Source organism: Acinetobacter sp. YH12126, assembly GCF_013418745.1.
GTDB classification, from domain to species: Bacteria; Pseudomonadota; Gammaproteobacteria; order Pseudomonadales; family Moraxellaceae; genus Acinetobacter; species Acinetobacter amyesii.
In genome coordinates this window covers 1-57,671 of record NZ_VPBM01000005.1, presented here as the reverse complement: position 1 = coordinate 57,671, position 57,671 = coordinate 1, and the positions used below count along the sequence as shown (strand labels likewise).

The following is a 57,671-nucleotide window of genomic DNA, read 5'->3' as shown; positions in this document are numbered from 1 at the left end:
ATCGCCTACATATGCTACAGCCTTGCCATCAAAAATAACGTGGTTATTACTTTTAATTAACGTAGACCAAGTTTTACATTTCGGACATGCGAAACCATCTCCAGCACGAAGAAAAAGATTCCCCATCTGTGAACTTCTGAACTGAGAGGATATGACTGTTCCTCCGTGGCTCGTTGTAGACCCATGAATGCCGAATCCTTTAGACATTTTTTGAGTCTCCAATTGTTGTAGTCATAAAGCCTATAGGGGATATCGCATCATGATATAAGCGTAATACATGAGAAGTAATTGGACTATTAATAATTTCATCGCCATTTTCTAAAAATGAACCGATTAGAGCGGCTGATCGACCATCTACATTGAAAAGCGATCCTGCGCCAGAGATAATTTGCTGTTAAACCATCTAAGTATATGGCTTCATCACCTATCAATGCTAATGATATCCCTTGGACTTTAAAAGTATGATTTGATGCCCGAACAAGTCCACCATTTTTAGTTTTTGCACCGTTAAATGCTACATAATATTTTGTGTGAGGCTTATGATTCCAATATAGTTGTTCTGCCTCATGAATTTTTTTTATATCTTCTTTTGAAAGCTTTTGTAGCTGCTCTTTTGGCAGTTGATGCAAAAAAAGTAGGGCTAGTCATACTATGTCCAAATATTGTAATTATATTCGAGCTTAACAAAATAAGATGACTAATAAAATTTGAAAATGTAACTAAGGAAATACTATCTAATTTTATATTTATTCTAATATATGCATTTTAGGTGCAAAACAATAAATAAATTTTTAGCATTGAAATAATGCTTTAATATAAAATTAACCTAAATAAAATCTATTTTATTTATAATTCCCAGACACCTTCACATAATTTTGCGCTGAATAAGGCAAGAACGCTTTTTCTTTATCTGTTAAAGGTCGAACTTTCTTAACGGGACTACCAACATATAAATAACCACTTTCTAGAACCTTATTAGGTGGAACCAGTGAACCAGCACCAATCATCACATCATCTTCAACAATTACATCATCTAAAATAATCGTACCTATACCCACCAAAACACGATTACCAATAGTACAGCCATGCAATTTTACATGATGACCAATTGTGACATCTTCACCAATAATCAGTGGAGAACCCTCAGGCTTATCGGCTTTTTTATGACTCACATGCAACATTGAGTGATCTTGCACATTAGAGTTTTTACCAATACGAATATGGTTTACATCACCACGAATCACAGCAAATGGCCAAACAGAGACATTTTCAGCCAATACAACATCGCCAATCACCACTGACATTTCATCGATATAGCAAGAGTCAGCAATACGTGGAACAGTGTCTAAATAAGGGCGAATGTTTTGGCTCATAGGAAAGTCATCTACAGGTTTTTAGGCAGTATAAAATAAAAAAGCACCTAGACCGAAATCTAGATGCTTTCACTTTAGTCTTAATATCGAGTTTTCATCAAACTTAGAATAAGTTGCTAAAGAATTGTTTGATGTGATCAATCATTTTTGCAAAGAAACCAGCTTCTTCAACATTTTGTAGAGCTACAAGTGGTTTTTCAGCAATGACTTTGCCATTAAGCGTTGCAACGTATTTACCGACCACTTGACCTTGTTTTAAAGGAGCAGTTAATTTTGGTTGAACAACCAATTGAGTTTTAATGGCGTTCGCTTCGCCTTTAGGCATCGTCACGTTAAAGTTTTCAGCTAGACCTACTTGAACTTGATTGTCTTTACCGTACCAAACTTTTGCTTTTGCAAGCACTTGTTTAGCAGGTTGAACTTTTACAGTTTCAAAGTTTGCATAACCCCAAGCTAAAATTTCACGTGTTTGTGATGCACGCTCGTTCATGCTTGGCGCACCAAAAATCACTGAAATTAAACGTAATGGACCACGTTTAGCTGAAGTCGTTAAGCAGTAGCCCGCTTCTTCAGTATGACCAGTTTTTAAACCATCTACACTTGGGTCAGTATAAAGCAGGGCATTACGGTTGCCTTGTTTAATGCCATTGAACGTAAATTCTTTTTCAGAGTAGATTGGATAGTATTTTGAACTGTCATGAATGATATGTTGCGCAAGAGTCGCCATATCTTTGGCAGTCGAGAAATGACCTTCAGCTGGCATACCTGTCGCATTGATGAATTGAGTATTCACCATGCCAATACGTTTCGCTTCTTGGTTCATCATGTGGGCAAAGGTGCCTTCATTGCCAGCAATATGTTCTGCCATAGCTTTAGAAGCGTCATTACCCGACTGAATGATAATGCCACGTAACATTTCTAATGCAGTTGCAGTACCGTTGAGCGGAACGTACATACATGACTCAGTGCTGCTGCCGCGACACCAAGCCGACTCATTCATACGTACTTTTTCATTTTCAGTTAGTTCACCGCTTAATAACTTTTGTTCAATGATGTAACTGGTCATCATTTTTGTCATTGAAGCAGGAGCTAATTTTTCGTTTTCATTTTTAGAAGCAAGGATTTGCCCTGTCTCATAGTCCATCAGCACATAAGATTTATTATTTAATTCAGGTGGTGCAGAAAGGACAGTTGCCGCGAATGAAAAACTAGGTGCAAGTAGTAATGCGGCAAGGGCGGTTTTTCGGGTCATTCTGGGTGGTTCCAATAACTTAGGTATAAGCACAAAGAGCCTAGCATTTTAGGACAAAGCTAGGCGGACTGCTATGGGGTGCAAGCGCTTATTTTAAAAGTATTGTAACCAATTGGTATTATTTGCTGTAAGCAGTCAATTCTTTGCAAATCGCACCATTTTTCTTATCGCCAGCTTTCTTCGCATCAGACTGCGCTTCTTTTAAAGCGTCTTTAAAACTTTTTTGTTTGCTGAGTTGCTGTAAAGCATTTACTGGGTTCTTTTCATTCGGCATATATTCTTTAGCTAATTTTGCATAACCCGCTTCAAACTTTGGTTGATCTTTGTCATTCACCAATTTTGGGCAGACTTCAGATAGTACATAGATAGCTGCAAGTTCTTGACTGGTCACTTGAGGTGTAGGGGTGACTTCAATTTTTTCATCTGCGGCATGTGCAGACATGGTAGTGAAAGCAAAAGCAGAAAGGCTAAGGGCACAAAGAGATTTTACAAAGGAGTTTTTCATTTAAATAACCTGTTAATTACCTAAAAGATATCAAATAGCTAAAATTTATTTGCCTAGCTTAATCGTATTTCTGGTAGAGATCAGTAGAAAATTGTATTGAAGCTGTTTAAAAATCAATACATTGTGAAAGAAAAAAGGATGAGGCTATAAAGCGTCATCCTTTTTTTTGCAGGTTTGATGCAATAAGGACTAACCTATGGAGAGGACGTCCAAAGCTGAATGATCAATTAACCTTCATAACTTAAAACGTCATCACAAACTGATTTTTGCTCAGCTTTATCAGTTTCTTTAGCAGCTTGACGCGCTTCTTCAAGAACTGATTTATATTCGCTGTCAGACTGTAATTTTTCTAATGTCATTGATTTATCAGAATAATCAGCAAGATAAGTTTTAGTGAGTGCTTGAATGTTGGCATCAAATTTTGCATTTTGACCAATAATCGCAGGGCATACTTCTAACATGACTTGTGCAGATGCAATATCTTCTTTTACGATGGTATTGGCTTCTTCTTGAGTGAAGTCATTGTTTGCGACCACAGTTTGAGTCATGCAAGCTGCTAGAGCAAAGCTCAATAAACCACGAAGTGCTACGGTTTTATTCATTTTGTACACACACATTTATGCTGGATGTTGAAATGTAAATATATATAATTATTCATATATTTCAATAAAATGTTCTTGCGAGTCATTTTTAATTTTTTAGTAATGGAAATTTAGTTGTGAATATTTTAATTGCCAATGATGATGGCGTTTTTGCTCCCGGTATCCAAGCTTTAGCACATGCATTGCGTCCTCTCGGTCGTGTGGTGATTGTGGCGCCTGAAAGTGAACGCAGCGGTTTTTCAAGTGCTTTAACTTTAGATCGACCATTACGACCTGTCGAAATTGCACCGAATATGTGGGCGGTAAATGGTACACCTGCGGACTGTGTGTATTTATCAATGAATGGTCTGTTTGATTTTGAATTTGATCTAGTGGTGAGTGGAATCAATAGTGGCGCAAATCTGGGTGATGATGTGCTGTATTCAGGGACAGTGGGTGCGGCATTTGAAGGCCGTTTAATGAAACAACCTGCGCTAGCCGTCTCTTTGGCTGGGCCAAATGTGCGTAGTTATAATAACCCAGAAGATTATGCAGTCGCCGCGCAATGGGTGCATGATTTTATTGCCAATGGACTACCCGCGCTACCTGCACGACATATTTTTAATATTAATATTCCAGATGTTGCTGAACTTCAAGGCACCAAAGTGACCTATCAAGGAAGACGTTTACAGTCCAAACCGATTACCAGTCATGTAGACCCGCGTGGTCGTCAAGTCTATTGGATTGGATTGGCAGGCGAGGCAGTGGCAGAGCCTAAGAAAGGCTTAACCGATATCGAGTCAGATTTTTTTGCCGTGGCAAATGGTTATGTCAGTGTAACGCCTATACAAATGGATGCTACAAACTATGAGATTTTGAATAACTTACACGCAGAGTTATCTAAAATTTAAGTATTAGTGTTATAACTTTGTGAAAATGGTTATGCCGCAACTTTTTTAGAGTGGATTTTTGCTAATCTTAGCCCATTCATAATGACTATATTTGAATTATTAGTGAGGAAGATGATGTCCCTGGTGTCACAATATCGCGTTATTACCGCTCCTGCAGCATTATTTAAGACCCTTGTTTTATCTGCTGCTGTGGTTACAACTTTGGTCATGACTGGCTGTGCGTCAAAACCACAAATTAATAATGCGACCCGTTATGCGACTGCTCCGGATTATTATACAGTTCGTTCGGGAGATACTTTAAGTGGCATCGCAGCTCGCTATGGCTTGAGCTATGTCAGCATCGCAGAAATGAACGATATTGCCCAGCCTTATCGCATCTATGTTGGACAATCCATTCGCCTTAAAAATAGTGGCTCTCGTCGTACGACGTCTACACAAGCCATGACTCAAGCGGCACCAATTCAACGCCAAACGATTGCAATGCCAACGCAAACAGCGCCCGTGACTCAAGCTTCAACCACTCCATCGACAGTGACGCGAACTACAGTTCCAACGCCAGTGGTCAGTTCTTCAAGTTTACGTTGGGTGAGTCCAGTATCGCGTCCTACGGTATTACAAGGCTATAACTTAGCATCGAATGTGAAAGGAACACGTTACGCAGGTAATACAGGTGATCCTATTTTTGCAGCAGCTGATGGTCAAGTGGTCTATGCCGCCGATGGTCTTAAAGAGTACGGCAATTTAATTTTGGTGAAGCATATTAATGGCTATATCACTGCATATGCACATAACAGTAAAATGAATGTCAAAAGTGGCGATACTGTGAAAGCAGGGCAGCAAATTGGTGAGATGGGTTCATCGGGTACCAACCGCACGATGCTTGAGTTCCAAGTGCGTTTAGATGGTAAACCAATCAATCCAACTTCAGTTTTACCAAATAATTAAATATATAATGCAAAAGCAAAATATCCCCGTATAATACAATGAGTTGCTTTTATCGAAAGATGAAGCTTCTCATAAGTTTATGAGGGAAATTTATGTTAGATCAACTTCGAGCAATGGGTGTCTTTGCTTGCGTTGTGGAAAAAAATTCGTTTAGCGGTGCTGCTCGTGAGTTAGGTATTACCACGAGTGCCGTGAGTCAGCAAATCCGCTCACTAGAGCAGGATATGGAAGTCATTCTTTTACATCGTTCAACACGTAAGTTAAGTTTGACAGAAGCTGGACAAGCTTTTTTTCATAGTTGCCAAGAGATGCTATCTGCCGCAGAGCGCGGCAAAATTCGTATCAATGAACTTCGTGACGACTTAGTCGGTGAATTACGTATTGCATCAACACCAGAACTTTGTGCGAATCATGTGATTCCTGCATTGTCACATTGGATGTCGGCACATCGCGGTTTATCCGTTCATCTAGAAGCAGATAATCAATATATCGACTTAATTGATGGCCGCATTGATATTGCGCTACGAATGAGTTCAAAAATTGATGATCAACAGTTTCATGTGGTGCCATTGGCACATGTTGAACAAGTTCTCGTTGCAGCACCAAGCTATATCAACCAAACCAGTTTAATTACACGACCAGAAGATTTACAAAATCATGATATGGTTCAAATAAATTTGGTTAGAAACTTTCAGCATTTTGCATTTGAAAATGCAGTGACTAAAGAGCAGGTTGCATTGGATGTGCACTCCCGATTTACAACAAATAATGTATTTGCTGCAAAAGCAATGTGTCAACAAGGACATGGCATTGCAAGAATATTATATCTAGATACGCAAAAAGACTTATTAAACGGTTCTCTTGTTGAAGTTTTACCAGAATGGCGTTTACCATCATTTACTCTATATGCGGTGATGTCTAAACGTGATCAACAGCCTACTAAAATTCATCGTTGCCTAGATGCATTAAAATTGTATTTCAGTCAATTACCAGGTGGACGTGTATACCAAGAAGCCTCATAAAAACAAAAAAAATTTGAAGAAGATATAAAAAAAGCCGCAATCAGCGGCTTTTTTTTACTTTCGGCACAAATTACGCTAGAAAGTTTTTCACCATTTTAACAATGCGTTCAATTAAGATATCCGCTTGTTTTTTATTGATGTTCAGCGTAGGTAATAAACGAATCACAGAGCCTGCTGTTACGTTAATAATCAAGTGATGCTCATCACGTGCAATATTCACAAGTTCGCCACATGCTTTTGGTAATTCAATGCCGACCATTAAACCAAAACCACGAACAGTCACGTTTTGCTCTGCAAGTTGCTCTGTGAATTGCTCAACAAGATACGCACCCATATTTGCAGCATTTTCAACAAGGTTTTCCTTTTGAATGGTATCAATCACGGTATAAACCACACGTGAACCTAATGCTGTACCGCTATAAGTTGAACCGTGGTTACCCGCTGTTAAAACGCCTACACCACGACCTTGAGTCATGACTGCGCCAATAGGGAAACCATTACCTAGACCTTTAGCTGTAGTTAGCACATCAGGAACAATATTGGTGTGTTGATACGCAAAGTATTTACCAGTACGGCCGTTACCTGTTTGCACTTCATCAAGCATCATTAACCAGTTGTGTTGGTTACAGATACGACGAATATCTTCTAAATAGCTAAAACCTTGAGGAGCCGTGTTGACGCCACCTTCGCCTTGGATCGGCTCAACCAAAATCGCTACGATGTCTGGGTGGTGAATTGCAGCTTCTTCAATTGCTTCAATATCACCGAAAGGCACACGAATGAAACCTTCAACCAGTGGGCCAAAACCTTCCTGAACTTTTTTGTTACCTGTCGCAGATAACGTTGCCATGGTACGACCATGGAATGAATGATCAGCAACAATAATTTTAGGGCTTGCAACACCTTGCATATGACCAAATTTACGTGCAATTTTGATTGCACCTTCATTTGATTCTGCACCACTATTTGAGAAGAAAACTTCTTCCATACCCGCAACTTCAGCTAATTTTTGCGCAGCAGCCGTTTGCCAAGGCACTTCAAATAAGTTACTGGTATGAATGAGAGTCGCTGCCTGTTCAGCAATTGCAGCTGTAATTGCAGGATGTGAGTGACCTAAACCACAAACAGCGATCCCTGTCAGTGCGTCTAAGTATTCTGTGCCATCTGCGGTATACAGGTGAGCACCTTGACCTCGGACAAAGCTGATCGGTTGGCGGCCAAATACTGGCATCAAGTGCGATGGTTGATCAGTTTGTACTGGGGCAAGGGTAATGTTATTCATGACTAACTCTAATTTGTCAGGTGATTGAAATAATATAGAGGAGACGCCATATATATATATGAGCATCAAGAGGTCTATATAAGCAAAATATGACTCACTTGAAAAGCTGAAATGTAAATAAAACGTGAAATATTGCTTTAGTCATATTGTTTTACTCAGTTTTGGGTATAATGCGAAGCAGATTTATTGAGGATTTATCAATGACTGAACAAGCACGCGATACAGAAGCGTTAATTCGTGACCAAATTGCTAAACACGCAGTTCTACTTTACATGAAAGGCACTCCACAGTTTCCACAGTGTGGTTTCTCTGCGCGTGCAGTAGAAGCGCTCAGTCAAATTGGTCGTCCATTTGCTTATGTAAATATTCTTGAAAATCAAGATATTCGCGCAACTCTTCCACAAATTGCAAACTGGCCGACTTTCCCACAATTATGGATCAATGGTGAATTGATCGGTGGTAGTGACATTATGCTTGATATGTTCCAAAAAGGTGAATTACAACCTTTAGTTGAACAATATAGCCCAGCTCCGGAAGCTTAATTGGATATGTATTTGATGATTTTAATCATTGGATACAGATAAAAAATAGCGCCTTTAAGGCGCTTTTTTTATGACTTAATTATCTAAAAAGTCTGGGGTTATGCGTTTTTCCACCATTCTCATAGGCATTTAAAGCATAATGAATGGTGGAAAAATCAACAAATGAATAAACTCATCGAAGATTTATGACGGATTGTCTTCAGTCAGACTTTCTTCAACAACTTGCTCATTTTCAGCAGAGTTGTCTTGAGCTTCAGACTTCTTTGCCTTTTTATCTTTATTCTTTTTTGACTTCTTCTTTTTTTTCTTTTTCTTTGGCTCTTCTTCCTCAAACTCAGCACCGTCTTCAATTGCTTGCCAGTACTCAAGTTGCTCCATGACAGCAGCGTAGATTGAGCCTTTGCTATAACGACCTTTTTTATCAAGAGTGCCTACTGGACGCGCCATCAAAATTTCTAATGCTTGGTCAATGGTATCTATGGCGTGAATATGGAATTGACCTTTTTGCACAGCTTCAATCACATCTTTGCGTAACATCAAGTGCTGCATATTTTGGCGTGGAATAATCACACCTTGCTTGCCTGTTAGCCCTTGTAATTTACATGCATCATAGAAGCCTTCAATCTTGGCATTTACACCACCAATCGGTTGAACTTGACCCAATTGGTTCATTGAGCCAGTGATTGCCCATGATTGATCGATCGGTAATTGGCTAATAGCGGAAATAAGAGCTGAAAGCTCTGCAACAGTTGCGCTGTCGCCATCTACTTGGCCATAGCTTTGCTCAAAGGCAAGGGCAGCAGAAAAATGTAAAATTTGTTCACGACCAAAGTGTGCCTTTAAGAAACTCGACATCAGCAGGACGCCTTTGGCATGTAAAGAACCACCAAGTTCTACACTACGCTCGATATCTAAAATATCGCCGCCACCTTGATAAACCGAAGCCGTTAAACGTGATGGTAAACCAAATTCAACATCAGCATATTGAATCACAGAGAGGGCGTTAATCTGCCCGAATCGATGACCTTTGGTTTCGATTAACTGTGTACCGCGAGTGAGATCTTGCCAATATAATTCACGTAAGTAGCCTAGACGGTATTTACGATGATCAAGAGCGGTGTTGATATGTGTTTCTGTCACCATTTTATCGCCAGCAAGTGCTGCATGATGATGTGCTTCACGAATCAAATCACCTAAGGTGAGGGCATGTAATGACAAAGAGCTTTGATCTTCAGCTTGACGACTTGAATCAGTTAACAGTGCAGCAAGTGCTGTACGGTCAAACGGCAGAAGTTTGTCTGTTTGCACATAATCAGCAATTAGCTGCATATATGCCTGCTCATTAATATCATTACGTTGTAATGTATCGGTAAAATCGGCACGAATTTTAAAGACACTGCCCAGTTCTGGTTCGAGTTCTAAAATATCGTAATAAATATCAGGTTCAGCAAGTAGGATCACTTTGATATTTAAATCAATAGCTTCAGGCTCAATCGAAATACTGCCTGTCAATGTAAGCATATGTTCAAGTGAAGACAGCTTTAAATGTCCTGACTTTAATGCACGTTTTAGACCTTGCCATGCATAAGGCTGCTCTAAAAGTTGTTCTGCTTCCAAGATAAGGAATCCACCATTGGCCTTATGCAACGCACCGGGACGGATTAAGGTAAAGTCTGTGGTGATGGTGCCATTTTGGGTCAGTTGTTCGACATGACCTAGCAAATTGTAATGGGTTGGGAAATCTTCAAAAATAACTGGCGCACCAGCATTTGGTTTGTGTGTGGCGATGATGTTAGCTTGGTAGCGAGATGGCACACGGTTAAATAGGCCAGGTGTAAAGTCATCTTCTTCTTGCTCAAGCACAAACTCAACATTTTGAATGATGTCATCTGCATATTGCTTCAGATAATCTTCCAAGCCTTCAACCATGCTGAATTTATTTTGAATTACATCAATACGCGGCATGACGACTTGTTTAGCAATTTCACGGTTTAAAACCTGAACTTTATCGCGTGCGTCATCTTCAAGATCACCAAGATGTAGACCAAGACGTTCAAGTTTTTTATCCATATAACGGACGTTTGACGCAATTTCAGCTCGTTGTTTACTGCTTAGTGCATTGATGTCTTCTTTCGACATTTCTTGGTATTTGTTATCGACCAAATGCATCGGAACGAAACAATGATCATCATCCTGAGAAATCAGTTTAAGATCGAGCTCTTCACCTTCTCGGGTTAATTCAACTAAAGCAAGATGTTGTTCATCACCAGCATGTTGGCGAATCATTTCAATGCGATTGTGATAGGTTTCTGCGGTGAAGCGACGTTCAAGCTGTTTTAATATAGTTTGCCAACTTTGATGTAATAACGCTTGGAATTTTGTCGCTTGACCAGAAGGAAGTTTTAGCGCAATCGGTTCACGCGGAAACTTAAAATTATTGACATAGACCCAGTCTGAAGGCGTTGGCATATTTTTAGCGTGTTGTTGTAATAAGCGCTTAATCATGGTGCGCTTACCTAAGCCTGCGGTACCTACAGCAAAAATGTTATAGCCTGAATAGGGTAATGCAATGCCAGCCTCGACCGAAGCTCGGGCACGATCTTGTCCTAAAAAGTCATTAAGTGGTTTGATCCGCTTGGTAGACGTTGGTATTTTTTTTAGCTCAGGTGTATGCGTCAGCTGAAGTGGCTGCAACTGGGTTTTAGTTAAAGTATTCTGTATTTCGGGTTGATCAAAAGCGCTCTTTAGTGTCGTTACTGTTTCTGCTAAGTTTTTTTTGTTGGTTTCATTAATGGTGGTTGATAAAGAAGAGTGAATTTGTTCAAGTCGCTGGGTCACTGTTGAATCCAAAAAACTAAAGAATAGAGATATGTAATTAAGGTATACAGGTTTAATGCCAAAGATCAAGCAACAGCATGCGAAATATCGATAAAATAAAACAATGATTTCATAAATGTTGTTGAAACCGTTGTCATTAAGCGCTTGAATAGCAACATTCGATTTTGACAAAAATAACTGAGTCATGACAACACAAGCTTCAGGATGGAAATCTGCTTTTACTGCATTTTTAGACCGACGTGCGCTGATTATGCTTTTTCTTGGCTTTTCGGCCGGCATCCCAATTTTACTGATCTTTTCCAGTTTATCGCTTTGGTTAGGTGAAGCAGGAATTGATAAAAGTGCAGTGACTTTTTTTAGTTGGGCAGCGCTTGGCTATTCGTTTAAGTTTGTTTGGGCACCCTTAATAGATGAGTTGCCTGTGCCATTTTTAACTAAACAACTCGGACGGCGCCGTGCATGGTTGTTGATCGCTCAAGTTCTCATTATCTGTGCAATTTGTATCATGGCATTTTCAGACCCAGCTTTAGGGCAAAGCTATATTTACCAAATGGCTGCTGGAGCCGTATTACTTGGTTTTTCTGCCGCAACGCAAGACATTGTGATTGATGCTTATCGTATTGAGTTGGCAGAAACTGAAATGCAGACCGTTTTAGCTTCGACTTATAATGCAGGTTATCGTATCGGCATGATCGTGGCAGGTGCAGGGGCGTTATTTTTGGCGGCATATTTAGGCACAGCCAAAGGTAACTATATTTATGAAGCTTGGAAATATACTTATCTTGCAATGGCTGCTGTGATGGTTATTGGTATTATTACAACTTTATCGATACGTGAGCCGCAGGTTGACCGTGTACAAAAGCATTATAAACGGACCGACTATTATCGCTTAGTCGCTGTATTCTTTGCTGCGGTGGTTGCCTTTGTCTTGAGTTATATCTATTCAGGTGTAGCGGTTGAAAGTTTGAAAGAGCAGTGGCAAATTTCAGATTCATTTACCTTGTTCTGTTTAGAGGCTGTGCGCTTTATTGGTTCAGCTGTGGTTGCTTTTAGTATCGGTTCAGTTTTAGTGAAATCAGGTGCTGTAAATAAGCAGATGGCATTTGAAACTTGGGTTAATCCAGTTGCAGATTTCTTTAAGCGCTATGGTCTAAAACTGGCTTTAGTACTGTTGTTACTTATTGGTTTTTACCGTATTTCCGATATTATCGCCGGCGTCATTTCTAATGTGTTTTATCAAGATTTAAACTTCACCAAAGAGCAGATTGCTGAAGCTGTAAAAGTCTATGGTGTGATTTTCAGCTTGGTTGGTGGCTTCCTTGGTGGTTTGCTAGCGCAGCGCATGAACATTATGAAATTAATGTTTGTCGGTGCGATATTAGCAAGTTCAACAAACTTGATTTTTATCGGCCTGGTCAAATCAGGTCAGCCATTGAGCGATGTCACTGTAAATGTAGCAGGGCAGCAATATACAGCGACGCCGGATGACACGGGAGCTTGGGCAGTTCAAATTCCAAAAGCAGTCTTGGCTGCAGATCAAAATATTAAAGTCAGTGCGGATTATCAGTCTAAGAATCAACATCCAGTACAGGTGAGTTTGCCGTATCTGAATAATGCTTTTTCAAACGCAGCAATGATGTTGCTGCCAGTGACTTCAGATAACACGATTTCAGCTCAAGAGACTGCAAATAGTATCGTGGTCCGTGGACAATACTTGGCTGGCGCGTTAAAAGAAAATCAAAAAATTCAAATTATTCTGGATGCTAAACCATTCGACGCAAAGCTTGATAAAACTGGTGTTTTTAGTGCTGCAATTCCAGGGCAAGCGCTCGAAACAGCAAAGCAAAAAACATTAACGGCTCAACTGCTAGAAAATGATGTAGTGAAAAAGAGTGTCGATTTAACCTATCAAGTGAATACATCAGCCAATATGGTGGGTGTACTTGGTGTTGATATTCAACCGATTAATTTGGCAAGTGCTGAACAGAATGTGGACATCAAAGGAAAGGTCATTAAGCCTTATAGTTCGCTGTGGTTATATTTCGCGATTATTGTTGATAATTTGGCGTCAGGACTTGCAGGCGCGGCGTTTATCGCATTTTTATCGAGTTTAACCAGTGTTTCTTTCACAGCTGTTCAATATGCTATCTTCAGTTCATTAATGACCTTAACCCCTAAAATTTTAGGCGGTTATTCTGGTACGATTGTGACCAATATCGGTTATCCGAACTTTTTCTTGATGACGACTTTAATTGGTATTCCGATTTTAATTTTAGTAGTTTGGGTGGCTAAATTATTAAAAGAGCATGAACAGAAATCTAGTTTATAATTCAATTTGAATTAAAAAAGCCCATTCAATCTGAACGGGCTTTTTTATTCTAAGCTTGTAAATAGCCTAAGCATATCTGCGGTTTTGGACTAGCATATTTGAAATAAGCGGGTATATGCGTTCTAGACTTAAATTGAACTTTGCATGTTAAATCCCTATAGTACTCAAACATAATGATAGATTTAGGAAACTCGATTATGCGCATGCTGCATACCATGTTACGTGTAGGCAATTTAGAGCGTTCATTGGCGTTCTATACTGAAGTACTCGGTATGACTTTGCTTCGTAAGCGTGATTATGAAGAAGGTCGTTTTACTTTGGCATTTGTGGGCTATGGTGATGAAGAAAATCATACTGTACTTGAGTTAACGCATAACTGGGATACAGATGGTTATGAATTGGGTAATGCGTATGGCCATATCGCTATTGCTGTAGATGACGCCTACAAGGCTTGTGAAGAAATTAAAGTACGTGGCGGAAACGTTGTACGTGAAGCAGGACCAATGAAAGGTGGTGTGACCGTCATTGCCTTTGTTGAAGATCCCGATGGCTATAAAATTGAGTTGATCCAACAAGACTCAAATGCACGAAATAATTAATGTGCAATCATTAATATAAAGTCATCTGTAATTCTGAATATTCTTATTTATAAATTTTTTTGCGTTGAGCTCACTATCAACGTTTAAAATAATGAATATATCGGAGAAAAGCTGGCTTTATTTATATGGCCCAGTAAGATGAAATTTACTCAATGGTAAATTTAGCTTATTGGGCATTTTTGTGCCGATCAGCTTTAAAGGGAAATTTGTACAGGATGTTGTTATGCTGAAAATGTTGGCTTTGGATCGTTTTACCATTCTACTTTTTGTAATGGTCATACTTGCGACTTTTTTGCCTGTTAGTGGTCAAGCTGCAGAAATCTTTGGCTATATTACCACGGCTGCAATTGCCATTTTATTTTTTCTCCATGGTGCAAAGTTATCTCGTGAGGCTGTGGTTGAAGGCATAATGCACTGGAAGTTACATGCTTTAGTTTTTGGTTTTACCTTTGCATTATTTCCATTATTGGGTTTAATGGCGAAACCAATTCTCGTGCCGATGTTAGGGCAAGAGTTGTATTGGGGCTTTTTGTTTATGTGCTTTTTACCCTCGACAGTACAGTCTTCTATTGCATTTACTTCGGTAGCACAGGGTAATGTTGCTGGCGCAGTCTGTAGTGCATCATTTTCAAATATTATTGGGATGTTTATTACCCCAGTGATGGTGGCCTATTTTATTCTCGGTCAGTCACAACATAACTACGATCCGACTGCATCTATTATTCAAATTACGCTGTTATTACTGATTCCCTTCATTTTAGGGCAGCTCCTCCGTCCTTGGGTGTTTCCTTATATGAAGAAAATGCCAAAAATTGTGAAGGTATTTGATCAGGGCTCAATTTTGATGGTGGTCTATGGTGCATTCAGTAGTGCAGTGGTGGCAGGGCTATGGCATCAAGTAAGTGGTATAACCTTATTCCTGTTGATTGTGGCGTGCTCTGTCTTGTTAACGATCATTATGTTATTGGCGCTATACGTACCGCGTTGGTTGGGCTTTAGTCGAGCTGATCAAAAGACGATTTTCTTTTGTGGCTCTAAAAAAACCTTGGCGAGTGGTGTGCCCATGGCACAAATTCTCTTTATTGGTCAGCCGATGGGAATGATAGTTTTACCAATTATGATCTTTCACCAAATTCAGTTGATGGTCTGTGGTGTGATTGCCAACCTTTGGGCAAAACAAAGCCGTGGGCAAGAATAAGGACGAGATGAATACGTCCTTTTAAAATACCTTATATAGATGAAAAAAAATCATGAAAATTAAACAAGGTGTCTTTATTTTATTCTTGGGTCTGAACACAGTCGTTCATGCCCAAGAGGATTTATCCGTAAATAGTAACCGTGATGTCATTGAAAAAATGCCGCTCATCAGCCTGCAGCCCATGTTGGATTTTTGTCGTGATCGACAACCACAGATGAATACGGAATTAGATCAGGCTTTTCAAGCTGCAAAGCTAAAATTAATTGCTGCGGTTCAGGCTGTCCGTTTTAATGGTGTAGAGCCATTAAAAGCAAAAGATGTTGATCAGCCAGTCGATGCACAATTTAAACAGCAGCTTCAAGGCATGTTAGAGGGTATGAGCAAATCATTACAGCCAGTAAATGCAGCGACGTTTTGTCCTGCATTTATTGAAAAATTAAAGCATTTTGATCAAGCGCAATTTCAGCGGACAGTCGAATTACAATATCAGAAATATTTAGAGCAAGCTCAACATAAAGAGTAGAGCGATTCAGCCTTGAATATCTATTTATTAACATTAAAAAATCAGCTATAATTTGCCCCAACTTGTTGTGCTTAGCTCTGGCGGTATCCGTCTCGGTGGGCCAAAAGAATGGTCTGTTATGGTGTTGGTCTGCTTTTTTAAGCCTTCCTTGTAGTGATGCAAGAGTGATCAATTGCGATGACAGCTAAACCTTCTTAAATCTTAGGAGTAATCGACGATGCGCGCCGATATTCACCCAAAATATGAAACTTTAGTTGCTACATGTTCATGTGGTAACGTAATTGAAACTCGTTCAGCTCTTGGTAAAGAAACTATTTACCTAGACGTATGTTCTGCTTGTCACCCATTCTACACTGGTAAACAGAAAAGCGTTGACACTGGCGGTCGTATCGACAAATTCAAACAACGTTTTGCTGGTATGTCACGTTCTATCAAACGTTAATATCCAAAACGAAAAAACGGGCTTTATGCCCGTTTTTTTTGTGCCGATAAAAAGATAAACCTTAAATCGGCAATGTTCAGAACCTTATTGGTCCTGAACATCGATGAGATGGTCGAGTTTCTTCTGGAAATAATCACCTTGAATAAAACGAGCTTCTACATTCCAAGCATTGGCAAACAGTGTCATGTCATTTAATTCACGTAGCATGATTTCAACAGTTTTGATTTCATGATAAGTGGTAATTTTTTCTTGCAGCTCTTGGCATGACTTGTCGTTTGCAAGCATTTGGGTCAAGCTTGAATCTAGTGTTAAGCAGTGAACATCCATTTGACGTAATAATGATTCACTAAACATCGAATGACCAAAATTACGTAAAGCCAGTTCGGCACCATTTTTACGAAGTTCAACAAATGCTTTTTGAGCGGCATCAATATTGAGCTGAATGTCTTCTTCTGCAAATTGTAAAATCAGTGGATTCTTCAATTTACTACGAATAATCGTAATGAGTTTTGAAATAAACTCAGGGAAGGTGCGGTCGTTATATAGCACTTCCTTGTTCAGGTTAACGATTAATTTAGCTTCAGGGAACTGAGTAATAAAGTTGTGTAGCTGTTTACACGATTCAACCAAGATCCAACGATCCAATTTAATGGATAGCTCTGAGTCTTCAGCCAATTCACGTAGTTGGGCGATATCTTTCCATTTATTTTCAAAAATAAAGCCGCTGGTTACTTCATAAGTATAAAGATGTGAATCTTCTTTATCATACAGTTGCTGATATTTAAGATGAATTTCACCGCGTTCTAAGCAGTTGCGAAGGGCCTTGATAACAGGAGCTTCATCACTAACGACAATCGGCGCAATTTGTGCTTCTGGTGTACCGAAATCCAAACTTGGTATGTCAATTTCTAATGGAATCGTTAAATCGATTTCAGGTGCTTGTTGGTTGGTTGGTAGCGCAGTATTAAAGGCTTTCGCAATAAAGGTATCAAAATGTGCTTCATCACGAATATCGCTGTCTAAAACACTGTATCCTATGCGTAAATTTAATGGATAAGTTTCATTGTTTACACTGAGTAATTGAGGTTTGCTCAGGGTGTTAAGACCAATCAACTTAGACTCAAGTTTGAGCTGATTATCCGCTTGGAATAAGGCAACGATTGCACCATTATCTAAACTAAATAATGGAGCATGAGTCTGATCTTTCAAGAAGTCTTTAATATTGGTGAAATAGCTCTTATAAGTATTCCAATCTTTTTGAAAAATCGCATCAGAACAAGAAGCCAATGTAAATAGAACTAATGCATTTACATTAGCAGGTTGCTGAGCAATGGTACGGTTGAGTTGTTGAAATGCTTTTGGTTTTTGTGGGCTAGCTTCAACTTGAGCATTGCTGCTTTGACTGCCAATTTCAATTGCGAGCTGTAAAGCATCTTCTTCAGCCGCGGCAATAAATTCGAGTTTTAGTGGGTTTTGCCCAGCCACTGCGATATTTTGTGAAACAAGATCAAAACGTCCTAAATCGAGCTGTCCTTGGCTAATTTTTTTAAAGCGTTGCTTAAAGTCGTTGAGGTCAGTAGGTTGTAATAGATCGAGTAAAGGCAGACCAATTACATCATCTTCATTTTTTAGACCAAACAAAGTGAGATATTCAGCATTGGCTTGAATGTGAATGCCTTCTTGAATCACGGCAACCGCTTTACGACTATCTTCAACTAAAGACTGGGTTTGGATTTGAGCTGTTTCGAGCTCTTCCATTAAATGTTGCTGCGATTGTTGTAGGCGACTAAAGGATAAAGCACGGATTAAACCAAAATAGAAACTCTCAGGTTCAGCAATATCGACAATGTCATAAATCCCTTTTTTGACTAAACTTGCATATTGTTCTGCTTGATAGTCTTCGGGTTTAAGTAAAATAATCGGTAAATTCGGTTGGCTCGATAGTTGAACTAAACTTAAAGCTTGTTCATATTTTAAATCATAAGCACGTCCAAAAATGATCAAGTCCCAATTGAGATTCAGCTGTTTTTCGAAATTTTGTAAATCATCAAGTAATATGGCATGAACTTGATGTTCGCTGTCTGTCAATAAATCACGTATCTGGTTAAAACGTATTTGATTATCATCAATAATGAGTAATCGAGTTTCCGTACGTTTTAGTTTTTTGGATAGTAATGGATTTCTCACTTTAATGCTTCCCATAAGTCGTTATTTTTGATCTCATTGCTCTGTTTCGCAATATAGTCTTTAACGACATTTTCTTGCTCTTCATTCAATAATTCATATTCAAAGCGAATAAAGCTTTGCGTCACCAACTGCGCTTTGGTGAGATAGACTTTGATGTCTTCTTTGCCTAAGCGAAGGTGGATCGTTTGTTTCTCTCGGAAGAGATTTGCCCCAGGTAAAATTAAGGTCGTAGACACTTGATCAAGTTGTGTGGTCTGTACCAATAAAGCAGGTTGATGATTTGTTGTATTGCGGTCGGTACGAATATGGGCTGAACATGGATACAAATCTTGAGCCAGTACTTCGAGACCCAATTCCAAACTTTTTTCAGTCGATTGTTTGATCCAACGAACAACACCGCCACGCCATTGGCTTTGGGCATTTTCTTGGATCAAAATAAATTCGCCGGTTTTTAAATTAGCAGGGGTAGGGCCAGTCCATTTAATGCGATAACCATTCACACTAATATCTAATACGTCAGCGGTATGAATCTGTTTTGCTTCACGATCTAGCGCTTTCGCATTAGTCATGCCTGTTGGCATATTTGAATCATGCGAATTGACAAAAGAGGCTTCATTGTGGAATTGATAATTGCCTTCCAAATCTAAAGTTTCGTGGAAGTTTTTACCTTTAGAGAGATAGAAATGCGCCACCATTAAGCTAAAGCAAATATTAATTTGCGCAGAATATTCATAACGTTCATGACGACGTTCAGTGTTGTTGGTCAAAATATTATGAATATGGAAATATAGCGCTGGAGTTAAAAATAACTTTTCATTTTTAGATAAATAATTGGCATTTCTAGTTTGCGTTTCGGTCAAATGATCGAGCAAGTTTTGCGTTGAAATGTATACATTGGCTTGATAAGACCGATCTTGTTTTGAGTTATAAATCGGTGGGTGATCTTTTTTCGTGTCTACAACATAGCGTGAAAGCGTGGTTTCTTTCGGTAGGATTTGAACCAATTTTGCCCAGTCAAAGCTACATAAATACAAGCCTTGGATTTCAGCAGGGCGAATCTGATGATTATTGAAAATATCTAATAAGATTAATTGTGCATAAGCTTGAGCAATATTTGCAATTTGATGTTGAGTACCCAGTAACTGATTGACATTACTTTGGTAGAAATTGTGTTCGATGGCGCATTCAATCAGTTGATGTGCTGCAATCCATTGCCCCGTAGTCGGGGTGGCATACAACATATGTTGTTGATACAACAACAGTGTCAGTTGTTGCAACGCATAGTAGATTGATGCAATTCGAGCGGTTTGTAAGCTTTTTTTATGGCCAAATGAAAAAATCGAAAACTTTTGTTGATTAAGCTGCTGATTACATCGTTTGGCAATATCAATATAGATTTTGGCAAAGTGGCTACGTAATAACATGGCCAATTCAATGATTTGGTCATTACGATCCGTGGTAATGAGGCTCTGATTGGTAAAGTGTTTTTCTAAGCTTGTGAGCACACTTTCCATAGTTGGATGTAAAATTTGAACCAAATCAAAACGTAACATCTCTTGGCATTTCAGCTCGGAGATTTCAAGTAAGGCATTGAATAAAGCTTTAGATGAGGTACCCAATTGTAAAATTGAAATACCGTTTAACCACTCTTGCAGACCTTTAGCATTGGTCGGACAAAAGCTTAATTTATCCAGCTTTAATTCAGTCGGATTGTAAAACGTATCTGAAGTATGCGTGGTCATCTTTATTATTTAACTCAAAAAGTTGAAGCCCCAAAAAGCGGTGTCTTGTTTTTTTCGCCCGCTATTTCCCGTACAAGTTTAGGAACCAAATAACCAGGTAGGTTCTCTAAAACTTTTTTATAAATTAAATCAATATCCTGAGCTGGTGTATCAAAATGATGAGCACCTTTTACTTTATCCAGAACATGCAAATAATATGGCATTACACCTGCGTCGAATAAGCGGTAACTCAAATCGACCAATGCTTCTGCAGAATCATTAACCCCTTTTAATAAGACTGCTTGGTTCAGCACGGTGATTCCTTGTTTGACAAGCTGTTGAAGCTGGCTGCACGTGAAGTCATCTAGCTCTGATGGATGATTTGAGTGTACCACTAGAATAATGCGTAGCCTACTGTTTTTTAAAATAGAAACCAGCTCTTCATCGACACGGTTGGGGATTACGATAGGAACTCGTGAATGAATTCTCAAAAATTTAATTTGTGGTAAAGTCGATAAACGTTCAATCCACACTTGAAGTTTACGATTTGATAGTGTGAGCGGGTCTCCACCACTTAAAATCACTTCATTAATATCGGGTTGTTGTTCAATATATTGTTTAATGTTTGGCCAATCGTCATTTTTAGGCAGGTTTTCTTGGTATGGAAAATGACGGCGGAAACAATAACGGCAATGGACCGCGCAGGCACCGGTTAAAGTCAGTAAAAAACGAGACTTGTACTTATGTAATACCCCTGGCTGTTGGTTAGCCTGCTCTTCACCTAATGGGTCGGTAACAAAACCGGCGTGCTCTTCAAGTTCCAAATGATGCGGTAGGACTTGGAGTAAAAGCGGATCGAGCGGATTACCTTTTTGCATTTTTTCGACAAAAGCGCGCGGCACGCGTAGGCGAAACTCATCTGCTGCGAACTGAGCACCCGATAATAACTGATCATGCGAAAGTTCTAATACATCGAGTAATTCTTGAGGATTTGTAATCAAATCACTCAATTGAGTTTGCCAGTTTTGCTCTTGAAATAAATAGTTTATCATGCCGATTGTTTAAAAAATGCAGAAAGGTGAGTGGGGGAATATTGCTGAAATTAATGCGTCGAACTTTGAAGTGTAAGCTGAAATAATTCCGATAAAGCTCACAACGGATGAAGCCTACGAAACATTTATTAAGTTTCAGTAAACAGCAATTTTACCTGTTTGTGGGCATTGTATAAACAAAGTTCTTTAATGTCTGAGTGTAAGTTAAGCAGCTTGACCCCTTTAATGGGGATTTTTTCGTTGCGACATGGTGCATTGGTCATTTAGAATACGCAATATCACATTAATGTGCATGTGGCAGCCAATGTTACAGTCAGTACTTGCTAAATGACATGTTACAGCCCATAGCATCTATAGATTAAAGTTAGTAAGTTTGGAGTGAGCCAGTCATGGCCTATTATTCTACGAATGATTTCAAGTCAGGCCTTAAGGTCATGCTTGACGGTAACCCATGTTCAATCATGGAAAACGAATACGTAAAACCAGGTAAAGGCCAAGCTTTTAACCGCGTAAAATTACGTAACCTTAAAACTGGTAAAGTTTTAGAAAAAACTTTCAAATCTGGTGATTCACTAGAAGCTGCTGACATCCAAGAAGTTGAAATGAACTACTTGTATAACGACGGTGAAATGTGGAACTTCATGGATCCAGAATCTTTCGAACAAATCGCTGCTGATAAAGTTGCTATGGGCGACGCGGCTAAATGGTTGAAAGATGACTCAAATGAACTTTGCACAATCATGTTATGGAATGGTGTTCCTTTAACTGTGAGCGCGCCAAACTTCGTTGTATTAAAAATCGTTGAAACTGATCCAGGTGTACGTGGTGATACTTCAGGCGGTGGCGGTAAACCGGCTAAGCTTGAAACTGGTGCAGTTGTACGTGTTCCATTATTCGTACAGCAAGAAGAAAGCGTTCGTGTAGACACTCGTACTGGTGACTATTTAGAACGTGCATAATGGTTTAAAAATAGACTATTATCGAAAGGGATGAAGTGATTCATCCCTTTTTTTATACCTATTGGTTTAAATTTTTATGCCAAAGTATTAGATGAAAAAGCCCATAACAGGAGTAGAGTTTCAAGGGAAGAAACAGCAGTACCTCGAACAAGAAAAATCAAGCTGATTTATTTCAACATTTATGAGGGATTGAGATGGAAACCATTCAACCGAAGTCAGGAATGGCTTCAAAGATTATCTGGCTGTTTGTAGCCATTCTAGGTGCCGTTTCATTCGGCATACTAGCACTCAGTCGAGGCGAGCATGTCAATGCAGTTTGGCTGATCCTTGCAGCAATCTGTGTGTATAGCATTGCATATCGTTTTTATAGTTTATTTATTGCCAATAAAGTCTTTGAACTGAATGAGCGACGTTTAACGCCTGCTCATCGCTTAGCTGACGGTTTGGATTATGTGCCGACCAATAAAAGTGTTCTATTTGGTCACCACTTTGCCGCGATTGCAGGCGCAGGTCCTTTAGTCGGTCCGATTCTTGCTGCGCAAATGGGTTATTTGCCTGGAACAATTTGGCTCTTAGTGGGTGTCGTTCTTGCGGGTGCGGTTCAAGACTTTTTAGTCTTATTCATCTCGACACGTCGTGATGGTCGTTCACTCGGTGAAATGGCAAAACAAGAACTGGGTTCTTTTGCCGGAATCATCGTGATGCTTGGCGCACTTGGTGTGATGATCATCATTCTTGCGGTACTTGCTTTGGTGGTTGTAAAAGCGTTGACCAATAGTCCGTGGGGTGTCTTCAGTATCGCTGCCACTGTACCGATTGCGATTTTCATGGGTATATATATGCGATTTATCCGTCCGGGTAAAATTGCAGAAGTGTCGATCATTGGTTTTGTACTGATGATGGCTGGGATTATCTATGGTGGCGACATTGCACAGCATCCGTACTGGGGGCCATTCTTTACACTTTCAGGTACTGAACTAACTTGGTGGTTGATTGGTTATGGTTTCGTGGCATCAGTATTACCTGTTTGGTTACTGCTTGCACCACGTGATTACCTATCAACCTTCTTGAAAATTGGTGTTATTGCAGGTTTAGCAATCGGGATTATGTTTGCCTTACCTGAAATGAAAATGCCAGCGGTGACGCATTTTATTGATGGTACAGGTCCTGTATTTGCAGGCTCAATGTTCCCATTCTTGTTTATTACCATTGCCTGTGGTGCAATTTCAGGTTTCCATGCGCTCGTTTCTTCAGGAACGACACCGAAGCTTGTGAATAATGAAAAAGATATTCGCATGATCGGTTATGGCGGCATGTTGATGGAGTCTTTTGTTGCGATTATGGCTTTGGTCTGTGCAACGATTCTTGAGCCTGGTGTGTATTTTGCGATTAATGCACCAGCAGCGGTAATTGGTACAACGGTTGAGTCCGCTGCAGAAGCAGTTCGTACATTAGGCTTCGTGGTAACACCTGAAGCATTGACCTTACTTGCACAAGAAGTGGGTGAAAACTCGATTCTGTCTCGTACAGGGGGTGCACCAACATTTGCGATTGGTATGGCGCATATCATTACGGAAATTTTTAATAACCGTTCAATGATGGCGTTCTGGTATCACTTTGCGATTTTATTCGAAGCACTCTTCATTTTAACGGCAGTTGATGCGGGTACACGTGCATGTCGTTTCATGGTGCAAGATACTGTGGGTATCGTGATTCCTGCGGTAAAAAACTCACATAATTTCTTCGGAAACCTGTTGGGTACGGCGGTGGCTGTCGCAGGTTGGGGCTTCTTCGTTTACCAAGGCGTGGTTGATCCACTCGGCGGTATTAATAGTTTATGGCCGCTATTTGGTATTGGTAACCAAATTCTTGCTGCAATGGCATTGATCTTGGGTACAGTGATTTTATTCAAGATGAAAAAACAAAAGTATGTTTGGGTGACAATTATCCCAACATTATTCTTGTTTATTACTTCAATGACCGCTGGTTGGCAGAAGATTTTCCACGAAAATCCAAAGATTGGTTTTTTGGCTCAGGCAGATCGTTTTAATGCAGCAATTGCGAAAAATGAATTGTTGGCACCTGCGAAAACCATGGCTGAAATGCATACGGTTGCATTGTCGAATCAAATCAATGCCGGTCTTTGTGCATTCTTTATGATCGTGGCATTTGTGATGTTATTTGCAGCGATTGGTGTGGTGCGTCGTGCCTTGGCAAATCCAAATCCATCGGTGAATGAAGCAGAAGCGATTTACCGTGACCCAGCTGAAATTAATCCGTCAAATTCAGCACATTAATAGGGGAATATGAATGAACCTGAAGTTTGCAAAAAGTGGAAAAACGGTGATTTATAAAATCATTAAAATGACCATTATGTCGCAGAAGGATTTAATTCTGAACCCGAAAAATTGGTCACGTATTGCGACGTTATGGCAACGTTTACAGCAAAGCTTCCGCCTGATGGTGGGTGTGCCAGATTACCAAAATTATTTGGAACATATGGCAAAACATCATCCTGATTTGGAAGCGATGGATGCAAAAACATTTTATCGTCACTGTGTAGATGCACGTTATCCATCAGCTGGTGGTGACATGAAGAAGTGTCCTTGCTAATGCAGTGACTCGAGCCAAAAATCTAAGAAAAAAGCGTTCTTCGGGACGCTTTTTTTATTGCTGATTTGTGATCAGTCGAAGCGAAAACAACCCTTTTGTATACTCAATAAATATCAAGCGTATGTATTAAAAGTAATGAACTGGGTATGGCTTGGAGATAAACACTGTATTTTTAAATAAAACCCTGTATGTTAGTCATTCATTTAACTTTTTTATTGGGGAATAAAAGGTGTTTTGGGGATCAGAGAAAAGCCAACAAAATAATACATCAACGCTTTTAAGTGAGCAGAGCCTTGCGCCTTTTTACCCGAAAATAAATATATTCCTCGAACAAATTAACCAAATTATTTTGGATAAAAATCAGCAAACCAAATTGGCTTTAGCTTGTCTATTGGCAGGCGGGCATGTGCTATTTGAAGACTTACCTGGTTTAGGAAAAACGACATTATCTAGCGCCTTGTCACATTTGGCGGGATTAAAGTTTCAACGGATTCAATTTACCAATGACATGCTGGCCAGCGATGTGATTGGGGTAAATATGTTTAATCAAAAAGAACATCATTTTGAGTTTAAATCTGGGCCGATTTTTACCCAAATTTTATTGGCAGATGAAATCAACCGTTGTAGTCCAAAGACCCAAAGTGCTTTATTGGAAGCGATGGAAGAGGGGTATGTGACGGTTGATGGTGTGCGATATGCTTTGCCTCAACCATTTTGGGTGATTGCGACACAAAACCCTTTATTTCAAAGTGGTACTTATGCCTTACCTGAGTCCCAGTTGGACCGGTTTTTAATGCGTTTGTCTTTAGGTTATCCATCACGTCAGGCAGAGAAATTATTGCTCCAACAAACTTCACGCCATGATCTGATTGCAGCATTAGCACATATCTTTAATGAAGCAGAAATTTTACAACTACAAGGCTTTGTCGAGCAGATACATCTGAGTGATCGTTTAATGGATTACATTTTGGATCTTGCTACTGAAACACGTAAAGGGAGACATGGTCTTTCTACTCGTGGTGTTTTAGCCTTAAAGAAAGCTGCGCAAGCCTATGCGCTGATTGAGCAGCGAAATTATGTGAATCCTGACGATGTGCAAGCGGTGTTTACAGCTGTGGTATCTCATCGAATTGGGTTGTCAGATCTTGAAGCCTTTAAGCTTTTAGAACAAGTTTCAATTCAATAAAGGAGTTGAACCTTGGCTTCGATGTGGCAGCAATGGATTGAACGTCGATTTAAAATCGATCAGCACAAGCAGCTGACTCAAAAAGACGTCTTGATCTTTATCTATCAGCAAGGCTACTTGTATTTGGTGTTAATTTTCATCACCTTTATTGCAGGTGTGAATTATGCCAATAACTTGATTTTAGGATTTTGCTTTTTAATTAGCGCCGTATTGTGTATTAGTTTCTATATTACTTTTAAACAGCTTCATGCGTTGCAGATTCAAATAAATGTTGTTGATACCCCGCAAGTAGGTGAATTACTTTCGGTCGATATTTACTTTAAACAAGATGCTGAACAGGCTAGATATTTGTGGATTAAAACTGAAAATCAGCTACATAAATTATTGTTCAATACGCAACAGCATTGCTTTCAATTAAATTTTATAACCAGCCAACGCGGTGTTTTTCAGATTCCACCCATACAACTTTATAGTGTCTATCCCTTTGGTTTAGTGCGGGCCTGGACGTATTTGTACGTACAGCAACCAGCGTGGGTTGCACCTCAAGCCAGTTGGCATTCCGTTGAAAATAAGCAACAACAGCAAAACTTTGAACCTGATCTTGATGAATTTCGCGAATTACGGAGTTTTCAGACGGGGGATTCACTTCATGCGGTGTCTTGGAAACAAGCAGCACGAGGACAAGGCTTATATGTGAAAGTCTTTGAACAATATGAAGATCTAAAGAAATTGGAGATTCATTATCACTATATGCCAGCTCAAAGTCATGAAGAAAAACTTAGCCTTATGATGGGTTTGGTCGAGCAGGCTGAGCAAAATCACGATCACTATGCACTGTATTTACCTAATGCTGAGTTAGCATCAGGCACTGGAGCACTGCATTTTTCCGAAGCTAAACGGTTATTGGCGCAGGCTTGATTTATGATTGAAAATACCATACGCCGCTCCATACTACTCACTTTAGCTTTGGTGCTCATTGCGCAAATGCTTTATATACCAGTGGTGACATCATTAGTATTTTTAGTCATTTGGCTTATTTTATTACACAATACCCGCGCCAGTAAAAAACCATTTTCTAAAATTTTAACCTATGTGCTGACATTGATAGCTTTATTCAGCATTTACATAAGTCATAAAACCTTTATTGGTGTTGATGCAGGGGTTACAGTACTTAGTACATTTTTATTTGCTAAATCTTTAGAAACAAAAACACGTCGTGATGTAATTATTTTATTTAACTTTGCGATGTTTGTGATTGCCAGTAGTTTTTTGTTTAGCCAGTCTTTTGCCATGGCACTGGTTATTTTATTGGCGTTGTTGAGCTGTTTTATTGGGTTGTACCGTTTACAGACCGTTGGTTTTAGCCAAAACTCAGGCGGTGAAATACAAGCGATTAAACAAGATATTGGGCATGTGGGAAAATTTATTGCATTAGCTGTTCCATTTTTTATATTACTGTTTCTCTTTTTTCCACGCCTACCACCGCTATGGCACATTCCTATTCCTGAAAATAAAGCCACAACAGGAATCAGTGACAGCATGTCTCCGGGCGATATTGCTGAGTTATCACAGTCGAGTAGCTTGGCATTTCGTATAATCGGAGATATTCAAGCCTTGCCACCACGTACAGAGCTATATTGGCGGGCGATGGCTTTAGATGAATATGATGGTTCTAAATGGACCAGTCATTTTTTTAACCAGAACGTTATACAGCTGAATCCAGACGATTTAAAACCCAAGCGGACATTGAATTATCAATATTTGGCTGCCGACCCAACTGTGATGTGGATTATGTCGTTGGAGCAATCCGTTCCCAATGAAGCACGTTTTGCTTTAGGTCAAGATGGTCGAATTACACCCTACCGATTAACAGCACGTACACAGCCGATTCAACTAAAATGGTTAGGAAGTGCAGAGCCGCCACAAATAAAAAATGTATCTTTACTTGAAAAAATAAACACTCGCTATGTTGAACACTTGGATGTTCAATCACAACAATTGGCCCAAACTTTATGGCAGCGAAGTCATCAAAATCCTGAGCGTTATATTGCCGAAGTTTTGCAATGGTATAGACAAAATCGTTTTGCATATACCTTAAGCACAGGTGTATTGGGGCAAAATCGGATAGATGATTTTTTATTTGGATCAAGACAGGGCTTTTGCGAACATTTTGCTTCGAGCTTTGCAATGTTGATGCGCTATGTGGGTGTTCCATCGCGTATTGTTGTGGGATATCAAGGTGGTCAATTAGCACCAGATGGAAAAAGTTGGGAAGTTCGTCAACTTGATGCACATGCGTGGACAGAGGTTTATGTCAATCAACATTGGCGTCGTATTGATCCGACGTCCATGATCGCACCGCAGCGTATCGATGGTGGGATGCAGGATTATATGGAACAAGATCGGACAATTTTTGGGAGACAGCAGTCGACTTGGGCCTATCAACAATTTTCGATGTTGAAAAAAGTCCGTGTATGGAGTGATTATGCGAGTTACCAATGGCAGAGCAAGGTGGTGGGTTATAATGCGGAATCACAGCAACAATGGTTTAAAAAGCTCGGGGTAAATTCTGCTTATGCAGGTGGTTTAATTCTTATATTGAGTATTGGTGGAGTTGTTGCATTATATTTTATATGGATTTTGTGGAAAAAAAGAAAAAGCCTAAGCTCTCTTGAAAGAGAAATTGCCAAGTTTGCTAAGAATTTACCCTTGAGCCAGCAAAAAGTGGCTTCAGAAAGTTTTAGGCATTGGTTACAACGTTTGGCTGAAAATGTACCTGAACAGGAAAGGGCGGCATTTGAACAAGTTATTACGTTATTTGAGCAGGAAATTTATGTAGGTACCGCGCTAAGTTCTCATGATATTCAATATTTTAAGGCTTTGCTTAAAACTTGTACGCAAAGTTTAAAAAAGTCAGAAAAGGGCTTGTCATAAAAAATAAAAATGAATATGATGCTTGAACTTCAGGTGTATAGCTCAGTTGGTTAGAGCGCTACGTTGACATCGTAGAGGTCAGCAGTTCGAGTCTGCTTATACCTACCAAATTCAAAAAGCAGAATCAAAATGATTCTGCTTTTTTTTATCTGAAATTATTAGGGTCTGTTGACATTTACTGTTCATAATTAACCCTATAAAGGTAGCCATAAAAATATACAGGCTAAAGCAACAGAACTTTGATAATTCCTTTTGAGCTTGTCATATCGAGTAGCTATTCCTCTAAATTGCTTTAATCTACAAAACATATTTTCAACTAAATGCCTCATTTTATATAAATACCAGTCCATATGGTCATTGTTCGATTGGCTATTCGTTTTCCTTGGTATATTCGCTACTTCTTTGGCTCATATTTCTGCATTTATGACTATATAGTAGTGCTTCATACAATGTATGCTATAGCGGATTATTTGAAACAAAAAAGCCGCATTCTATGCGGCTCTTAATTGAACAAATAAATTATGCATCTTCAGTTTCTAAAATTTCGAAGTCATGGGTAATTTCTACACCACCATCCATCAGCATTTTACTAGCAGAACAGTATTTTTCAGCAGAAAGTTCAACCGCTTTTGCAACTTGCTTTTCCTTCACGCCATGACCAGTGACTACAAAGTGCAAATGAATTTTAGTGAATACAGCAGGAATAGTGTCGGCACGTTCTGCATTTAATTCACAACGAACATCAGTAATGTCTTGGCGTGCTTTCTTTAAAATCGTCACAATATCGAAAGATGCACAACCACCAAGTCCTGTTAAAATCAGTTCCATTGGGCGCGGACCACGGTTTTCACCGCCATATTCTTGTGATCCATCCATCATAACAGTGTGACCACTTTGAGTTTTTGCTTCAAAAGCAACATTCTCTAGCCAATGAACACTAGTTTGCATTGCAAGTCCCTAAAAAAAGCTATAAATTTACGCAGTACCTGTACACTAACATAAATTGAGTTGATAAGGAATTTCAACTCTTACGTGTGACAAGTTCACTTTAGGTCTTGTGCGATCTATAAATTATCCATATTCGGAAACTGTTAGCATGACTTCAAACTTTTCACAACTTAGCACAGATGCGCTATCTCCGGGGCAGTTACCTGAGTCGGTGAAGGCATTATTAAAACGTGCATATATTAATCGTTACCCAAAACGTACAACAATCATTGATGCGGGCTCAGAATCTAAATCTTTGTATTTAATTCTTAAGGGTTCAGTATCTATCATTTTACGCGAAGATGATGAGCGTGAAATTGTGGTTGCGTACTTAAATGCGGGTGACTTTTTTGGGGAAATGGGTCTATTCGAAGCAAATGCACAGCGTACTGCAGAAGTGCGTACGCGAGATGTATGTGAAATTGCTGAGATTACCTATGAAAACTTTCATGAATTAAGTAAACAATACCCAGACTTAAGTTATGCGGTATTTGCACAGCTTGTACGCCGTCTTAAAAATACGACGCGTAAAGTAACTGACCTTGCGTTTATTGACGTATCAGGTCGAATTGCACGTTGCTTAATTGATTTATCTTCACAACCAGAGGCAATGATTTTGCCGAATGGTCGTCAGATTCGTATTACTCGTCAAGAGATTGGTCGTATCGTGGGTTGTTCCCGTGAAATGGTTGGTCGTGTTCTAAAAACACTTGAAGAGCAAGGCATGATTGAAACTGATGGTAAAGCGATTCTAATTTTTGATGCATCGCTTGAAGAGAAAAGCCAATTGGCTTCTGACGATTTCGACGACGAAGAATAATCAGTCTTCCGAATCTAAAAAAAGCAAACTCAGGGGTTTGCTTTTTTTATGTCCATTCATTTCTCACTATTATAGCGGAAGCAACCTTTCTCACATTTTTTGACAAATAAACAGAAAATTATGATTTAAACAAAGCCGATATCTTATGTAAGCTACTTCGTGACTTATATATTGATATTTAAAATAAAGAGGGAATTTGCGGCATGCAATTTAAACCATTGGCACATACAGGCATATTAGTTCCAGAAATTTGTTTAGGCACCATGACGTTTGGTGAACAAAACACCCAAGCAGAAGCTTTCGAGCAACTGGATTATGCTTTAGAGCGTGGTCTTAACTTTTGGGATACTGCAGAAATGTATCCTGTCCCGCCGAAACCTGAAACCCAAGGTTCGACTGAAACTATTATAGGTAACTGGATTGCAGCTCGCGGTGGCCGCGATAAAATAATCTTAGCTTCAAAAATTGCAGGGCCGTCACAAGGCGGTAGTCATATTCGTGACGGGCAAACTAAATTTATTGCTTCGGAAATTGAGTCTGCACTGGATCATTCTCTTCAGCGCTTACAAACAGATTATCTTGACTTATACCAGTTGCATTGGCCGCAACGTCCAACCAACTTTTTCGGTAAATTGGGTTATGGCAATGCCGAAGCAAACAGTACGCAAACTATTACCAATTTAGAAGAAACATTAGTTGCTTTAAGTCATGAGGTGAAAAAAGGTCGAATTCGCTCAATTGGACTATCTAATGAAACGCCATGGGGAACTTTAAAATTCCTACAACTTGCAGAAAAGCATGGTTTAGAAAAAATTGTCAGTGTGCAAAATCCATATAGTTTGTTGAATCGTACTTATGAAATCGGTTTATCTGAAATTGCACACTACGAAGGCGTGGGCTTATTGGCATATTCACCTTTAGCATTTGGTTATCTAACAGGTAAATTCCGTCATGGTGCACGTCCTGCCAATGCTCGAGTGACACTATTTTCACGCTTTAGCCGCTATTCAAATGCGGAGAGTGAATGGGCAACAGAACAATATGCACAATTGGCTGAACAGCATGGTTTAACGTTGACACAGTTAGCACTTGCATTTATTAAGCAGCAATTCTTTGTCACCAGTACAATTATTGGTGCGACGAATCTAGATCAGTTGAAAGAAAATATTGATGCGTTTGATGTGAATTTATCAGAAGACATTCTAAAAGGGATTGAAGATATTCATCGCCAGCAGCCAAATCCTGCACCTTAAGCTGAACTTTTCAGTGGATTATGTAAAAGCCTGCATGTAAATGTGGGCTTTTTTGACATTTACGTGATTTAAGCTAGTGGAAAATCATTGAATTTTATTGTCAGAAAGTCAGTTGAGTTGACAAGAAAATTGCCTAAAAATACATTTGTATTTAAATAACATAATAAAGTACTAAATTCTTCAATAATTGACTTGAAAAGTATTCAATTTATACCAATATTATAATTGAGATTTATCTTTATCTTAAAATTAACTCATTGAAAAATATTTAAAAAATGTATTTGAAATTTTAAATATGACTCCCATATATGCTTCAAGTACAGAATTTGTTGTGAGGAATAACAAGAATGCGATTCGAAAAATTCACAAACCGTTTGCAGCAAGCATTATCCGATGCCCAATCTTTAGCAATGGGGAAAGACCATACAGCCATTGAAGGAATCCATATTCTTTCGACATTGCTTGAAGAGCCGTCGAACCAAAACTTGTTACAACAGGCAGGTGCTAATCTTCCTGAGTTAAAAACCAAACTTCAGCAAGCCCTACAGGATACCGCCACTATTGCGACGCCTACAGGGGACATCAACCTAAATCCTGAAGCAGTCAAGGCGCTGAATTTAGCCGACAGTTTTGCTCAAAAAGCTGGAGATGAGTTTCTTTCTACAGATTGGGTGATTCTCGGTTTAGCTGAAACGGGTAAAACCAAAACCTTATTAAATAGTGTAGGCGTAACGACAGATAAATTACGCAAAGCGATTGAACAAATACGAGGCGGTGAACAAGTCATGAGTAATAACCACGAAGATCAACGTGATTCACTCAACAAATATACCTTAGACCTCAATGCACGTGCATTAGAAGGTAAGCTAGATCCGGTTATTGGTCGTGACGAAGAGATTCGCCGTACCATTCAGGTATTATCACGTCGTAGCAAAAACAACCCGGTATTGATTGGTGAGCCTGGTGTGGGTAAAACAGCAATCGTTGAGGGCTTAGCACAGCGTATCGTCAATGGCGAAGTTCCTGAAAGTCTGAAAGGTAAACGTGTACTTTCACTTGACTTAGGTTCATTGCTTGCAGGTGCAAAATACCGTGGTGAATTTGAAGAACGTCTTAAAGCAGTTCTAAAAGATTTAGCCAAATATGATGGCGAGATTATTCTTTTCATTGACGAATTACATACGCTTGTTGGCGCAGGTAAAGGCGATGGTGCAATGGATGCTGGTAACATGCTTAAACCTGCATTAGCGCGTGGTGAGCTACGCTGTGTAGGTGCGACAACACTTGATGAATATCGTCAATATATCGAAAAAGATGCGGCTCTAGAACGTCGTTTCCAAAAAGTGATCGTTGATGAACCGAGTGTGGAAGATACCATTGCGATTTTACGTGGTCTAAAAGACAAATATGCAACCCATCATGGTGTGCAAATTTTAGACTCTGCGATCATTGCTGCGGCAAAAATGTCGCATCGTTACATCACAGACCGTCAGTTGCCAGACAAAGCCATTGATTTGATTGATGAAGCTGCATCACGTATCAAAATGGAAATTGACTCAAAACCTGAGCCATTAGACCGTTTAGATCGTCGCCTAATTCAATTGAAAATGCAGTTAGAAGCAGTGAAAAAAGATGCAGATTCAGTCTCTAAAGCTGAAGTTGAGCACCTAGAGAAACAAATTGCTGAAGTTCAAAAAGAATATAGTGATTTGGAAGAAGTGTGGATTGCGGAAAAACGTTTGGTTGACGGCACGAATCAAGCTCAAATCGAGTTAGATAAAGCGCGTACTGCCTTTGAAAAAGCACAACGTGAAGGTGATTTAGCAGAAGCTAGCCGCTTGCAATATGGTGTAATTCCTGAGTTGCAAAAACGCTTGAATGAAGAAGAAGTTGCCGAGGTGAACGAAGAGCCAAAACTGATTCGTACCAAAGTCACTGAAAATGAAATCGCTGAAGTGGTAAGTGCGGCTACAGGTATTCCTGTTGCGAAAATGCTGCAAGGTGAACGTGAAAAACTCTTACACATGGAGGAGTTCTTACATAACCGTGTAGTTGGTCAAGATGAAGCTGTCGTAGCAGTGTCGAATGCGGTGCGTCGTTCTCGTGCAGGATTATCCGATCCAAACCGCCCAAGTGGTTCATTCTTATTCCTTGGGCCTACAGGTGTAGGTAAAACTGAGTTAACCAAAGCTTTAGGTAATTTCTTATTTGACAGTGATGATGCGATTATTCGTATCGACATGTCAGAGTTTATGGAAAAGCATTCGGTGAGCCGTTTAGTAGGTGCGCCTCCGGGCTATGTGGGTTATGAAGAAGGTGGTGTGTTAACCGAGGCTGTTCGTCGTAAACCTTATAGTGTAGTGTTGTTTGATGAGGTTGAAAAAGCACATCCAGATGTCTTTAACATCTTACTTCAAGTGTTGGATGATGGTCGATTAACAGACTCACAAGGCCGTGTGATTGATTTCAAAAACACCGTGATCGTGATGACCTCGAACTTAGGTTCAACCGATGTTCGTGAATTAGGTGAAAACCCGTCGAAAGACGAAGTTCGCGCTGTGGTTATGGCTGCGGTATCTGAACATTTCCGACCTGAATTTGTGAACCGTATTGATGAGTTGGTGGTTTTCCACTCTTTACAAAAAGCGCAAATTCGTGGCATTGCGGATATTCAGTTGGATCGCTTACGTTCACGTTTGGCAGATAAAGATATGAGTTTGGCGGTTGAAGATAGTGCCTTTGAATTACTTATCGATGCTGGTTTTGACCCTGTGTATGGCGCACGTCCTCTGAAACGTGCTATCCAACAACAAGTTGAAAATACATTGGCACAGAAAATCTTATCAGGTGCTTTCCAACCGGGCGATACGATTGTCGTTCAAGCGGAAGGAGATCACCTAACTTTTGAAAAGTTAAAACTCAACTAAAAAGCACAAATCTGCTACATCCAGTTGTAAAAACAGAAACCCGGTTTAGGCCGGGTTTTTTAATTTTACGCTTGTCGTAATTTTCGTTTAAATACGTAAAGTTCATTGCATTTCATCATTTTCACCCACTAATATGACGTCCGCACACATCCAACGAGATGACTGTGTTCTGTAAAACAAAAATAATATCGCTCGTTCATCATGAATGAATGGCAACAGGAAATTATGATTATGATGGAATTTAAACTGCTTAGGCAGATCAAAAAAGAACCTTATAGTTTATATAAACGTACAGATGACATCACTGTTCAAGAACTCAAACGCATGTATGGTATTTACCAAAAGTATTATGCCAATACCCGTTATGAAATTTTTGAACGCGACTTCTTAGAAAAAACCGGTGTTTTTTTCATTATTGAACCGAAAAATAATCAAATTGTCGGATTCTCGACGGTTATGGAGCGTGACTTTATTGTTGATGGTAAAGCCCGACATGCTTTTTTCAGTGGTGATACCATTATTGAGAAAGAGTATTGGGGGAATCGTGCATTAACCCGAGCAATGTTCCGTTATATTATTAGTTTTAAATTTCGTCATCCAAGAACCCCTGTATATTGGATTTTAATCTCTAAAGGCTTTAAAACTTATCTGCTCTTAGCCAATAACTACTACAGCTACTATCCACATTATGGTGAGAAAAATGCCCATCTCAAAGACTTTGTCGAATCGTACTGTAAAGAATATTACTCAGAATACTATAACCATGAAACAGGTCTTCTGAATTTTGGCGAAGACTACCAGCCACTCAAAGCAGATGTTGCGCCAATCACCCATGAGATGCGCGAAAACAATACCAAGATTGCTTTTTTTGAAGATAAGAACCCAACGTGGGTCGATGGAACTGAACTACCGTGCATTGGTGAATTACGTTGGAGCGACTTATACCGTTATGTAAATCGATTCTTAACCAAGACCACCAGTGTGAGTAAACATGAAAGCAAGTTACGTTATAAGTCACGTACATTGCATATTGCGACAGGTTCAGACTCGAAGGTGGCCTAATGGGATTGCTTCTCACTACAGCACATCAAGTTTTGAATATTGCCTGCCGTAAAGCGTTTCAACGCTATACACAGCAGGCAAATCAGCTAGAAAATGTGCAACGTAAAAAATTAAGCCATTTTTTAAAGCAGCACATTTCGCAAAATTTAAGCTATGAGCAATTTGCCAAAAAGTATCCGCTTTCTCGTTATAGCAATTGGAAAAGCCAAATTGAACAATCCAGACAAAGTGGCAAAAATAGTTTGGGGCCTGAAAAAATTGTACGGTTTCAACCGACCAGTGGGTCGAGTGAAGCAATTAAATTCATTCCCTATACTCAGGCTTTTTTAGATGAACTGGATGAGGCTATTGGTTTATGGCTGACTAATTTATATCGGACACACCCACAACTTAAAAATTCAACGCATTATTGGTCGGTTTCATGGTTGCCTGAAAGCCAGCGAAAGCTTTTAGAAAATAGTAATTTAAATGATGACAGTGCGCTGCTTAATCTGTCGAAGCGAGTGTTGAGTAAAATTACTCAATCGGTACCGACTGAAATTGCGATGGCAAATTCAGCCGAAGATGCCATGTTTGCAACCGCGGTGTATCTCGTTGCAGATAAGCATTTAGGCATGATTTCGGTATGGAGTCCTACATTTGCATTGCAATTGCTGGATATTATTCAAGAACATCAAGCTGAAATTGTACAGGTCTTAAAAACTGGACAATGGCAACGTGATGGTTTGAGTTTTCTGCAAGTTCCTAAATCTTGTCAACAATGCTATCGCTTACAAGACTTGGATTTAACCCAAGCAACGGCGTGGAAAAAACTGTGGCCTAAACTCAGTCTGGTTTCGAGTTGGGATACAGCGAGCGCAGAGCAATGGGCAGTACAACTCCAGCAACGAATTGCAGGGGTGGCATTTGAGGGTAAAGGTTTATGGGCAACTGAAGGCGTAGTGACGATTCCATTTGCAAACCGTTTTACCTTAAGTTATCAGTCACATTTTTATGAATTTATTTTGCAAGACAGCCAAAAAGTGGTGCCATCGTGGCAACTGAAAGTAGGTGATATTGTTAGTCCTGTGATCACGACAGGTTCAGGATTAATTCGTTATGTGATTGATGATGAATTAGAAGTCACAGACTTTTATCAGCAAGTGCCATGTTTCGAATTTTTAGGTCGTAAAATGACAGTAGATTTGGTCGGAGAAAAGCTCGACCACAATGCTGCAGTTAAAGTTCTTGCAGAGTTTAAACAAGCGGATTATTTGCCGATTAGTATCTTGGGTATCGAACAATGTTCGGTTAAAAAACCGCACTATATTTTACTCAGTGAAGGCAATGTAGATAAACAACCATCCGCTCAAGCACTAGACCGTTTGCTTAAACATAATTTTCATTATGAATTGGCACGCGATCTAGGGCAGTTGGATGAACCTGAAGTGGTACATGTACAAGATGCTTGGGACTACTACAAAACACTAGCCATGAACAATGGCATGATTGAAGGGAATATTAAGCCTGAGCCGCTTAAGAAAATGAAAACAAAAATAATTGAGTATTGAGATGGATATCGATGTGTTAGATGCACCGTTCGACGAAACGGCGCTATATCATTCAAAGAATGAGACTAAGTTTGCGGTTCGAAATGCGACTGTCGAAGATGATGAGCAACTAATGAAAATTAGTGCAGAGACTATGCCAAGCAATGGCATCACATTATCTTATGCGCGTCACCCCAGTTATTTTGATGCCAGCCACGCACAGTATAATCGTCCAGATTTAAAAGTGGTTGTCCCTGTGGAAGATCCATCTATCGTGATTGCGATGATGAATTTGGGATGGCGTTATTGTTATATCAATGGTCAGCCTGACCTGATGCGTTATGTCGCCGATTTAAGAATGAATCCAGCGTATCGTGGTGCTAAAGTCATGCGCTTATTGATGGACTATCTCCATGATGAAATACCACAAGACACGATTTTTGAAAGTGTGGTTTTAAACGACAATATTGTCGCTGCCAGTATTTTACATCATGAAAGATCTGGATTTCCGCTGCCATATTTTTATGATGAAATTCGAACCTTTACCGTTTCACAGGCAGTGAAACCAAAAACTTTCAATCAATATCAATTTAAAACGCTGACTGCTGAACGTGTAGATGAAGCAAATGATTTCATTTTAAAAATGAAAGACCATTATAATTTTTTACCTAGCTATGATTTTAATGCTTTGGTTGATGGTCAAAATCCATTTTGGGCAGGCTTAAATCTGGACGATTTTTATTTGATTTATGATCAGCACAATCAGTTGGTTGGACTCTATGGATTATGGAATCAAAAGAGTTTTAAACAAACCCGCGTAATCGACTATTCGCGTTCATTAAAGTTGATGAAGCCGTTTTATAATGCCTATGCCAGTGTGCGTGGTGTTTTATCACTGCCAAAAATTCATGGAACCTTTGATTATTTAATGTTGCATAGTCCACTATGTCATCCTGAACATCTGGACGTATTTGCAAGTTTGATTTTTCATGCAAAACAGCAGACAAAGCAACGTGGTAAAGAAACCTATTGTATTACTTTGGCAGAGAAGGACCCACGTATTGAGTGGATGAAAAATACGACCTCACATGTGTTAAAAGCCAAGCACTATTTTCATAGTTTTAAAGCCAATCCATACGCTGCTTTTGATCGTAAACGTATTAGTTATTTTGAAGTTGGGCGTATATAGAGGAAGTGATAACGATCAAAAAATCAATTAAAACTGCCAAATCAATCATTTAAAATCATTCTAATTGTGTACTTATGTAACTGAGTTCTTCAGTATACTGCGCAAAGAATAATCAGAATGAGAAAGACATGTCGAAGTTGATGTGGGGAATTGGCAGTTTAGCGGTGCTTTCAGCAGCAGTGGTGGGAGGGAATTTATATGCAGATAAATCTCTTGCCCAATTTTATACACAGAATAATTGGTCCGCAGCTGTACAAGATGTTGATGTAAAGTACAGCAATTATCAAATGGGCTTGATGGGTGGAACAGTCGATTGGGTATTAACCCTGAAAACAGACCCGTGTAAACCGAAAGAAGTGATCGTGTTGAAGGGTACAGATCAGATTCAACGTGGGTTGAAAGGCTATAATATCAACTCGAATTTTAAGATTGTTCAACAACAAAGTACGTCCGAATATGCCAAGCTTTTTGGCACGGACTTAACGGCAAAAACGTTGGTCAATTGGATTGGTCAAAGTAAAACAGATTTACAGATTCCTGCATTTAAAACGACTGCACAAGGTGCAACAGTACAAGCTGATGCAAGCCAATTGCAAATTCGGATCAGTAGTTTACCGGGGCAAGTCACTAAGGTATCTGAGCTTTCAATCCATTTACCTGTGGTTCGGTTGAGTGAAGGTCCAATGCAAACCATGGTGCAAAATTTTTCGATGAAGACCAATCAAGGTCTAAATCAGAAAAATCTTGAAAATGGCTTTGTTGAAATCCAAGCGGGTTCTATCAAACGTTTAGATCAAAAGTTCTCAGGCGGCATGCGTGGTATGCAACTGCGTTGGGAGACCGAACTAAATAAACATGATGTGGACTTTGAAGGCTACTTAAAAGCTGATGAGATGGATTTCCCAGGTTCACCAGTCACCAAAGATTTCGCACTAAATTTGGCATTACATAAAGTCAATCTAGATAAAGTTCGTGCATTTAGTGAACTTTTGCATCAGGTGGAAAATTCATGCGATGCAGTGAGTGAATCAAGTGAAGAAATGACTCAAGCTTTCTTAGCTATCGCAAGCCAAGGTTTTGATTTTGAGTCTAAAGATAACTCGATCAGTATTGGTGGAGGTAAAGCCTCTGCAAATGTCGTGGGGAAAGTCATGCCGGGTCACCATGCCTCAATGGAGTCTTTTATTAAAATGGTGCCGAGCTTACTGGATTTTCAAGCAGACTTAAGTTTTGATAAAAATATGATGACTGCAATCATGAATAACTTTTTGCAATTACAGGGCAAAAGTTTGTCAGGACAGGAAGCTGAAGCCATGTTTGCTGGTTTTGAAACATCAGGGCAAGGCAAGCGCGATGGCGATAACATGGTCATGAGTATGCAATATAAGTTCGGTCAAAAGCTTTTTGGTCAAGCCATACAAAAGAAATAAGCAACCAGTAGTGAGTAGTTAAGTTTAAAAAATATAAAACCGTCATAGATTGGCGGTTTTGTATTTTTGGCTACAGAATTATGATTTTCAGTTTATCGGAACACAGCGGCCTAGCCATTGTTGAACAGTTGAAAAGTTGCTAGCGTCAATGGGCAACTAGCCAATCAAAACAACAATAGGAAAGACACCATGTCACACGATTATTTTTTTAGACGGAAACTTGTTCATTCATCCATGCCTAAATGTTCTTGGGTAAAACACAGTCTTGTTAGTAGCATTTTTTTAATCGCTGTTCAGTCTATAGCTTTTGCGGGTAATTCAATTTCAGATCAACGTTTGTCGAATGAAACGCAAGGTAAAAAAAAGTTTAGTGAAGAAACCTTAGATATTATTGAGAGTGAGGCAGCTAAACCCAAAGAAGAGCAGCAGAAAAATTCAAATCATAAATCTAATCGTAATAATAAGATCATTCAATAGACGCAGCTTGAAGGCTCAACCATGAGTGATTATTTGCTTCAAAAGAAAAGGGCAGCGGATCAGGTCGGGTTAATACAATCTCCAAAAGTGGCACCGATTAACCGTATTGTGCTGCAAGAGCGCCACGAAAATATTCGAGTAACGTATCCAGATGGCGTTGTGGTTGAAATGAAGCACTGACGTGCTTCATTTCATAGATCAGGACTTTCTAAAGTCAAACCTTAGATTTGTGGATGAGTGATTTTCCATGCACGGTGAATTTTGGTATTACGTTTAAAGTCTAGGCCAATGGTTTCATTGCTGATTTCTTCAACGTCAAACATTGCCATGATCACATCGTCCATCTCAAAACCACGGTAGTTGTTTGAGAAGTAAAGCGTACCGTCAGTGGTTAAACGGTTCATGGCACGTTTAAGTAAAGACATATGGTCGCGTTGGACATCAAAAGTACCATAGAACTTTTTAGAGTTTGAGAAGGTTGGTGGGTCAATAAAGATCAGGTCATATTGCTCGTGACCTTCTTTTAACCATTCAAAACAGTCACTAGAGAAGAACTGATGTTGTTCATCTGCATGATCTACAGTCAAACCATTCAGTACAAAGTTCTCTTTAGACCAGTTTAGGTAGGTATTTGACAAATCGACACTGGTCGTACTTGCTGCACCGCCAAGCGCTGCATGTAAGCTCGCTGTAGAGGTATAGCTGTATAAGTTCAGGAAGTGTTTACCTTTGGCTTCTTTGGCAATCCGTAGACGCATTTGACGATGGTCAAGGAACAGACCTGTATCGAGGTAGTCTGTTAGGTTCACCAAAATCTTTGCTTTGCCCTCTTGCACGATAAAACGTTTAGACGCAGTACTTTGTTTGGTGTACTGATTTTTACCTTCTTGGCGAGCACGTGTTTTAATGAAAATCGCATCACGACCTAAGCCTGTCACTGCACGAATCGCTTGAAGTGCTAAGTTAAAGCGTTTTTTGGCTTTTTCAGGGTCAATTTTTTTCGGTGGTGCGTATTCTTGTACGTGTAAACGATCACCATACAAATCTACCGCGACATTAAAGTCTGGCAAATCGGCATCATATAAACGTAGGCAGAAAATATTTTCTTTAACTGCCCATTTTTTAAGATTCTGCATGTTTTTTTGCAGACGGTTAGTAAAGTCTTCTGCACCTTCAATTTTTTCAAATTGTTGCGGTTCCCAATGCTCTAGGAAAGGCTTTTGAACTGCCGCAGGTTTGACTGTACCAAAACGGACGTAAATTGGTAGCTTACCATTCATCAAACGCAAAATTTGTGGATCATTAAAGGCAAGGACATCGGCCTGTTCAACTTGTGCTGCAATAATTGCAGCAGGCTGATTTGGGAAGTTCTTTTGTAATAATGCCGATAGACCTAAATATAGTGCGCGGTTAGAGGCTTTATCACCTAAACGCTCGCCGTATGGAGGATTAGTGACAACAAAGCATTTCTTACCTGTTGCTTGGAAATCTGGCCAGTCTGCAAGTGTACGTTCTTCAATTTTAATTTGATCAAGTACAGATTCGAAACCTGCAGCGATAATATTTTGTTTGGTTGCTTTTACTGCCTCCCAGTCTGCATCAAATGCATAGAATTGTGGGAGAGGGTTTTCAAGTGCGGCTTTATGACGTTCAGCAGCTTCGCCTTTGATCGACATCCAAAGTTCATGGTCATGACCATTCCAACCATTAAAACCAAAACGACGAACAAGGCCTGGCGCACGATCAGTCAAAATCATTAAAGATTCAATGATAAAGGTCCCTGAACCACACATTGGGTCCAAGATAATATTGGGTTGATGCTGTTTAAGTTTTGCTTTCTGTAAGATGGCAGCAGCTAGGTTTTCTTTAATCGGTGCATCTGTCATGTAGCGACGGTAACCGCGTTTATGCAGAGAGTCACCTGATAAATCTAAGCAATAAGTATGTTCAGTTTTGCCAGCTAATACATACAACGTAATTTCAGGTTGCTTAATGTCAATGCTAGGACGTTTGCCCACAGCTTCCATAAAGGAATCGACCACACCATCTTTAACACGTAAAGTTGCGAACTGAGAATTGACTTTAATGTCACGTTCGATGTGTAAACGCACGGCAAATGTACTTTGTGGTGCAAAAATAAGTGACCAATCAAAGTTTATTGCACCTTCATAGAGCTCTTCAGCCACATCACGTGCATCATGCGTGAACTCTAATTCATGTGTATGAATCGGGGTAAGTACACGGGAAGCCAAACGTGACCACATGCAAATACGGTATGCATCTTCAAGTGTGCCTTTGAATACAAGACGACCCGGGAACTGTTCAATATTTTGAACACCTAAACCTTCAATTTCCTCGCGGAGTAAGGTTTCCAGTCCATCTGCACAGGTAACCCAATATGTAGAAAGACGCGGTTTCGAATTCATGTAAATTTCCAAAGGCAAAAAAGCAATCGCATATTTTAACGTATTTTCGTGGATTTGGGCGGACGATATTGCGCTGAAACGGGAGAAATATCAGTAGAATTGAAAGACTTTATCAAATTTATTCTGTGTACATTGTGAGAAATATCACTTAATGGTACAAAAATTGCTATAACCCTGATCAAAATTCGATCTTTATAATATTGATATCATTAGGGGTATTTATGACAGGGCTGGCAATCAATAGTCAATCAAACGCATTTTCAATCGCCACTTTAATTTACGCGCGTTTACGTCGTGTGTCAGGTCGGGTTATTGACGTATTATATGTGGTTGAGAATGTCGAATATGCACGCTTTGTTTCTAACTTGGCTTTGGAAACGGCTGATCCTGAATTATCTCGTTTAGTTGCACGTTTACATAGTGAGTTGGATTTGCATGAAGTTGCAGTTTCAGTACCAGAAGAACCGTTGGTCAGTTCAGTACAAACAGAAACAACAGAAATATTAATGAGCGAACCAACCGCTGAAGATATCTGTAAAGCACAGGTTGCACATCGTTATATCGGCGCATTGCGTTAATTCAATCCTGCTGTGAGCAGTAGGCATATTTTTCTTGCTGCGCACAGCCTGAAGTATCAACCTTCTTTCATGTTTTAAGAGTTGTTGAACTGTGCAGAAGACGGTTGTTTATAGCTGAACTTTATTTTTTGAAAGTGTCCAATTCAATTAAAAATAAAGATGGATTGAAGTCCTGTTTGAAGGCTTTTTGAAAGGGTAAAGGTGAAGTTTAATTTAAAACGTTTAATTTATCTAATTGAAATGATAGATAGGAATTTGAAAATTCATTTTGAATAACATCATACGTTTGCATTGAACGTTGAAAACTTCAACTGCCATTTGCCAAGATTCTCTGTATAATGCGTTAACTTAACGATAAGGAATCTCTCATGCACTTGGCGGCATTGCATACACCGAGCCAGATTCAACTCAACCAAGATGGTAACTTAAAACATTTCCTCACCATCGAAGGCCTTTCTAAAGAAACTCTCACAAAAATATTGGACACTGCACAGTCCTTTTTTAATGACCAAAATCAGCTAATTACCAACAACCTTTTAGAAGGTCGTACAGTGATGAACCTGTTCTTTGAAAATTCAACACGTACCCGTACCACTTTTGAAGCGGCAGCAAAACGTCTGTCTGCAAACGTATTGAACATTGATATTGCACGTTCAAGTACATCAAAAGGCGAGACACTGCGTGATACCTTGTGGAATTTAGAAGCGATGGCGACCGACATTTTTGTGGTTCGTCATTCATCGTCAGGTGCGCCGCATTTTATTGCCAAAGATGTTTGTCCGCATGTGGCAATCATCAATGCAGGCGATGGCCGTCATGCGCATCCTACGCAAGCCATGTTGGATATGTTGACGATTCGCCGCGAAACCAAAAAGAATTTTGAAGACATTTCCATTGCCATTATTGGCGATATTAAGCATTCGCGTGTTGCCCGTTCAGATGTCGCTGCATTGCAAACATTGGGCTGTAAAGATATTCGTGTCATTGCGCCAAATACTTTGCTGCCTTATGGTTTTGATGACTATGGCGAAGGCGTTCGTCTGTTCAACAACATGGAAGCCGGTATTCAAGACTGCGATGTGATTATTACCTTGCGTATTCAAAATGAACGTATTGATTCTCCTGCGCTGTCATCTCAAGCCGAATTCTACAAAATGTACGGTTTGAATAAAGAGCGTCTGGCTTTGGCAAAACCTGACTGCATCGTGATGCATCCGGGACCAATGAACCGCGGTGTTGAAATTGACTCGAGTATTGCCGATGGTGCTCAGTCAGTGATTTTACATCAGGTGACCAATGGTATTGCGGTACGTATGGCGGTACTGGCTTTGGCAATGCAAGGTCAGTTGCAAGAAAAAGGTTTAATTGAAGCGATTGCGGTTTAAGGGATAGTCATGAGTATTGTTAAAGTTGAAAATGTACGTGTCTTAGATCCAATCAATCAAACTGACAGCGTACAGACAGTTTATATTGAAAATGGCCGATTGGTTGCCGAAAGCAATGTCGCTGAAACCATTGATGGTCAAGGCAAATGGCTGATGCCAAGTATGGTTGATCTCTGCGCGCGTCTACGAGAGCCGGGTCAGCAGCAGCACGGAACTTTAAAGTCAGAAGGGAAGGCTGCGCGTGCGAATGGTATTTTGCATGTGTTTACGCCGCCAGACTCTAAACCGATTGTGCAAGACAATGGTGCATTGATTCATGGCCTGGTGGAAAAAGCCATGATTGATGGTGGCATTTATCTGCAGGTGATTGGCGCGCAGACTCAAGGCTTGTTAGGCAAGCAGCCTGCGAATATGGCAGGTTTGAAAAAAGGCGGCTGTATAGCAGTATCAAATGCCAATGCGCCATTTATGGACGATGATGTGGTGATTCGTACCTTAGAATATGCTGCGGGTCTGAACATGACCGTTGTGTTCTATGCCGAAGAACCGCAGATTGCCAAAGATGGCTGTGTGCATGAAGGCTTTGTCGCATCTCGTCAAGGTTTACCGATGATCCCTGCATTGGCGGAAACCGTAGCCATTGCAAAATATTTATTGATGATTGAAGCTACTAAAGTGCGTGCGCACTTTGGTCTGTTGTCATCAGGCGCATCTGTCGAATTAATTAAACATGCTAAAGCGAAAGGCTTACCGGTGACTTGCGATGTAGCCATGCACCAATTGCATTTAACTGATCAGTTGATCGACGGCTTTAATTCACTTGCGCATGTGCGTCCGCCGCTGCGTTCTGAGCAAGATAGAGACTTGCTCCGCCAAGCAGTGAAAAACGGTGTGATTGATGCAATTTGTACGCATCATGAGCCGCTGAGCAGCTCAGCGAAAATGGCGCCATTTGCTGAAACACAGCCCGGTTTTACTGCATTTGATACCTATGTACCTTTTGGTATTCAATTGATTCAAGAAGGCCTATTAAGCCCACTGGAATGGGTTGAGAAAGTCACACTCGCACCTGCTAAAGTAGCCAATATGCAACAACGTTGGGCAGATGAAGCGGGTTGGGTGCTTGTTGATCCTGAACTTGAGTGGACCATTAATAAAGACACGATTGTGTCAAATGGTAAGAACACACCATTAATTCAGCACACCGTTAAAGGTAAAGTGCTTCAAGCTTTTTATGCCGTTTAAGCTGAAGCTCAACATGGAAAATGTTGAGTCCTAGCATTTTAATTTGATATCTAAAAGTCAGCTTCGGCTGGCTTTTTTTATGAGGATTGAAATTAATAGATTGAAAATAGAAAAGAAATTAACGCGCTGACAAGTCCGAACAAATTATTACATTTGATCAAAAAATAAGCATATAAACTAAAGTACACATGAAAATAATGACAACTGCATGGAGTACAAATATGAATATAGATTTATTAGCGCTGATTAAGCAGCACGTCTCCTCGATTGTGCTGGACGGTGATACACAACACTTAACTGAAAAAAATTCAGCCATTAGCCAGTTTATTCCATTCCTGTTAAATATTTTTCGATCCAAACCTGAATTTATTGATGCCTTTCAAAAACAGTTAAACCCTCGTATTAGTGATATATTTTCGGCAAATCCCACATTAAAAGATCAATTTTTGCAACATCTCGGTGGCGGTACGGCTCCAACGTCAGAAATAGAGCAAACCTTAAACCACTCTATAGCTCCAACTTTAGGGGCACTTGAAAATGAAGCGGGTTCATCTGATCCCGTCGCAATCACGCATTTACTTGATAATCATGCAGATAGCATTTTGGCGGCACTACCACAATGGGCAGTGCCTTTACTCGCAGGTTTAGGGGTAAACACTGCAGCTGGCCGTACATTACACCAAGCGCCTGTTGTTGAACCAACACCTGTTATCGTTGAAGAAAAACGCTCGAATTGGTTATTGCCAATTATTGCGCTGCTTATATTATTGGGTCTGATCGCATTTTGGTTTAAGTCTTGTACTAATAAAGAAGAACCAACCACCTCTGCAACAACAGTTGCACAGCCTGCTGCATCTCAGCCAGCACATTTGCAATTTAGCACCGGTACAGATGGGCAGTTAACCAACTGTCAAATTCAAACAGGCGATTCAAACTATCTTGAAATTTTGCAGCAACAAGTCAAACAGATCTTTAACTTTAATACGGGTTGTGGTGCTTCATCTGATGCCAGTTACCATACTCAATTTATTGATCAAGATACCATTCCAACGGTTCTGCAAAAACTTAAAGGTGTACCAAATACCACTTTAACCTGGACTGAAAATCAGTTATCGATTTTGTCGCAAAATCCTGCGGATGCTCAAAACCTTGCCAATCAAATTAAGCCTTTAGCAAAAAATATGACGGTATTGGTTCAAGAAGGCGTGAGCGAACAAACAGCAGTAGATAACAGTATTACTGATGCACAAAAAGCATTAGCGAGCATTAACCCTGAGCAAGTTCGTGCGCTAGATGTTGCGACTGCGCTGAACTTACAAATTATTAATTTTGCGACAGGTTCATCTGATATTCCTGACGTGAATAAATCGATTTTGGATCAGGCGGCAGCATTGCTGCAGCGCGCTACACAGGTACATCTGACTGTACAAGGTCATACCGACGCTGTGGGTAATGCGGAAGCGAATAAAGCTTTATCGCAAGAGCGTGCACAAGCTGTGGTGGATTATTTGGTGTCGAAAGGCGTTGATCCTGCACAGCTTCAAGCGGTGGGTTATGGTCAAGAAAAACCCGTAGCGGATAACAGCACCAAAGAAGGTCAATTCAAAAACCGTCGTATTGAGTTTGAAGTTTTAAATACCGAGAATGGTAAAGTACGAGATGTCACCAGCGAAGGCGTAACTGAAAAGACCAATTAAAACCGTACTAAATGAGATGATATATAAAAAATCCCTGCACATGCGGGGATTTTTCTCGTCAAAGCGCTGTAATTTTGAGTAAAATACGCCCGAAGAATAAAATCATAATGGTACTTATACAATGAAAAAAATAGTCATCACGAGCCTCATGTTGTCTGCGGCATTGATATATGGCTGTGATAATTTTAAAAATAAAAAAGATGCTGAGGCCAAAACGGAAGCGCCTGCTTTGGAAGATTGGAGTTGTACTGCACAAGCCAATATTGACCAATTGCAAGATCATTTAAAAAACGAATATCTCAAAGAATTAAACAAAGAAATACGTCAGTCAGATTATGAAGCCGATCAGCAACTCATGGATCTGATTGTAAAAAATCTAAAATTTAACATTCAAAATGTCACGACCTTAACTGAAGACCCGAATAAAGCCAAAACATTGGAATGTAGCAGTCAATTGTTGGTGGTTTTCCCGAAAGGATTACAAAAGCGTGCTGAAAACGCCTTTGCTGAACGACCATGTGATGAAGGCTGTGAAGAACGTGGTAATTATACTTTGAATGATTCACTCGAAGATGGTGAGTCAGGCTTAAGCATGGACAATGATCAGCTTAAAGGGAACTTTAGCTATAGCATCACTAAAACCGACAAAGATGGTTTAAGTTTAAGTGTCCCAAGTCAAAATGACGTAATTGATAGCGTTGTAACAGTGACACGTCATGCGGTGCTATATGCGGCATATAGTGCTCAAAATAAGCGAAACGAAGAATCCTATCAGCAAGGGATGGAGAGTCAATCTCAACAAATGAGCCTTGCACAAAAGGCAATGGATATTCGAAAAAAAGAGCTAGATCAGGATAATGCCAAAGTGGTGGATCGTCTCAATCAGACTTGGGATCGTTTTAGTGATGAACAAAAGGCGCAGTTACAGCAAGATCAAGCAGACTGGTTTGAAAAGCGTGATATCGACTGTAAAGTGCTTGCACAAAAAAGTGTTTATTCATTAAATGAAAGTGAAAAAGAGACTTATCAAAAGCATTCGCAATACTGGGATGAGGCGATGAATACGCAAAATCAAGAGTTGCAATATACCAAATGCTTTAATCAGAAAACTACAGAACGAATTGTGTATTTAAATAACGTGTTTAATTGATCTAAAAGAAGAAAAGCCCTCAATGAAGGGCTTTTTTTTGAATCTTAGTTTATTGCTTGATGATCAAAACAGGAATTGGGCACTGCGTTAAAATATTTTGTGCCACGCTGCCTAGCATGGCTTTTTTCAAACCTGTGCGTCCATGTGAACCCATGATGATTAAATCCGCAGAGATTTCATCAGCCACTTGTAAAATCCCTTCAGTTGGCGATACACCATGTATCAAACGAGTTTTAACTTCGATACCATCACGTACAAAGGTTTGTTTGATATCTTCTAAACGCAGCTGAGCACTTTTTTCAGCTTGCATAAAATATTCAGTGATTGCAGGTGCCACAGCATAGAAATCGACACCAACGAATGGATCAACAGCAACAACACTGACAATGGTCACTTGTGCATTTTGACTTTTAGCCAAGCTGAGGGCATGTTCAACAGCAGAATATGAAATTGGAGATTCATCCACAGGGACTAAAATTTGTTGATATTGACTCATATCTGCTTCCTTAATATTTTAAATGTTATCAATCTAATCTTGCTCTATTCACGATATTGTATGAATTAGACAAAAGGGTAAGCTTATTAGTGAAGGGTGTGCTGAATACAAAAAAGCCCACATGATGTGGGCTTGGTCATCTTAAGCTTTTACAACCAACACGGGTAATTCAGTATTGCTGAGTACATCTTGTGCGAAACTACCGAGTAGCATTTTCTTAAATCCTTTGCGACCATGTGAACCCATCACGATCAAATCGGCTTTCACTTCATTGGCTGCTTCTACTACACCTTCAGCAGAAACTTGACCTTTAATAATCTTACTTTGTGCTTCTACACCCACTTCAGTCGTGATTTGCACAGCTTCTTTTAATGCAGATTCTGCATTTGCGTAAGCTTGTACGAAATATTCTTTCATGATTGATGAAGAATAATAGAAGTCTGCATCGGTAAATGGGTCTTCAGCAACAAGGCTGATTAAAGTGAGTTGGCTGTTAAATGCCTTGGCAATAATTGCAGCTTTTTTTACTGCAGAAAACGAGATTTCTGAACCATCGACAGGTACTAAAATGTTTTGATATGACATGGAACAATCTCCTGTAATTTTGCTTTTAAACCCTATAGATTATTGATAACACATTGTCGTGCATGGTTCAATTTATTAATCTAAAAAATATTGTAAATTCATAAAATTACATAAATTAATGTCGATAAATCGTCAAATAAATCTGAGCAAAAAACTCGGACTTTGCTCAAAAATATTAAAATAAAATTGACCAATTTTCTCGGATTTTGAGATTAAAAGATCAATTTGAACTTTATGAAAATAAGCCTAAACTATATACAGTTTTAAATCTAAGATTTATAACAGAATTGATGCGATTGGATAGTTTGATATGTCATATAAAGCAGGGTTGGTTGTACTTAGCATGTGTTCAGTGTTGCATTTGTCTGGTTGTCAAAACACGCAAAGTAGTACCAAAGTGATTGCAGGTGCTTTTAATTTATCGACGCAAGTTCAAAAGACCTTCATCAACCTACATGCTCCTGACAATGTTATTGTGCAGTCAAATATTCAATATCTACAAAATCCAAATTTAAACTTGGATATCTATCAACCTGAAACAAGTATGGCGATTGCACCAAGACCAACGATTGTTTGGATCCACGGTGGCGGTTGGGTCTCAGGTTCAAAAGAGCATGCAGGTGGATATTTTAAACGGCTCGCAGCCCAAGGTTATAATGTGGTTTCTGTTCAATATCAGTTTGCACCTGAAGCCATTTATCCCACACAGCTCAACCAAATAGATGCAGCACTGACGTTTTTGAATCTACATGCGGCACAATATGGCATTGATTCGCAAAATATGTATTTGGCTGGGGATTCTGCAGGTGCAAATATGGCCAGTCATTATGCCGCCTTGGTTACGAATCCCGATTTTGCGCAAGCGTCAAAGATTCAGCCTGTATTAAAGCCTTCACAGCTTAAAGGGCTGATTTTGCATTGTGGTATTTATGATTTAAACAGCTTTGTAAATACTGCACCCGCAGAGATTGGACTGATCGAGTGGGGCGTCTATAACTTAGTTCAGGCGTATACCGGAGACAAAAAAGATGATGCCGAGTTTTTAACGCGTATTTCAACGGCCTCAAATATTAATGCAAATTATCCACCAGTATTTATCAGCGGTGGTAATAAAGATTTTTTAACCAAAACGCAATCTGAGCCTTTTGTAGAAAAATTGCAGGCAAATAATGTACCTGTGACAGCGGTTTTTTATCCAGATTCGAAAGAATTTTTGGTACATGAATATCAATTTATGATGAGTAAAAAGGCCAGCCAGCAGACCTTTGATCGCACTTTAGAATTTTTGCAACAACACACACAGACCGTCAAAAATTAAAAACAGATTTAAAAGGCTTGCAGAATAATCTCTAACTTAATAACATACCTACCAGTTGGTATGTTTGTTTTGGAATGATTAATGAATTCGGTAACATTGGCCTATGGCTTACTGTCATTGGCGATTATCTCAGAAGTAATTGGTTCGACATTTTTGGTGAAGTCAGAAGGCTTTACCAAACTTGCGCCTTCATTGGCTGTCGCAGTTTTATTCTGTTTGGCATTTTATTTATTGTCTCAGGTGATTAAAGTCATACCACTTGGTATTGCTTATGCCATTTGGGCCGGTGTTGGTATTGTTTTAACCGCACTAATTGGCTACTTTATCTTTCGTCAAAGTTTAGACCTCCCAGCCATGTTAGGGATAGGCCTGATTGTTTCAGGTGTGGTCGTAATTAACCTGTTTTCAACTTCTGCTGGACACTAGTATGGATAATCCGCATCAGCGCAAGAAAGAACCTCAACTGATACGCCAAAGTATTTTGCAGCATGCAATCCGTCTTGCTGCAGATAAAGGTGTCAACGGGGTGTCGATTCAAGCCGTTGCGGATTTAGTTGGGGTCACAAAAGGCGGTGTATTTCATCATTTTTCAAACAAACAAAAGCTCTTAGAGTCCATGATCGTCATGCTTTTGGCTCAATTAGACGAAGTCGTAGATCGATTAATTGACGAAGACCCTGAGCCGTACGGTCGCTTTACCCGAGCCTATATTGAAATTACTTTAGAAAAACAAATCATGGGTTTGCAACAATCTTGGTCCGCGATTTCGATGACTATGCTGACCGATAAAACATTTAATGAATATTGGATCGAATGGATGAACTCACGTTTAGAGCGTCATCATCAGACCGATTCGGATATCGAACTGAAAATTGTTCGTTATGCAGCCGATGGTATTTGGCTCACCGCTTTTACAGAAGTGGAAGACGAAAGCGAAACCCAATTATTAAAACAAGAACTGATCGCCCGAACGTATCGAGTGAAAGAGATTAAATAACTGATTTTACATACGTAAAAGTAATTACGCATTTTTAAAATTATTTTTAAGTCTATTCGACAGAGTCTTACATCTAGGGATTGAATAAAGGGATTAACCTTCGGCTGGAGGTACTCTTGAAATGTTGTTTCTCATTCGGCAAAATGAGAATCGTGCTACGTAAGGAAACCATCTTGCGGAGCATTGCTCCTCACCGCAAAAACATTTTTGATTATAAATAGTCCTATCTCAAACACATGCGGATGACGTTACCGCGTATCATTCTTTATTTGAAGCAAATTATTTAACTGAGGGCTTAATTTCTTTTATATTTGAAAATAGCATGCACGACTAAACCAAAGACCAAACCCCAAAATGCAGAGCCAATACCAAAAAACTGTACGCCCGATGCACTAAACAAGAAGGTGAGTAGAGCGGCGTCACGTTCACTCGCTTCTTGGAAAGCAATGACGATGTTGTGTCCAATGGTGCCTAGTAGGGCAATGCCTGCTAAAGCGGTAATAAACACCAATGGGAAAGCGGTTAAGAAACTCACCAAAGTGGCTGCAAACAGGCCCATCAAAATATAAAAGAAGCCACAGGTCATACCTGCGATATAGCGCTTTTTCTCATCGGGGTGGGCTTGGTCATCTAGACTGATTGCCGCACTAATCGCAGCAATATTGACACTAAAACATCCAAATGGCGCGAGTAGCGTTTGGGCTGTCCCAGTCCAACCAATCAGTTGATTGACGTGGGGTTGATAACCATAACTTTTAATCATGGCTAAACCCGGTAAATACTGAGAGGCCATATTGATTACAAAGAGTGGTAGCGCTAAACCCAGTATTGCTGAGATCGAAAATTCAGGTGTGACCCAAACTGGCTGTGCGAGTTCTAAATTAAGCGCCGGTAATTGAAAGCCAAGTAACAATGGACAAAGCATAATGCCAATGATCACCGTAATGACAATGCTATAACGTGGTAACAGTCGTTTACTGATGACATAAGCCGTGAGTAAACCCAGAACGAATGCCCATTCATTTTGTAAATTGACAAATAGCTCAATACCAAATTTTAGAAGTACGCCCGCCAACATTGCACTGGTTAGACTTTGCGGGATATAGCGCAGTATTTTTTCAAAAATGCCTAAAAATCCGAGTACTGCTGTCAATAGGCCACAGACCAAGAAAGCACCTAGGGCGGCATTCATGCTGTAACCATTTGCAGTCGCTAAAATCAGTGCCAGTCCTGCAGTGGACCATGAAGTCGCAACGGGATATTTAAATTTCCAAGACAGAATCAGCCCGCTTAAGCCGATACCCAAACCTAGAGCCCAAAACCAAGAGGTTATTTCTGCAGTGTTGGCACCGAGCATTTGTGCAGATTGGATCACCAAAACAGCCGAGACACTGATCCCGACTAAGAACGTAATAAAACCTGCAAAAGCAGCTGGAATGGAAAAGTCTTGGAGTAGTTTTTGCATAATGATCGAGCTATGACTATTTTTGGCGCAGATTTAGGATGTCATTTTTCAGGATGATACGCTCAAGTCCTGTACAGTAAAAGTGCTCATCGAGATATTATGGATATACTTTATTTATTCACAAATGACACTTTAACAAACGGCACTTTAATAGAACGAATCGACAACCTACATTGAGGATGTTTCAACCATTCAAAAGTTTAAAGGCATATAGATTTTTAAGTAAAAAAACAGAAATACTTTGCCCATGTCGGTTACATGGTAGATGTCGCAAGCTTTAGACCAAATCCACAAAATAGAAGACCAACAGCTGCGACACAGCATGCCGTAAATTTATAGCGATGGCCAAAATAGGTAGCCAGTTTTGCACCCGAAAAGATCAAAATCGTTAAATAGCTCATACTGATAATTTGCAATACGATCGCGAGTGCGGTGAATGTAATCGCTGGATATGGATATGCAGGATCGACGAATTGTACAAAGAACGATAAGTAAAAAAGAATGGCTTTAGGGTTTAAAATACTGATGGTTAATGCAGTCTTAAACGGTTTCAATTCATTCAAACTCAGTTGTTTAGTGTCGAGTTGTTCTGGCGTTTGAACGGCATTCCATGTTTGGTAGGCAGCCTTGAAAAGTTTGATACCTAAATAACTTAAATACAGCGCACCCACAATTTTTAATAATAAGAATAACCAAGGGAAGGCGTGAAGTAAGGATGCAGCACCGAGAGCAGTGAGTAAGATTAAGATCAAATCGCCAGTATAAACGCCAAAAGCGCCTAAATAGCCGACCTTAATGCCATAGCGAGAAGCAACAGACATGACATAAAGTGAATTTGGCCCGGGTAAAATCACAATTAATATCGTACCAATAATAAAGGTCGTTAAGTCTGTGATTCCAAACACTGAAGACACTCAAATAAAAAACCGAAGCTGTAGTATACAACTTCAGTTCTAGATGAAACTGAAAATTTCTAATTTATGCTTTTATTTCAGCATCTAAGCCAAAAGTTTGACGCAGTAAGCTACTTAATTGCTCACGGGCTTTAATAAAACCATCAATACCGCCTTGTAATAGTTGGAAAGACATTAAGTCTTTTTCAACTTCAGCTTTGAAAGTTTGCTTGTCGAGCACTTGTACATCGTGTTGACAGTGTGCATGCGCATGATGATTAGACAATTGCACTTCCACGGTACGCTGATCTTTTTCCAGTTCTGCCAATAAATTCGGTGAAACCGTCAATAAATCACAACCTGCTAAGCCAAGCACTTGATCAATACTACGGAAGCTAGCACCCATAATTTCAGTTTTGATGTCATGTTGTTTGTAGTAGTGGTAAATCTGCTTCACTGATAACACGCCCGGATCTTTCTCAATCGGGTAGCTATCCACATTTTCAGCTTTTTTGTACCAATCTAAAATACGACCAACAAATGGCGAAATCAGTGTGACTTGAGCATCTGCACAGGCTTGAGCTTGATGTAAGCCAAACAATAGCGTCAGATTACAGTGAATGCCTTCGGCTTCAAGGGCTTTAGCGGCTTGAATGCCTTCCCACGTTGAGGCAATTTTAATTAAGATACGGTTTTGATCGATACCATGCTGTTCATATAAAGCCAGTAACTCTTTAGCTTTTGCAATGGTGGCATCAGTATCATAGGACAAGGCTGCATCGACTTCTGTAGAGACACGTCCTTCGATCAATTTTAAAATTTCTACACCAAATTTGACCGTAAGAATATCGATGGTGCGCTCAACCAGCTCATCATTTTGATAACCTTCTTTACGCGCTTGTTCAATAGCACTTTCAATCAGTTCTTTATTTTCAGGTTGATTTGCCGCTGCTGTAATTAAAGATGGATTTGTGGTCGCATCCAATGGACGGAATGTATTAATCGCAGCTAAATCACTGCTGTCAGCAACAATCGTTGTTAGGCTTTTTAATTGGTTTAACGCATTTTGAGTCATTTGAAATCTAGTTCTTAATGTTCTTGGTGTACATACTTTTATAACACAATCTGTTTAGAACCCAACCAAAAAACGCCTAATTAGGTGGTCTAAATCGTATTTTTACGTGAATTTCGGATGTGATTAATCAAAAAATGAGCAGCCGAGCCGAGTGGTTTTTCACGGTTCCAGACCAAGTCGACGAAATATTCAAATTTGGGTGTGAAATCTTGAAAGCTTAAGATTTTGAGTTGATCTTTGAGCGTCGGATTTTCATTAAACATCTCGAGGGGAAGCACACCCCAACCCAGACCTTGAATAATCATAGAACAGGCAGAGTGGTGATTATCTGTACGCCAACTGTGTTTGGAAAATAACAACTCTGGTTTGATGCTTTTATCACGACTTGCAACCACGATTTGCCGACTTTGCAAAATTTGCTCAAAACTGACTTGCTTAAATTTCGACAGGGCATGTTTTGTCGCAGCAACAGGAACCAATGCTTCACGCTTCAATTCGACAAATTGTTCATAACTCTCAAGCTGTTCACGTTCAAACATTAGAGCAAGCTGCGCTTGACCCTGTAATAACATCTTTTGGGCATCTTCTTGAGGCGCAGAAAAAATATTGATTTGCAAAGATGGAAAATGAGTTTCTAGCAAAGAGATATAGTTGGTCCACTGCGTATGTAGTAGCTCTGATACCACCACGATATTCAGTGAAGACTCTAAACCATGACTCAGCGCAATTGCATGCTGTTTCCACTGATTAATTTCTATCAATAATTGTTCAGTTTTTTCATACAGGTTTAGCGCTTGAGCAGTGGGCACAGGTTCACGACCAACGCGCTCAAACAGTTTAAGGTTGAGATCAATTTCGAAATTTGCAATGGACATACTGACAGCCGAAGGTACTTTGCCGAGTTGTCTGGCAGCTGCGGAAAATGATCCTGTTTCCATGACTGTTTTAAAAATCATCAGTTGTTCTTGATTAATATTCATGTGCATTCAAAAAATAAAGAAATACAACCTTTCAATAATATTGAAAGAACCTAACTCGATTAATCAATAATATAAAAATAAAATGTGTTTTTTACAAATAATAGAGTGTTTCAAAATGACGATTTCCAAGAGAAGGATTATTCATGCGCTAAGCTATGAAATCATCCTATTGGTGATCATTGCTATTGCATTAAGTTTTATTTTTAAAGTTCCGATGGAGGTGACAGGTACGCTCGGTATTGCGATGGCGGTCACTTCTGTGATTTGGAACATGATTTTTAATCATTATTTTGAAAAATTTGAAGCAAAAAGAAAGTTAAAAAGAACCTTTGGTGTACGTGTTTTGCATGCGATTGGATTTGAGGGCGGCTTAATGCTTGCAACCATCCCAATGGTGGCTTATGCCATGCATATGACCTTATGGCAGGCGATTTTGCTCGATTTTAGTATGACCATGTGTATTTTAGTCTACACATTTATTTTCCAATGGTGCTATGACCAGATCGAAGCGTACCTAGGTTACCAACCACAATATCGTTAAATTTCAATAAGAAAATCACATTGGCCTGTATTGATAAGTACAGGCCTTTTTTGCATTAAAATAGTGCAAAAGTTTACAAATTACAATATATAAAAACATAATATAACTATAAAAAATTATACTAATTACATAACTTTTAAATATAAAAACAAAGAATGTTTTTATAAGTTGA

At 39.6% G+C, this 57,671-nt stretch carries 51 protein-coding genes, 1 tRNA gene and 2 pseudogenes (1 of these 54 running past the window's edge); 34 read left to right on the top strand and 20 right to left on the bottom strand.

Annotated features, from left to right (window positions below):
- The 6 genes and pseudogenes from FTU62_RS03890 to FTU62_RS03870 form a co-directional block, all read right to left on the bottom strand.
- Positions 1–207 carry the 5' end (the start) of a PAAR domain-containing protein gene (locus FTU62_RS03890; RefSeq protein WP_180101886.1) on the bottom strand. It extends 243 nt beyond the left edge of the window, so the window shows 207 of its 450 coding nt (coding positions 1–207); the start codon lies at positions 205–207; the stop codon falls past the left edge of the window.
- A pseudogene (locus tag FTU62_RS17345) lies at positions 200–648 on the bottom strand (PAAR domain-containing protein). Before FTU62_RS17345 ends, FTU62_RS03890 begins: the two are co-directional and overlap by 8 nt.
- 194 nt (positions 649–842) lie before the next feature.
- Entirely contained in the window at positions 843–1,373 is a 531-nt protein-coding gene (locus FTU62_RS03885; protein WP_111884219.1) for a gamma carbonic anhydrase family protein, read from the bottom strand.
- Between the two features lie 103 nt (positions 1,374–1,476).
- Positions 1,477–2,625, bottom strand: coding sequence for a D-alanyl-D-alanine carboxypeptidase PBP5/6 (gene dacC / locus FTU62_RS03880; protein ID WP_111884220.1), 1,149 nt, complete (start codon positions 2,623–2,625; stop codon positions 1,477–1,479).
- 118 nt (positions 2,626–2,743) lie between these two features.
- Positions 2,744–3,130 (bottom strand): MCR_0457 family protein, encoded by a 387-nt coding sequence (locus FTU62_RS03875; RefSeq protein WP_111884221.1) that lies wholly within the window; start codon positions 3,128–3,130, stop codon positions 2,744–2,746.
- A gap of 227 nt (positions 3,131–3,357) precedes the next feature.
- The gene (locus FTU62_RS03870) at positions 3,358–3,732 is read right to left on the bottom strand and encodes an MCR_0457 family protein (RefSeq protein ID WP_180101885.1); all 375 of its coding nucleotides are present in this window, start codon (positions 3,730–3,732) and stop codon (positions 3,358–3,360) included.
- 116 nt (positions 3,733–3,848) lie between these two features.
- Between FTU62_RS03870 and surE the strand changes: the two genes are divergently transcribed.
- The 3 genes from surE to FTU62_RS03855 all read left to right on the top strand — a co-directional run bounded on the left by surE (position 3,849) and on the right by FTU62_RS03855 (position 6,589).
- Positions 3,849–4,622 (top strand): 5'/3'-nucleotidase SurE, encoded by a 774-nt coding sequence (gene surE / locus FTU62_RS03865; RefSeq protein ID WP_111884223.1) that lies wholly within the window; start codon positions 3,849–3,851, stop codon positions 4,620–4,622.
- Between the two features lie 114 nt (positions 4,623–4,736).
- A complete protein-coding gene (locus tag FTU62_RS03860) occupies positions 4,737–5,567 on the top strand; it encodes a peptidoglycan DD-metalloendopeptidase family protein (protein ID WP_078191836.1) in 831 nt (276 codons plus the stop codon).
- 92 nt (positions 5,568–5,659) lie between these two features.
- Positions 5,660–6,589, top strand: coding sequence for a LysR family transcriptional regulator (locus FTU62_RS03855; RefSeq protein ID WP_111884224.1), 930 nt, complete (start codon positions 5,660–5,662; stop codon positions 6,587–6,589).
- A 70-nt stretch (positions 6,590–6,659) separates the two neighbouring features.
- On the opposite strand, the gene FTU62_RS03850 is transcribed toward FTU62_RS03855, so the two are convergent.
- Complete coding sequence (locus FTU62_RS03850; protein ID WP_180084763.1) at positions 6,660–7,871, bottom strand: aspartate aminotransferase family protein; 1,212 nt, start codon at positions 7,869–7,871, stop codon at positions 6,660–6,662.
- A 200-nt stretch (positions 7,872–8,071) separates the two neighbouring features.
- On the opposite strand from FTU62_RS03850, the gene grxD reads away from it, so the two are divergent.
- On the top strand, positions 8,072–8,413 hold the full coding sequence (grxD, locus tag FTU62_RS03845) for a Grx4 family monothiol glutaredoxin (protein WP_067762767.1): 342 nt from the start codon (positions 8,072–8,074) through the stop codon (positions 8,411–8,413).
- Between the two features lie 183 nt (positions 8,414–8,596).
- On the opposite strand, the gene FTU62_RS03840 is transcribed toward grxD, so the two are convergent.
- Entirely contained in the window at positions 8,597–11,251 is a 2,655-nt protein-coding gene (locus FTU62_RS03840; protein ID WP_180101884.1) for an ATP-binding protein, read from the bottom strand.
- Positions 11,252–11,435: 184 nt separating this feature from the next.
- Between FTU62_RS03840 and FTU62_RS03835 the strand changes: the two genes are divergently transcribed.
- The 5 genes from FTU62_RS03835 (at position 11,436) to rpmE (ending at position 16,342) form a co-directional block, all read left to right on the top strand.
- Positions 11,436–13,580: an MFS transporter gene (locus FTU62_RS03835; RefSeq protein ID WP_180101883.1), complete on the top strand. Its 2,145-nt coding sequence runs from the start codon at positions 11,436–11,438 to the stop codon at positions 13,578–13,580.
- Positions 13,581–13,777: 197 nt separating this feature from the next.
- On the top strand, positions 13,778–14,179 hold the full coding sequence (gene gloA, locus FTU62_RS03830; protein WP_180101882.1) for a lactoylglutathione lyase: 402 nt from the start codon (positions 13,778–13,780) through the stop codon (positions 14,177–14,179).
- Positions 14,180–14,402: 223 nt separating this feature from the next.
- Positions 14,403–15,377 (top strand): bile acid:sodium symporter family protein, encoded by a 975-nt coding sequence (locus tag FTU62_RS03825; RefSeq protein WP_180101881.1) that lies wholly within the window; start codon positions 14,403–14,405, stop codon positions 15,375–15,377.
- A gap of 52 nt (positions 15,378–15,429) precedes the next feature.
- Positions 15,430–15,900, top strand: coding sequence for a hypothetical protein (locus tag FTU62_RS03820; protein ID WP_180101880.1), 471 nt, complete (start codon positions 15,430–15,432; stop codon positions 15,898–15,900).
- Positions 15,901–16,117: 217 nt separating this feature from the next.
- On the top strand, positions 16,118–16,342 hold the full coding sequence (gene rpmE / locus FTU62_RS03815; protein WP_078190165.1) for a 50S ribosomal protein L31: 225 nt from the start codon (positions 16,118–16,120) through the stop codon (positions 16,340–16,342).
- A gap of 84 nt (positions 16,343–16,426) precedes the next feature.
- Here the strand turns inward: rpmE and FTU62_RS03810 are convergent, their stop codons facing one another.
- Genes FTU62_RS03810 through epmB form a run of 3 tightly spaced genes read right to left on the bottom strand, consistent with a single transcriptional unit; the run spans position 16,427 to position 21,302 of the window.
- Positions 16,427–18,544, bottom strand: coding sequence for an EAL domain-containing protein (locus tag FTU62_RS03810; RefSeq protein ID WP_180101879.1), 2,118 nt, complete (start codon positions 18,542–18,544; stop codon positions 16,427–16,429).
- On the bottom strand, positions 18,526–20,271 hold the full coding sequence (locus tag FTU62_RS03805) for a GTPase (RefSeq protein WP_180084770.1): 1,746 nt from the start codon (positions 20,269–20,271) through the stop codon (positions 18,526–18,528). The genes FTU62_RS03810 and FTU62_RS03805 overlap by 19 nt, the downstream gene beginning before the upstream one ends.
- Before the next feature lie 14 nt (positions 20,272–20,285).
- On the bottom strand, positions 20,286–21,302 hold the full coding sequence (gene epmB, locus FTU62_RS03800) for an EF-P beta-lysylation protein EpmB (protein ID WP_111884232.1): 1,017 nt from the start codon (positions 21,300–21,302) through the stop codon (positions 20,286–20,288).
- Between the two features lie 389 nt (positions 21,303–21,691).
- Between epmB and efp the strand changes: the two genes are divergently transcribed.
- From efp to FTU62_RS03765, 7 genes are all read left to right on the top strand, one after another.
- Positions 21,692–22,261 (top strand): elongation factor P, encoded by a 570-nt coding sequence (gene efp, locus FTU62_RS03795; RefSeq protein WP_067762759.1) that lies wholly within the window; start codon positions 21,692–21,694, stop codon positions 22,259–22,261.
- A gap of 194 nt (positions 22,262–22,455) precedes the next feature.
- Entirely contained in the window at positions 22,456–24,558 is a 2,103-nt protein-coding gene (locus tag FTU62_RS03790) for a carbon starvation CstA family protein (protein WP_180026451.1), read from the top strand.
- A 13-nt stretch (positions 24,559–24,571) separates the two neighbouring features.
- Entirely contained in the window at positions 24,572–24,874 is a 303-nt protein-coding gene (locus FTU62_RS03785) for a YbdD/YjiX family protein (RefSeq protein WP_078190160.1), read from the top strand.
- Positions 24,875–25,103: 229 nt separating this feature from the next.
- Entirely contained in the window at positions 25,104–26,060 is a 957-nt protein-coding gene (locus FTU62_RS03780) for an AAA family ATPase (protein ID WP_180101878.1), read from the top strand.
- Between the two features lie 12 nt (positions 26,061–26,072).
- Positions 26,073–26,978 (top strand): DUF58 domain-containing protein, encoded by a 906-nt coding sequence (locus FTU62_RS03775; protein WP_180101877.1) that lies wholly within the window; start codon positions 26,073–26,075, stop codon positions 26,976–26,978.
- 3 nt (positions 26,979–26,981) lie between these two features.
- Positions 26,982–28,994, top strand: a complete 2,013-nt coding sequence (locus tag FTU62_RS03770; RefSeq protein WP_180101876.1) for a DUF3488 and transglutaminase-like domain-containing protein — start codon at positions 26,982–26,984, stop codon at positions 28,992–28,994.
- Positions 28,995–29,025: 31 nt separating this feature from the next.
- Positions 29,026–29,102 (top strand) — tRNA-Val (locus FTU62_RS03765).
- 86 nt (positions 29,103–29,188) lie between these two features.
- On the opposite strand, the pseudogene FTU62_RS03760 reads toward FTU62_RS03765, so the two are convergent.
- A pseudogene (locus FTU62_RS03760) lies at positions 29,189–29,389 on the bottom strand (IS5/IS1182 family transposase); the annotation flags it as partial.
- 124 nt (positions 29,390–29,513) lie between these two features.
- The gene (locus FTU62_RS03755) at positions 29,514–29,942 is read right to left on the bottom strand and encodes an OsmC family protein (RefSeq protein WP_078191820.1); all 429 of its coding nucleotides are present in this window, start codon (positions 29,940–29,942) and stop codon (positions 29,514–29,516) included.
- A 148-nt stretch (positions 29,943–30,090) separates the two neighbouring features.
- On the opposite strand from FTU62_RS03755, the gene crp reads away from it, so the two are divergent.
- From crp to FTU62_RS03710, 9 genes are all read left to right on the top strand, one after another.
- Complete coding sequence (gene crp, locus FTU62_RS03750) at positions 30,091–30,801, top strand: cAMP-activated global transcriptional regulator CRP (protein WP_078191819.1); 711 nt, start codon at positions 30,091–30,093, stop codon at positions 30,799–30,801.
- 203 nt (positions 30,802–31,004) lie between these two features.
- On the top strand, positions 31,005–32,054 hold the full coding sequence (locus FTU62_RS03745; protein ID WP_180101875.1) for an NADP(H)-dependent aldo-keto reductase: 1,050 nt from the start codon (positions 31,005–31,007) through the stop codon (positions 32,052–32,054).
- A 347-nt stretch (positions 32,055–32,401) separates the two neighbouring features.
- Complete coding sequence (gene clpB / locus FTU62_RS03740) at positions 32,402–34,981, top strand: ATP-dependent chaperone ClpB (protein ID WP_180035308.1); 2,580 nt, start codon at positions 32,402–32,404, stop codon at positions 34,979–34,981.
- A gap of 225 nt (positions 34,982–35,206) precedes the next feature.
- Positions 35,207–36,043: a hypothetical protein gene (locus FTU62_RS03735; protein WP_306670170.1), complete on the top strand. Its 837-nt coding sequence runs from the start codon at positions 35,207–35,209 to the stop codon at positions 36,041–36,043.
- Positions 36,043–37,593, top strand: a complete 1,551-nt coding sequence (locus tag FTU62_RS03730) for a GH3 auxin-responsive promoter family protein (protein WP_180007877.1) — start codon at positions 36,043–36,045, stop codon at positions 37,591–37,593. The genes FTU62_RS03735 and FTU62_RS03730 overlap by 1 nt, the downstream gene beginning before the upstream one ends.
- A 1-nt stretch (position 37,594) precedes the next feature.
- Positions 37,595–38,761: a GNAT family N-acetyltransferase gene (locus tag FTU62_RS03725; RefSeq protein WP_180060057.1), complete on the top strand. Its 1,167-nt coding sequence runs from the start codon at positions 37,595–37,597 to the stop codon at positions 38,759–38,761.
- 128 nt (positions 38,762–38,889) lie between these two features.
- Positions 38,890–40,191 (top strand): DUF945 family protein, encoded by a 1,302-nt coding sequence (locus FTU62_RS03720; protein WP_180063520.1) that lies wholly within the window; start codon positions 38,890–38,892, stop codon positions 40,189–40,191.
- A gap of 189 nt (positions 40,192–40,380) precedes the next feature.
- Complete coding sequence (locus FTU62_RS03715; RefSeq protein ID WP_143221639.1) at positions 40,381–40,668, top strand: hypothetical protein; 288 nt, start codon at positions 40,381–40,383, stop codon at positions 40,666–40,668.
- A gap of 21 nt (positions 40,669–40,689) precedes the next feature.
- The gene (locus FTU62_RS03710; protein ID WP_180101874.1) at positions 40,690–40,848 is read left to right on the top strand and encodes a hypothetical protein; all 159 of its coding nucleotides are present in this window, start codon (positions 40,690–40,692) and stop codon (positions 40,846–40,848) included.
- A 41-nt stretch (positions 40,849–40,889) separates the two neighbouring features.
- Here the strand turns inward: FTU62_RS03710 and rlmKL are convergent, their stop codons facing one another.
- Positions 40,890–43,094: a bifunctional 23S rRNA (guanine(2069)-N(7))-methyltransferase RlmK/23S rRNA (guanine(2445)-N(2))-methyltransferase RlmL gene (gene rlmKL / locus FTU62_RS03705; RefSeq protein WP_180101873.1), complete on the bottom strand. Its 2,205-nt coding sequence runs from the start codon at positions 43,092–43,094 to the stop codon at positions 40,890–40,892.
- 221 nt (positions 43,095–43,315) lie between these two features.
- Between rlmKL and FTU62_RS03700 the strand changes: the two genes are divergently transcribed.
- From FTU62_RS03700 to FTU62_RS03680, 5 genes are all read left to right on the top strand, one after another.
- Positions 43,316–43,672 (top strand): hypothetical protein, encoded by a 357-nt coding sequence (locus FTU62_RS03700; RefSeq protein ID WP_180101872.1) that lies wholly within the window; start codon positions 43,316–43,318, stop codon positions 43,670–43,672.
- Between the two features lie 368 nt (positions 43,673–44,040).
- Positions 44,041–45,057 carry an aspartate carbamoyltransferase catalytic subunit gene (locus FTU62_RS03695; RefSeq protein WP_180093537.1) on the top strand — a complete coding sequence of 339 codons (1,017 nt, stop codon included), beginning with the start codon at positions 44,041–44,043 and terminating at the stop codon, positions 45,055–45,057.
- Positions 45,058–45,066: 9 nt separating this feature from the next.
- Positions 45,067–46,302 (top strand): dihydroorotase, encoded by a 1,236-nt coding sequence (locus FTU62_RS03690; protein ID WP_180101871.1) that lies wholly within the window; start codon positions 45,067–45,069, stop codon positions 46,300–46,302.
- A 221-nt stretch (positions 46,303–46,523) separates the two neighbouring features.
- The gene (locus FTU62_RS03685) at positions 46,524–47,999 is read left to right on the top strand and encodes an OmpA family protein (RefSeq protein WP_180101870.1); all 1,476 of its coding nucleotides are present in this window, start codon (positions 46,524–46,526) and stop codon (positions 47,997–47,999) included.
- Positions 48,000–48,120: 121 nt separating this feature from the next.
- Entirely contained in the window at positions 48,121–49,149 is a 1,029-nt protein-coding gene (locus FTU62_RS03680; RefSeq protein ID WP_180101869.1) for a DUF1311 domain-containing protein, read from the top strand.
- A 49-nt stretch (positions 49,150–49,198) separates the two neighbouring features.
- Here FTU62_RS03680 and FTU62_RS03675 read toward each other — a convergent pair whose 3' ends face one another.
- Positions 49,199–49,645: a universal stress protein gene (locus FTU62_RS03675; RefSeq protein ID WP_078188616.1), complete on the bottom strand. Its 447-nt coding sequence runs from the start codon at positions 49,643–49,645 to the stop codon at positions 49,199–49,201.
- A 141-nt stretch (positions 49,646–49,786) separates the two neighbouring features.
- Positions 49,787–50,230: a universal stress protein gene (locus FTU62_RS03670; protein WP_078191806.1), complete on the bottom strand. Its 444-nt coding sequence runs from the start codon at positions 50,228–50,230 to the stop codon at positions 49,787–49,789.
- 310 nt (positions 50,231–50,540) lie between these two features.
- Here FTU62_RS03670 and FTU62_RS03665 point away from each other — a divergent pair, with 310 nt between their 5' ends.
- From FTU62_RS03665 to FTU62_RS03655, 3 genes are all read left to right on the top strand, one after another.
- Positions 50,541–51,548 carry an alpha/beta hydrolase gene (locus FTU62_RS03665; protein WP_180101868.1) on the top strand — a complete coding sequence of 336 codons (1,008 nt, stop codon included), beginning with the start codon at positions 50,541–50,543 and terminating at the stop codon, positions 51,546–51,548.
- An 81-nt stretch (positions 51,549–51,629) separates the two neighbouring features.
- On the top strand, positions 51,630–51,974 hold the full coding sequence (locus FTU62_RS03660) for an SMR family transporter (protein ID WP_078188613.1): 345 nt from the start codon (positions 51,630–51,632) through the stop codon (positions 51,972–51,974).
- Position 51,975: 1 nt separating this feature from the next.
- Positions 51,976–52,545, top strand: coding sequence for a TetR/AcrR family transcriptional regulator (locus FTU62_RS03655; RefSeq protein WP_180101867.1), 570 nt, complete (start codon positions 51,976–51,978; stop codon positions 52,543–52,545).
- 295 nt (positions 52,546–52,840) lie between these two features.
- On the opposite strand, the gene FTU62_RS03650 is transcribed toward FTU62_RS03655, so the two are convergent.
- The 4 genes from FTU62_RS03650 to FTU62_RS03635 form a co-directional block, all read right to left on the bottom strand.
- On the bottom strand, positions 52,841–54,010 hold the full coding sequence (locus tag FTU62_RS03650; protein ID WP_180101866.1) for a benzoate/H(+) symporter BenE family transporter: 1,170 nt from the start codon (positions 54,008–54,010) through the stop codon (positions 52,841–52,843).
- 254 nt (positions 54,011–54,264) lie between these two features.
- Positions 54,265–54,915 carry a leucine efflux protein LeuE gene (leuE, locus tag FTU62_RS03645; RefSeq protein WP_180093548.1) on the bottom strand — a complete coding sequence of 217 codons (651 nt, stop codon included), beginning with the start codon at positions 54,913–54,915 and terminating at the stop codon, positions 54,265–54,267.
- Positions 54,916–54,988: 73 nt separating this feature from the next.
- Complete coding sequence (gene tal / locus FTU62_RS03640; RefSeq protein WP_180101865.1) at positions 54,989–55,978, bottom strand: transaldolase; 990 nt, start codon at positions 55,976–55,978, stop codon at positions 54,989–54,991.
- A gap of 89 nt (positions 55,979–56,067) precedes the next feature.
- Positions 56,068–56,958, bottom strand: coding sequence for a LysR family transcriptional regulator (locus FTU62_RS03635; RefSeq protein WP_180101864.1), 891 nt, complete (start codon positions 56,956–56,958; stop codon positions 56,068–56,070).
- Between the two features lie 115 nt (positions 56,959–57,073).
- Between FTU62_RS03635 and aceI the strand changes: the two genes are divergently transcribed.
- Positions 57,074–57,499: a chlorhexidine efflux PACE transporter AceI gene (gene aceI / locus FTU62_RS03630; protein WP_078191799.1), complete on the top strand. Its 426-nt coding sequence runs from the start codon at positions 57,074–57,076 to the stop codon at positions 57,497–57,499.
- The last annotated feature ends 172 nt before the right edge of the window (positions 57,500–57,671 follow it).

What these genes read in the sequence shown, in the direction of transcription:
- FTU62_RS03885 (WP_111884219.1), bottom strand. Translation starts at nt 1,373, where the DNA reads ATGAGCCAAAACATTCGCCCTTATTTAGACACTGTTCCACGTATTGCT.
- dacC (WP_111884220.1), bottom strand. Translation starts at nt 2,625, where the DNA reads ATGACCCGAAAAACCGCCCTTGCCGCATTACTACTTGCACCTAGTTTT.
- FTU62_RS03875 (WP_111884221.1), bottom strand. Translation starts at nt 3,130, where the DNA reads ATGAAAAACTCCTTTGTAAAATCTCTTTGTGCCCTTAGCCTTTCTGCT.
- FTU62_RS03870 (WP_180101885.1), bottom strand. Translation starts at nt 3,732, where the DNA reads ATGAATAAAACCGTAGCACTTCGTGGTTTATTGAGCTTTGCTCTAGCA.
- FTU62_RS03860 (WP_078191836.1), top strand. Translation starts at nt 4,737, where the DNA reads ATGTCCCTGGTGTCACAATATCGCGTTATTACCGCTCCTGCAGCATTA.
- FTU62_RS03855 (WP_111884224.1), top strand. Translation starts at nt 5,660, where the DNA reads ATGTTAGATCAACTTCGAGCAATGGGTGTCTTTGCTTGCGTTGTGGAA.
- FTU62_RS03850 (WP_180084763.1), bottom strand. Translation starts at nt 7,871, where the DNA reads ATGAATAACATTACCCTTGCCCCAGTACAAACTGATCAACCATCGCAC.
- grxD (WP_067762767.1), top strand. Translation starts at nt 8,072, where the DNA reads ATGACTGAACAAGCACGCGATACAGAAGCGTTAATTCGTGACCAAATT.
- FTU62_RS03835 (WP_180101883.1), top strand. Translation starts at nt 11,436, where the DNA reads ATGACAACACAAGCTTCAGGATGGAAATCTGCTTTTACTGCATTTTTA.
- gloA (WP_180101882.1), top strand. Translation starts at nt 13,778, where the DNA reads ATGCGCATGCTGCATACCATGTTACGTGTAGGCAATTTAGAGCGTTCA.
- FTU62_RS03825 (WP_180101881.1), top strand. Translation starts at nt 14,403, where the DNA reads ATGCTGAAAATGTTGGCTTTGGATCGTTTTACCATTCTACTTTTTGTA.
- FTU62_RS03820 (WP_180101880.1), top strand. Translation starts at nt 15,430, where the DNA reads ATGAAAATTAAACAAGGTGTCTTTATTTTATTCTTGGGTCTGAACACA.
- rpmE (WP_078190165.1), top strand. Translation starts at nt 16,118, where the DNA reads ATGCGCGCCGATATTCACCCAAAATATGAAACTTTAGTTGCTACATGT.
- FTU62_RS03810 (WP_180101879.1), bottom strand. Translation starts at nt 18,544, where the DNA reads ATGGGAAGCATTAAAGTGAGAAATCCATTACTATCCAAAAAACTAAAA.
- FTU62_RS03805 (WP_180084770.1), bottom strand. Translation starts at nt 20,271, where the DNA reads ATGACCACGCATACTTCAGATACGTTTTACAATCCGACTGAATTAAAG.
- epmB (WP_111884232.1), bottom strand. Translation starts at nt 21,302, where the DNA reads ATGATAAACTATTTATTTCAAGAGCAAAACTGGCAAACTCAATTGAGT.
- efp (WP_067762759.1), top strand. Translation starts at nt 21,692, where the DNA reads ATGGCCTATTATTCTACGAATGATTTCAAGTCAGGCCTTAAGGTCATG.
- FTU62_RS03790 (WP_180026451.1), top strand. Translation starts at nt 22,456, where the DNA reads ATGGAAACCATTCAACCGAAGTCAGGAATGGCTTCAAAGATTATCTGG.
- FTU62_RS03785 (WP_078190160.1), top strand. Translation starts at nt 24,572, where the DNA reads ATGAACCTGAAGTTTGCAAAAAGTGGAAAAACGGTGATTTATAAAATC.
- FTU62_RS03770 (WP_180101876.1), top strand. Translation starts at nt 26,982, where the DNA reads ATGATTGAAAATACCATACGCCGCTCCATACTACTCACTTTAGCTTTG.
- FTU62_RS03755 (WP_078191820.1), bottom strand. Translation starts at nt 29,942, where the DNA reads ATGCAAACTAGTGTTCATTGGCTAGAGAATGTTGCTTTTGAAGCAAAA.
- crp (WP_078191819.1), top strand. Translation starts at nt 30,091, where the DNA reads ATGACTTCAAACTTTTCACAACTTAGCACAGATGCGCTATCTCCGGGG.
- FTU62_RS03745 (WP_180101875.1), top strand. Translation starts at nt 31,005, where the DNA reads ATGCAATTTAAACCATTGGCACATACAGGCATATTAGTTCCAGAAATT.
- clpB (WP_180035308.1), top strand. Translation starts at nt 32,402, where the DNA reads ATGCGATTCGAAAAATTCACAAACCGTTTGCAGCAAGCATTATCCGAT.
- FTU62_RS03735 (WP_306670170.1), top strand. Translation starts at nt 35,207, where the DNA reads ATGATTATGATGGAATTTAAACTGCTTAGGCAGATCAAAAAAGAACCT.
- FTU62_RS03730 (WP_180007877.1), top strand. Translation starts at nt 36,043, where the DNA reads ATGGGATTGCTTCTCACTACAGCACATCAAGTTTTGAATATTGCCTGC.
- FTU62_RS03725 (WP_180060057.1), top strand. Translation starts at nt 37,595, where the DNA reads ATGGATATCGATGTGTTAGATGCACCGTTCGACGAAACGGCGCTATAT.
- FTU62_RS03720 (WP_180063520.1), top strand. Translation starts at nt 38,890, where the DNA reads ATGTCGAAGTTGATGTGGGGAATTGGCAGTTTAGCGGTGCTTTCAGCA.
- FTU62_RS03715 (WP_143221639.1), top strand. Translation starts at nt 40,381, where the DNA reads ATGTCACACGATTATTTTTTTAGACGGAAACTTGTTCATTCATCCATG.
- FTU62_RS03710 (WP_180101874.1), top strand. Translation starts at nt 40,690, where the DNA reads ATGAGTGATTATTTGCTTCAAAAGAAAAGGGCAGCGGATCAGGTCGGG.
- rlmKL (WP_180101873.1), bottom strand. Translation starts at nt 43,094, where the DNA reads ATGAATTCGAAACCGCGTCTTTCTACATATTGGGTTACCTGTGCAGAT.
- FTU62_RS03700 (WP_180101872.1), top strand. Translation starts at nt 43,316, where the DNA reads ATGACAGGGCTGGCAATCAATAGTCAATCAAACGCATTTTCAATCGCC.
- FTU62_RS03695 (WP_180093537.1), top strand. Translation starts at nt 44,041, where the DNA reads ATGCACTTGGCGGCATTGCATACACCGAGCCAGATTCAACTCAACCAA.
- FTU62_RS03690 (WP_180101871.1), top strand. Translation starts at nt 45,067, where the DNA reads ATGAGTATTGTTAAAGTTGAAAATGTACGTGTCTTAGATCCAATCAAT.
- FTU62_RS03685 (WP_180101870.1), top strand. Translation starts at nt 46,524, where the DNA reads ATGAATATAGATTTATTAGCGCTGATTAAGCAGCACGTCTCCTCGATT.
- FTU62_RS03680 (WP_180101869.1), top strand. Translation starts at nt 48,121, where the DNA reads ATGAAAAAAATAGTCATCACGAGCCTCATGTTGTCTGCGGCATTGATA.
- FTU62_RS03675 (WP_078188616.1), bottom strand. Translation starts at nt 49,645, where the DNA reads ATGAGTCAATATCAACAAATTTTAGTCCCTGTGGATGAATCTCCAATT.
- FTU62_RS03670 (WP_078191806.1), bottom strand. Translation starts at nt 50,230, where the DNA reads ATGTCATATCAAAACATTTTAGTACCTGTCGATGGTTCAGAAATCTCG.
- FTU62_RS03665 (WP_180101868.1), top strand. Translation starts at nt 50,541, where the DNA reads ATGTCATATAAAGCAGGGTTGGTTGTACTTAGCATGTGTTCAGTGTTG.
- FTU62_RS03660 (WP_078188613.1), top strand. Translation starts at nt 51,630, where the DNA reads ATGAATTCGGTAACATTGGCCTATGGCTTACTGTCATTGGCGATTATC.
- FTU62_RS03655 (WP_180101867.1), top strand. Translation starts at nt 51,976, where the DNA reads ATGGATAATCCGCATCAGCGCAAGAAAGAACCTCAACTGATACGCCAA.
- FTU62_RS03650 (WP_180101866.1), bottom strand. Translation starts at nt 54,010, where the DNA reads ATGCAAAAACTACTCCAAGACTTTTCCATTCCAGCTGCTTTTGCAGGT.
- tal (WP_180101865.1), bottom strand. Translation starts at nt 55,978, where the DNA reads ATGACTCAAAATGCGTTAAACCAATTAAAAAGCCTAACAACGATTGTT.
- FTU62_RS03635 (WP_180101864.1), bottom strand. Translation starts at nt 56,958, where the DNA reads ATGAATATTAATCAAGAACAACTGATGATTTTTAAAACAGTCATGGAA.
- aceI (WP_078191799.1), top strand. Translation starts at nt 57,074, where the DNA reads ATGACGATTTCCAAGAGAAGGATTATTCATGCGCTAAGCTATGAAATC.